At 57.9% G+C, this 57,671-nt stretch carries 45 protein-coding genes and 2 tRNA genes (2 of these 47 only partly in view); 31 read left to right on the top strand and 16 right to left on the bottom strand.

Annotated features, from left to right (window positions below):
- The 5 genes from N6L25_RS12110 to N6L25_RS12130 form a co-directional block, all read right to left on the bottom strand.
- Positions 1-2,359, bottom strand: partial view of a bifunctional diguanylate cyclase/phosphodiesterase gene (locus N6L25_RS12110; RefSeq protein ID WP_271980638.1) — the 5' portion only. The gene continues 59 nt to the left of window position 1, outside the view; only the first 2,359 of its 2,418 coding nucleotides appear in the window; its start codon is at positions 2,357-2,359; its stop codon lies beyond the left edge, outside the window.
- Positions 2,360-2,803: 444 nt separating this feature from the next.
- Positions 2,804-2,879, bottom strand: a tRNA-Glu gene (locus N6L25_RS12115).
- 86 nt (positions 2,880-2,965) lie between these two features.
- A complete protein-coding gene (locus N6L25_RS12120; RefSeq protein WP_271980640.1) occupies positions 2,966-3,511 on the bottom strand; it encodes a hypothetical protein in 546 nt (181 codons plus the stop codon).
- Between the two features lie 111 nt (positions 3,512-3,622).
- A complete protein-coding gene (locus tag N6L25_RS12125) occupies positions 3,623-4,528 on the bottom strand; it encodes a TIGR01777 family oxidoreductase (protein ID WP_271980642.1) in 906 nt (301 codons plus the stop codon).
- A complete protein-coding gene (locus N6L25_RS12130; RefSeq protein ID WP_271980644.1) occupies positions 4,521-4,898 on the bottom strand; it encodes a sirohydrochlorin chelatase in 378 nt (125 codons plus the stop codon). The genes N6L25_RS12125 and N6L25_RS12130 overlap by 8 nt, the downstream gene beginning before the upstream one ends.
- Before the next feature lie 132 nt (positions 4,899-5,030).
- Here N6L25_RS12130 and N6L25_RS12135 point away from each other — a divergent pair, with 132 nt between their 5' ends.
- From N6L25_RS12135 to N6L25_RS12160, 6 genes are all read left to right on the top strand, one after another.
- The gene (locus N6L25_RS12135) at positions 5,031-5,645 is read left to right on the top strand and encodes a DUF924 family protein (protein ID WP_271980939.1); all 615 of its coding nucleotides are present in this window, start codon (positions 5,031-5,033) and stop codon (positions 5,643-5,645) included.
- A gap of 118 nt (positions 5,646-5,763) precedes the next feature.
- The gene (locus tag N6L25_RS12140; RefSeq protein ID WP_271980646.1) at positions 5,764-6,513 is read left to right on the top strand and encodes a TetR/AcrR family transcriptional regulator; all 750 of its coding nucleotides are present in this window, start codon (positions 5,764-5,766) and stop codon (positions 6,511-6,513) included.
- A gap of 109 nt (positions 6,514-6,622) precedes the next feature.
- Positions 6,623-6,698 (top strand) — tRNA-Gly (locus tag N6L25_RS12145).
- 232 nt (positions 6,699-6,930) lie between these two features.
- Positions 6,931-7,728 (top strand): MOSC domain-containing protein, encoded by a 798-nt coding sequence (locus N6L25_RS12150; protein WP_271980648.1) that lies wholly within the window; start codon positions 6,931-6,933, stop codon positions 7,726-7,728.
- A 6-nt stretch (positions 7,729-7,734) separates the two neighbouring features.
- On the top strand, positions 7,735-9,648 hold the full coding sequence (locus N6L25_RS12155) for an ATP-binding cassette domain-containing protein (protein WP_271980650.1): 1,914 nt from the start codon (positions 7,735-7,737) through the stop codon (positions 9,646-9,648).
- A complete protein-coding gene (locus N6L25_RS12160; RefSeq protein ID WP_271980653.1) occupies positions 9,645-10,307 on the top strand; it encodes a DUF6901 family protein in 663 nt (220 codons plus the stop codon). Before N6L25_RS12155 ends, N6L25_RS12160 begins: the two co-directional genes overlap by 4 nt.
- A gap of 64 nt (positions 10,308-10,371) precedes the next feature.
- On the opposite strand, the gene N6L25_RS12165 is transcribed toward N6L25_RS12160, so the two are convergent.
- Complete coding sequence (locus N6L25_RS12165; RefSeq protein ID WP_271980655.1) at positions 10,372-10,803, bottom strand: universal stress protein; 432 nt, start codon at positions 10,801-10,803, stop codon at positions 10,372-10,374.
- Positions 10,804-11,000: 197 nt separating this feature from the next.
- A complete protein-coding gene (locus N6L25_RS12170) occupies positions 11,001-11,816 on the bottom strand; it encodes a hypothetical protein (RefSeq protein WP_271980657.1) in 816 nt (271 codons plus the stop codon).
- Positions 11,817-12,311: 495 nt separating this feature from the next.
- Here N6L25_RS12170 and fadB point away from each other — a divergent pair, with 495 nt between their 5' ends.
- The 3 genes from fadB (at position 12,312) to topA (ending at position 18,564) form a co-directional block, all read left to right on the top strand.
- Positions 12,312-14,459: a fatty acid oxidation complex subunit alpha FadB gene (fadB, locus tag N6L25_RS12175; RefSeq protein ID WP_271980941.1), complete on the top strand. Its 2,148-nt coding sequence runs from the start codon at positions 12,312-12,314 to the stop codon at positions 14,457-14,459.
- 33 nt (positions 14,460-14,492) lie between these two features.
- Positions 14,493-15,668 carry an acetyl-CoA C-acyltransferase FadA gene (gene fadA / locus N6L25_RS12180; protein ID WP_271980659.1) on the top strand — a complete coding sequence of 392 codons (1,176 nt, stop codon included), beginning with the start codon at positions 14,493-14,495 and terminating at the stop codon, positions 15,666-15,668.
- 262 nt (positions 15,669-15,930) lie between these two features.
- Positions 15,931-18,564 (top strand): type I DNA topoisomerase, encoded by a 2,634-nt coding sequence (topA, locus tag N6L25_RS12185; protein ID WP_271980661.1) that lies wholly within the window; start codon positions 15,931-15,933, stop codon positions 18,562-18,564.
- A gap of 445 nt (positions 18,565-19,009) precedes the next feature.
- Here topA and N6L25_RS12190 read toward each other — a convergent pair whose 3' ends face one another.
- Both N6L25_RS12190 and gltA read right to left on the bottom strand, forming a co-directional pair.
- Positions 19,010-19,891 (bottom strand): NAD(P)-dependent oxidoreductase, encoded by an 882-nt coding sequence (locus tag N6L25_RS12190; protein WP_271980663.1) that lies wholly within the window; start codon positions 19,889-19,891, stop codon positions 19,010-19,012.
- 121 nt (positions 19,892-20,012) lie between these two features.
- On the bottom strand, positions 20,013-21,287 hold the full coding sequence (gene gltA, locus N6L25_RS12195; protein WP_271980665.1) for a citrate synthase: 1,275 nt from the start codon (positions 21,285-21,287) through the stop codon (positions 20,013-20,015).
- Positions 21,288-21,756: 469 nt separating this feature from the next.
- Here gltA and sdhC point away from each other — a divergent pair, with 469 nt between their 5' ends.
- From sdhC to rluB, 13 genes are all read left to right on the top strand, one after another.
- A complete protein-coding gene (gene sdhC, locus N6L25_RS12200; protein WP_271980668.1) occupies positions 21,757-22,131 on the top strand; it encodes a succinate dehydrogenase, cytochrome b556 subunit in 375 nt (124 codons plus the stop codon).
- Entirely contained in the window at positions 22,125-22,469 is a 345-nt protein-coding gene (sdhD, locus tag N6L25_RS12205) for a succinate dehydrogenase, hydrophobic membrane anchor protein (RefSeq protein ID WP_271980699.1), read from the top strand. Before sdhC ends, sdhD begins: the two co-directional genes overlap by 7 nt.
- Before the next feature lie 3 nt (positions 22,470-22,472).
- On the top strand, positions 22,473-24,245 hold the full coding sequence (gene sdhA, locus N6L25_RS12210; RefSeq protein ID WP_271980701.1) for a succinate dehydrogenase flavoprotein subunit: 1,773 nt from the start codon (positions 22,473-22,475) through the stop codon (positions 24,243-24,245).
- A gap of 14 nt (positions 24,246-24,259) precedes the next feature.
- Entirely contained in the window at positions 24,260-24,964 is a 705-nt protein-coding gene (locus tag N6L25_RS12215) for a succinate dehydrogenase iron-sulfur subunit (RefSeq protein ID WP_271980703.1), read from the top strand.
- Between the two features lie 314 nt (positions 24,965-25,278).
- Positions 25,279-28,113: a 2-oxoglutarate dehydrogenase E1 component gene (locus N6L25_RS12220; protein ID WP_271980704.1), complete on the top strand. Its 2,835-nt coding sequence runs from the start codon at positions 25,279-25,281 to the stop codon at positions 28,111-28,113.
- A gap of 26 nt (positions 28,114-28,139) precedes the next feature.
- Positions 28,140-29,354 (top strand): 2-oxoglutarate dehydrogenase complex dihydrolipoyllysine-residue succinyltransferase, encoded by a 1,215-nt coding sequence (odhB, locus tag N6L25_RS12225; protein WP_271980706.1) that lies wholly within the window; start codon positions 28,140-28,142, stop codon positions 29,352-29,354.
- A gap of 36 nt (positions 29,355-29,390) precedes the next feature.
- Positions 29,391-30,830, top strand: a complete 1,440-nt coding sequence (gene lpdA, locus N6L25_RS12230) for a dihydrolipoyl dehydrogenase (RefSeq protein ID WP_271980709.1) — start codon at positions 29,391-29,393, stop codon at positions 30,828-30,830.
- A 218-nt stretch (positions 30,831-31,048) separates the two neighbouring features.
- Positions 31,049-32,215, top strand: coding sequence for an ADP-forming succinate--CoA ligase subunit beta (gene sucC / locus N6L25_RS12235; protein WP_271980711.1), 1,167 nt, complete (start codon positions 31,049-31,051; stop codon positions 32,213-32,215).
- The gene (gene sucD, locus N6L25_RS12240) at positions 32,215-33,087 is read left to right on the top strand and encodes a succinate--CoA ligase subunit alpha (protein WP_271980714.1); all 873 of its coding nucleotides are present in this window, start codon (positions 32,215-32,217) and stop codon (positions 33,085-33,087) included. The genes sucC and sucD overlap by 1 nt, the downstream gene beginning before the upstream one ends.
- Before the next feature lie 237 nt (positions 33,088-33,324).
- On the top strand, positions 33,325-34,539 hold the full coding sequence (locus N6L25_RS12245; RefSeq protein ID WP_271980716.1) for a tryptophan--tRNA ligase: 1,215 nt from the start codon (positions 33,325-33,327) through the stop codon (positions 34,537-34,539).
- 18 nt (positions 34,540-34,557) lie between these two features.
- A complete protein-coding gene (locus N6L25_RS12250) occupies positions 34,558-35,397 on the top strand; it encodes a segregation and condensation protein A (protein ID WP_271980718.1) in 840 nt (279 codons plus the stop codon).
- Positions 35,398-35,447: 50 nt separating this feature from the next.
- A complete protein-coding gene (scpB, locus tag N6L25_RS12255; RefSeq protein WP_271980720.1) occupies positions 35,448-36,113 on the top strand; it encodes an SMC-Scp complex subunit ScpB in 666 nt (221 codons plus the stop codon).
- A 25-nt stretch (positions 36,114-36,138) separates the two neighbouring features.
- A complete protein-coding gene (gene rluB, locus N6L25_RS12260) occupies positions 36,139-37,101 on the top strand; it encodes a 23S rRNA pseudouridine(2605) synthase RluB (RefSeq protein ID WP_271980722.1) in 963 nt (320 codons plus the stop codon).
- Positions 37,102-37,130: 29 nt separating this feature from the next.
- On the opposite strand, the gene N6L25_RS12265 is transcribed toward rluB, so the two are convergent.
- A complete protein-coding gene (locus N6L25_RS12265) occupies positions 37,131-38,045 on the bottom strand; it encodes a GGDEF domain-containing protein (protein WP_271980724.1) in 915 nt (304 codons plus the stop codon).
- 290 nt (positions 38,046-38,335) lie between these two features.
- Between N6L25_RS12265 and N6L25_RS12270 the strand changes: the two genes are divergently transcribed.
- From N6L25_RS12270 to N6L25_RS12290, 5 genes are all read left to right on the top strand, one after another.
- Positions 38,336-39,025 (top strand): GntR family transcriptional regulator, encoded by a 690-nt coding sequence (locus N6L25_RS12270; RefSeq protein ID WP_271980726.1) that lies wholly within the window; start codon positions 38,336-38,338, stop codon positions 39,023-39,025.
- Positions 39,026-39,062: 37 nt separating this feature from the next.
- Complete coding sequence (gene smc / locus N6L25_RS12275) at positions 39,063-42,560, top strand: chromosome segregation protein SMC (protein ID WP_271980727.1); 3,498 nt, start codon at positions 39,063-39,065, stop codon at positions 42,558-42,560.
- Positions 42,561-42,671: 111 nt separating this feature from the next.
- The gene (gene zipA, locus N6L25_RS12280) at positions 42,672-43,763 is read left to right on the top strand and encodes a cell division protein ZipA (protein ID WP_271980729.1); all 1,092 of its coding nucleotides are present in this window, start codon (positions 42,672-42,674) and stop codon (positions 43,761-43,763) included.
- A gap of 85 nt (positions 43,764-43,848) precedes the next feature.
- Positions 43,849-45,888 (top strand): NAD-dependent DNA ligase LigA, encoded by a 2,040-nt coding sequence (gene ligA / locus N6L25_RS12285; protein ID WP_271980944.1) that lies wholly within the window; start codon positions 43,849-43,851, stop codon positions 45,886-45,888.
- A 139-nt stretch (positions 45,889-46,027) separates the two neighbouring features.
- Positions 46,028-48,772 carry a Calx-beta domain-containing protein gene (locus N6L25_RS12290; RefSeq protein WP_271980731.1) on the top strand — a complete coding sequence of 915 codons (2,745 nt, stop codon included), beginning with the start codon at positions 46,028-46,030 and terminating at the stop codon, positions 48,770-48,772.
- A gap of 54 nt (positions 48,773-48,826) precedes the next feature.
- Here the strand turns inward: N6L25_RS12290 and N6L25_RS12295 are convergent, their stop codons facing one another.
- From N6L25_RS12295 to N6L25_RS12305, 3 genes are read right to left on the bottom strand one after another with little or no spacing between them, the layout of a single operon-like run.
- Positions 48,827-49,462 carry a CBS domain-containing protein gene (locus N6L25_RS12295; protein WP_271980734.1) on the bottom strand — a complete coding sequence of 212 codons (636 nt, stop codon included), beginning with the start codon at positions 49,460-49,462 and terminating at the stop codon, positions 48,827-48,829.
- Positions 49,463-49,464: 2 nt separating this feature from the next.
- Positions 49,465-51,453 (bottom strand): bifunctional tRNA (5-methylaminomethyl-2-thiouridine)(34)-methyltransferase MnmD/FAD-dependent 5-carboxymethylaminomethyl-2-thiouridine(34) oxidoreductase MnmC, encoded by a 1,989-nt coding sequence (mnmC, locus tag N6L25_RS12300; RefSeq protein ID WP_271980736.1) that lies wholly within the window; start codon positions 51,451-51,453, stop codon positions 49,465-49,467.
- On the bottom strand, positions 51,450-52,037 hold the full coding sequence (locus N6L25_RS12305; protein WP_442915239.1) for a peptidylprolyl isomerase: 588 nt from the start codon (positions 52,035-52,037) through the stop codon (positions 51,450-51,452). The genes mnmC and N6L25_RS12305 overlap by 4 nt, the downstream gene beginning before the upstream one ends.
- A 450-nt stretch (positions 52,038-52,487) precedes the next feature.
- On the opposite strand from N6L25_RS12305, the gene N6L25_RS12310 reads away from it, so the two are divergent.
- A complete protein-coding gene (locus tag N6L25_RS12310; protein ID WP_271980738.1) occupies positions 52,488-53,237 on the top strand; it encodes a pilus assembly protein PilB in 750 nt (249 codons plus the stop codon).
- Positions 53,238-53,307: 70 nt separating this feature from the next.
- On the opposite strand, the gene N6L25_RS12315 is transcribed toward N6L25_RS12310, so the two are convergent.
- From N6L25_RS12315 to flgA, 3 genes are all read right to left on the bottom strand, one after another.
- The gene (locus tag N6L25_RS12315; protein ID WP_271980740.1) at positions 53,308-53,778 is read right to left on the bottom strand and encodes a flagella synthesis protein FlgN; all 471 of its coding nucleotides are present in this window, start codon (positions 53,776-53,778) and stop codon (positions 53,308-53,310) included.
- A gap of 7 nt (positions 53,779-53,785) precedes the next feature.
- A complete protein-coding gene (gene flgM / locus N6L25_RS12320; RefSeq protein ID WP_271980742.1) occupies positions 53,786-54,100 on the bottom strand; it encodes a flagellar biosynthesis anti-sigma factor FlgM in 315 nt (104 codons plus the stop codon).
- 196 nt (positions 54,101-54,296) lie between these two features.
- Positions 54,297-55,001: a flagellar basal body P-ring formation chaperone FlgA gene (gene flgA, locus N6L25_RS12325; RefSeq protein WP_271980746.1), complete on the bottom strand. Its 705-nt coding sequence runs from the start codon at positions 54,999-55,001 to the stop codon at positions 54,297-54,299.
- Between the two features lie 182 nt (positions 55,002-55,183).
- Between flgA and N6L25_RS12330 the strand changes: the two genes are divergently transcribed.
- From N6L25_RS12330 to N6L25_RS12340, 3 genes are all read left to right on the top strand, one after another.
- The gene (locus tag N6L25_RS12330) at positions 55,184-56,113 is read left to right on the top strand and encodes a chemotaxis protein CheV (protein ID WP_271980748.1); all 930 of its coding nucleotides are present in this window, start codon (positions 55,184-55,186) and stop codon (positions 56,111-56,113) included.
- A 50-nt stretch (positions 56,114-56,163) separates the two neighbouring features.
- Positions 56,164-56,991, top strand: coding sequence for a CheR family methyltransferase (locus N6L25_RS12335; RefSeq protein WP_271980751.1), 828 nt, complete (start codon positions 56,164-56,166; stop codon positions 56,989-56,991).
- A gap of 91 nt (positions 56,992-57,082) precedes the next feature.
- Positions 57,083-57,671: the 5' portion of a flavin reductase family protein gene (locus tag N6L25_RS12340; protein WP_271980753.1), read on the top strand. Its footprint extends 26 nt past the window's final position; the window shows 589 of its 615 coding nt (coding positions 1-589); the start codon lies at positions 57,083-57,085; the stop codon falls past the right edge of the window.

A 57,671-nucleotide genomic window follows, 5' to 3' on the forward strand; every position in this document is an offset into this window, starting at 1 on the left:
GGCGGCTATAGTAATAGCCTTGGGAATAATCGCAGCCCTGTTCTCTGAGGAAGTGGGTTTGGTCTTCTTCCTCCACGCCTTCGGCGATGACCTGCAAGCCCAGGCTATGGGCCATAGTGATGATCGCCTTGACCAGAGAGGCGTCGTCTTGTTCTTTCATCACATCGCGAATGAAGGATTTGTCGATTTTCAGGGTGTCGAATGGATAGCTCTTCAGGTAACTGAGTGCGGAATAACCGGTGCCGAAATCGTCCACCGACAAGCGGACTCCTTCTTCGTCGAGTCGGGACAAAATGTCGGAGGTTTCGATGGTGTTGTCGAGGAGCAATCGCTCGGTGATCTCGAGCTCCAATCGGCGTGGGTCCAGCCCGGTATGCCGCAACGCCCGTAGCACCGCATCGACAAAGCCGGGGTCCCGGAACTGGCGGGGTGAAACATTAACGGCAATGCCCAGCTTGGTCCCGGTGGCCTGCTCCCAATGGACCGCGGACGCACAGGCCTGTTCCAGCACCCACTCGCCAATCGGAATGATCAGACCGGTTTCCTCCGCGAGCGGAATGAACTTGTCCGGCATCACCGTTCCCATGGTTGGATTGTTCCAGCGCAGCAGGGCCTCAGCCCCACTCAGCATGCCGGTGTCGGTCTGAACGATGGGTTGGTAGTAAAGCTCGAACTCGTTGAGCTCCAGCGCACGTCGCATGCGGGACTCGATCTGCAGGCGCTCGTGGGAGACTTCCTTCATTTCCGGCGCAAAGCGCTCGTAGGCACTTTTGCCCTTGTTTTTCGCCTGATACATGGCCGCATCGGCATGTTGCAGCAGATTCCCGCTGTTGTCCGAATCGGTGGGATAAATGGCGATCCCGATGCTGGTGGTCACGAAGACTTCCTGGTTTCCCAGGAGGAAGGGCGAGGCAAAAGTCTGCAGAATCCGGTCCGCCACCTGGGAGGTGGAGTCGGCCCCTTGCAATCCGGGCAATACCACCAGGAATTCATCGCCGCCGAGCCGGGCAACGGTGCTGGTGCCCCTGAGGGAACTGGAAATTCGCCGCGCCGCTTCGATCAACAAATTGTCGCCCGCGTCGTGGCCCATGGTGTCGTTGATGTGTTTGAAGTTGTCCAGGTCCAGGAACATGACGCCTACCAGGGTGTTTTCCCGTTTGGCTTGAGCCAGCGCCAGTTTCAGTCGGTCCAGGGCCAGCATCCGGTTGGGCAAGCCGGTGAGAATGTCGTAGTTGGCCTGGCGCAGCAGCTGTTGTTCATAGCGTTTTCGGATGCTGATGTCTTCACCGAGGATCAGGTAATTGGTCACTTGGCCGTCGGAGTCTTTGATGGGGGTAACAATCAGCTGTTCCCAGAAACGCTCACCACTCTTGCGAATGCTGTTGGACTCGCCTTGCCAGACTCCGACCCGCTGCACCTGTAACTGAATGGCCTGCCAGAGCTGACGGTTTTCCCGCTGCAGGAAGGGGTCGTCTGTAAGCATGCCGGGGTGCTTGCCGGCCATGCTCTCGGCGTCGTATCCGGTCAGTTGGGTAAACTTTTGGTTTACAAACTCAATGCGCCATTGGCGGTCACAAATGATGACCGAGGACGGGCTTTGCTGGATTGCCTTGGACAGCTTGCGAATCTTGTCGGCGTCCCGGGATTGTTTCTCCAGATCCTGCTGCAGTCGCGCTCGCATGTGGTTGATGGCCTCAGTCACTTGCGAGAGTTCATCAATCCGGTTTACCTCGGTATCGGGCCGATCCAACTTCAGGGGCTGATTGAGATTGCTTAGGGAGAAGTTACGGGCATAGTTCGCCATGGCCGACAGATGGCGAGTGACAAAGTACTGGAAGATCCACACGATCAGGATCGAAATGAAGAAAGTTTTCAGGAACTGGGTGGCCAGGATTACCAGGACTTGGCGTTGCATCTTGGCGTAAATCTGGTCCAGACTGGCGGTAATTTTCATGTCACCCAGTTTGAACACCTCGTCTCCCTCATGAACGAGGGTGAAACTGTGCTCCCGAATAGCGGCTGCGCGGGGAACTTCGCCCAACACAATCTCGGAACTGGGAGAAATGCGCAAACGCAGTTGCACGATGTCCGGCAGACTCAGTATTCCTTCCATCTGAATTTCAAGCAGTTTCTGGTCGAGCGCCCAAAGGCTACGTGACAGGCTGCTGGAATAACTGGTCTCGACGACCGCCATGCGTTCCTCGATCACCGAGACGTCTTTGCGAAAGTCACTGTAGATCTGGATGCCGGAGGCCAGCAGGGTGAACAAAGAGCTGAAAAGCAGGATATAGGCAAGCAACCGAAACGACAGCGGAGATCCGGTCCGGAACTGTTGCAGGCGACTCGACAGTTTTTGCATGCCGTTTATTGAGCTAGCGTCCAAAGTTGCAAGCGAAGGTGTTGCTGATTTCTTGGAGGGGAGGTCGTTTGGCTGCACCGGAACAACGCCTCACCATAACCGATTTCTATCGAACTATAGCAGCAGCGCGACGCAAGTGCTCTAGGAAAGTAGGATTTTTGTATTCTCTGCCGGTCGTGACAGCGGCGTATTTGCAACCCCGATGGCCGAAAACGAGAGCAAAACTTGCCAGGTGGCAATCGAGTAACTGATCGCTGGGGTGACCAAACCTGGGGGCACTTCGTTCAGATGGCTGAGGTAGCTGAACCGGAACGAGCCGTTACATATTAACGGAGGGTCAATAGTACTTTTGGGTTCGTTGTCTTGGCTACCCGAAGCGCCTTAAAACAGGCTGGGTAACCACATAGGCGTTGCCGACAGGCTGCCTGATGGGGCAGTTGAAAGTGGCGTCCCCTAGGGGGTTCGAACCCCTGTTGCCGCCGTGAAAGGGCGGAGTCCTAGGCCACTAGACGAAGGGGACGCATCGCGTTCAACCGCTTGCCTCGTTGAGGTGGCGCGTATATTAGGTAAGCTCGAAGTCACTGTCAAACGGTTTTTGAAAAAAGTTTATGGCCGCTGGATCAGGCACTTTTTCAGTTCGCTCGCCAGTTCATCGAACACGGTGAGTGGGCCTTCCGACCGGTGCAAATCAAAAAGGGCGTTTACGGTTGGGCGATACTGGGGCGGCAGTTGGGGCGTTACATCGGCTCGGTCTGCGCCGATCACTGCGGCCATGACAATTTCATAGCGCACCTTGTTTTCACCGGCGCAGAAATAGAAATGGGCCTCGCGACTGCCTGTTGCGGGGGTACCGCGAGCTTGATAGACCCCTTTGGCGCAGCTGGAATACTCTGCATTGATGCGTGAGTAGGATTCCGTCAGACCATCAGTTTCTACCATGGAGAACAGGGAGTTTACTCGTGCCTGGGCAGGTTCGCTGATTTCGGGCAGATTCGCCATCAAAGTGTCGCGGCCAAAACCCCGAGACATCAGTTGCAGGACGGTCAGGTATTCGCTGGTGATCATTGAGCACGATTCAAAGCTCTGCGCGGCACCGGCGGCTTGGCTGGACGTCGGTAGCAGCGGGCTGGCTAGCATCAGCATCAGCATCAAGAGAGGGGGGCGTAGCATCGGCCGGCGAGTCTCAAGTAATGGATCACGCTAGGCTAGCACAAGGGCGATGGCGATGATGTGCGAGCCGTCGCGCTTGCGAGAATGGGGCTATCAGGGCTGGATCGCATCCCGCAAAGCGGCTTCCAATTCTGGATAGCTGAACTCGAAGGAGCCTTCCTGAAGCCGCTGGGGAACCGCATTCTGGCCCGTGAGTAGCAACCTGGCCATCTCCCCGAGGGCTGCTCTGAGCGCTAACGCCGGTGCCGGCAGCACTGCTGGTCGCTTGAGCACCCTGGCGAGGCAGGCAGTGAATTCCTGGTTGCGGACGGGGTTGGGGCTAACTACGTTATAGGGACCCGTGGCGGTGTCGGTTTCTGCCATCCAGATCAAGGCGTTGACGACATCGTCTCGGTGCACCCATGGCATGTACTGCTTGCCGTTGCCGAGTTTGCCCCCCAAACCAAGCCGGAACGGAGGCAGCATCCGTTGCAGAAAGCCGCCGGCCGGGCCAACCACCAGCCCGGTCCGGGAAATGCAGACGCGAACGCCGGATGCGCTCAACTGCTGGGCGACGGCCTCCCAGTCACGGCATAACTGGTGCGTGAACTCATCGTTGGGCGGGGTGTGCTCCGACACCGGTCGTTCGCCCTGGTCCCCGTAGAAGCCCACGGCGGAGCCCGATACCAACGCCGAGGGCATTCGCGACCAGGTATTGATGGTATTGACCAGATCTTCGGTCAAATTGACACGGCTAACGCGGATGAGTCGTTTACGGCGTGCGTTCCAGCGTTTGTCCGCGATGCCTTCTCCGGCGAGGTTGATCACCAAGTCGAAGCCGGGGTGGCCGGACAGTTCTGCCAGCGAAGAAACGGTTTCGACGCGACCGCAAAGGGTTTTCACATTCTCCGGGGCTTGACGGCTGAAAACCGTCAGGTGGTAGCCCCGATGGTTCAGGGTGTGACATAACTTCTGGCCAATAAACCCTGTCCCTCCGGTGAGTAGGGCGGTTTTAGCCATAGGATGCCTCCAGCGTGTCTTCAACCACGTATCGAATGGCTTGCCCCAGATGCGGATTTTCCCCAATGGGGGCGGCCAGGGAAATGGTGGTACCGTAGGTCACTTCCAATGTGGCGATCATCGCCGGTACGTCCTTGCGGAGGTGTCGGCCGGCGGCGAGGAAAAGAGGGAGAACGACAAATCGACGATAACCTTGCGCTACGGATTCCTTGATGACCTGTTCCAGTGACGGCGTACTCAGTTCCATATAGGCAACCACCGACTGAGGCACCGCTTCCAGGGTTGGTGCGGCGAGCGTTTCAAAGGTTTGGCACCAATGCTTGTCGCTGCTGCCGTGGGCAAGCAGGATGATTCGGGTCTCGGTGGTCATTGCGGCTCCTGGCTCATGGGTGGTCACCCGGTTACCCTATAGTCTAACAGCTCGCTGCAAAGACGGCGTAGTTGCCGAGGTGAAGGTCGTGCAGGGTGAGCAGGTGCGAAGGATAACAGGGGGGTGGGTACGATGTTCGGTGCAGAGGATGTCCTGGATTGCTGGTTTGGCCCCCTTGATGATCAGGGGCTTGCGGATGCAGCCCATCGGAATCGTTGGTTCCGGGCGTCCCGATCCTTTGACCAGGAAATTCGGCGACGATTTCTGTCCATGGTCCTGGTGGCTTCGGAAAACGGGCTTCAGGATTGGCGCGATCCGGAAATGCGGGGGCGCGGACGGCTTGCGGAAATCATCCTGCTGGACCAGTTTAGCCGCAACATCTATCGGGGGACGGATCTGGCTTACGCCTCGGACCCATTCTGCCGGACCTTGTGCCGGGAGGGGTTGGATCAAGGCGCGGATTTGACGTTGCCCGCGCTTTACCGGGCGTTCTTTTACATGCCGTTACAGCATTCTGAGCGTCTGCCGGATCAGGATCGGGGCGTAGCGCTGTATGAACAGCTGGTGGCGTCCACGGAGGGCGCTCTCCGTGATCTGTTGGGCAGTTTCCTGGGCTCGGCCAGGGCTCATCGCGACACGATTGTCCGTTTTGGTCGCTTCCCCCACCGGAACAAGGTGCTGCGGCGTGATAGCACGCCTGACGAAACGGTATACCTTGCCGGTGGTGCGCGACGTTATGGCCAGTAGTAGAGTTGTATGGCGCAGTTCGGTGGAATTGGCTATCCGGTCAATGTTTCTGCGGGCCAATCGCGTCATACTGTCCTAAAGTTGATTATGAACGAAGGCAGAGGCCGGGATAACTCCAATGGTGCACGTAAACGAGTTGGACATGCACGATCAAGAATCGCTGGCGGACGCTGGTATCGACCATCAGGCCGTCCAGTACAGTGGGCGGAAGGCGTTTCGCGCGAAAAGCGAGCAGCGGCGAGTTCAGATTCTTGAGGCAACATTGCGCATTGCCGCGAAAGAGGGGATTCGTGGCATCAAGCACCGGTCGGTGGCGAAAGAAGCCGAGGTCCCGCTAGCCTCCACTACCTACTATTTCAAAGACATCAATGAGCTCATCAGTGATGCCTTTACGCTGTTTGCAGAGAAAGCCCAGGAAAACCTGGACCAGTTCTATGGAATGGTCAATGTGGTTCTGGACGGTACGCCGCCGGAAACCCTCAAGCGCGGTGGCGAGGGGCGGGCGCAATTGGCCAGGCGCCTGGCGGCAATCGTAACCGCTTACCTGGGCGAGCAAATTACCCATCGCAAAGACGAAGTCTTGGCGGAGCAGGTATTTCTGATGGAAGCGTTGCGAGATCCCGATTTGACGCATCTCGCCCGTCAGCACCGTACGGCCTGGGTCTCCGGGCTGGAATCCTTGTTGCAGCGACTGGATTCTCAATCTCCCAGGCGTGATGCTTCGTTGCTGGTCAGCGTGGTACTGGGGCTGGGGTACGACGGTTTGCTGTACCATGAGGAATACCAGGCCCAGTACCTGAGCGAAACCGTTGAACGAATGCTTGGGCTTGTGCTGGATCTGCCGGTTAACGAGCGAGGCGTCGAATAAAATTTCAGTTGTTTGCATCTTGGGTGTTGCAAGCTGAAAAATGGCTCCGTATAATCCGCATCCGTTGTCGCAAGGAGCCATTCAGTAGCCAGCCCGACGACGACAAAAAGCGGGAATAGCTCAGTTGGTAGAGCACAACCTTGCCAAGGTTGGGGTCGCGAGTTCGAATCTCGTTTCCCGCTCCAGATTCCAGAAAAAACCCAGCCCTGACGGCTGGGTTTTTTCGTTTTGGCGTGCAGTTTGTTTTTGTGGATCGGCCTTCCTCTCGGTCATGGGCAACTCGGTTATACTCGGTGCCCTCACGGTCGAAATGCGTTCCGCTGATCGGTTTCCCGTTGCTTGGTTTTGTGAGAATGCTGATTGACGCCAGTCAGAGTGGGGGCAATGACGTGCTCCATAACCCGAAAGGAGTCTCCTATGCGTGTTCGCTCGTTGTATATTTACCCAGTGAAATCATTGCGTGGCATTGCGGTTCAGGAAATGGCGCTTGATGGCTTTGGGCCGGCTGATGATCGTCGCTGGATGATTGTTGATCGGGAAAATCAGTTCGTCACTCAACGCACGCATCCCCAGCTCGCCAACGTCGGCACCGAGCTTATTGACGGTCAGGTTTGGATCGACGTGCCGGGGCAGGCGCGCTACCCGCTGTCTGCGGGTCCAACCGAGCGGTCGGTTCGAGTGTGGCGGGACTGGGTCAAGGGGCGACTGGCGGAGCCCGGGCCGGCGGCGGCAGTGAGCGCTTTTTGCGGGCAATCCGTCGAGCTCGTTTACATGCCGGAGTCCACATTCCGCCGGGTCGATAGTGGTTGGGTCATGGATAGGCGGAGGGTGGGGTTTGCCGATGGGTTCCCGTTCCTGATTGTGAATCAAGCCTCTCTGGACGATCTGAATGGGCGACTGCAGGTGGCGGTGGACGAGCGTCGTTTTCGTCCAAACATTGTCATCGACGGGCCGGAGCCCTGGGCAGAAGACGTGTGGCGAAGCCTGGACATTGGCAAGAGGTCGTTCTCGCTGCCAAAACCGTGTTCCCGCTGCGTCATGACCACGGTCGATCCGGATCGAGGTGTCAAAGCGCCGGATAGCGAGCCATTGAGGACCCTCGGGCGGTTTCGCCGAACTGCCGATGGTGTGATGTTCGGGGTAAATGCCCTGCACGATGGCAAGCCGGGCGTTATACGTGTGGGCGATGCCGTAGAGATTCTTGAACAGGAGTAAGACTGCATGCCGTTATTGGCGTTGGACGAAATATCACTGGCCTACGGAGTTCATCCGCTTCTGGACCACGCATCGTTGGCGGTCGAAGCCGGTGAGCGGGTGTGTCTTTTGGGACGCAATGGCGAGGGGAAGTCCACGCTGCTTAGGATTATCAGCCAGGAAGTCGTGCCCGACAGCGGGACGGTGAAGTTGGACAGCGGCACCAGTTTGGCCGTGCTGCCACAAAACCTGCCGACCGATGACAACCGAACTGCCTACGAGGTGGTATCCAGCGCCTTTGCGGAAGCTGGCGAGCTATTGGCAGAGTTTCATGCTCTGTCCCAGAAGGCGGATGAAAACAGCCTGGAACGACTCACCAAAGTCCAGGAGCGGCTGGAAGCCCTTGACGGCTGGCGGCTGGAGCAGCGGGTGAGCGCCATTCTGAAGCAGTATCGGGTCGACCCCGACAAGCGACTCGATGAGCTTTCTGGTGGCTGGCAGCGGCGGGTATTATTGGCCAAGGCGTTGGTCACCGACCCCGACGTGTTGCTGCTGGATGAGCCGACCAACCATTTGGATGTGCCGGCTATCGCCTGGCTGGAAGAGGCCCTGTCCCAGTTTCGCGGTGCCATTTTGTTTGTGAGCCATGACCGCGCTTTTATCCGGCGCATGGCGACCCGGATAGTCGAGCTGGATCGTGGCAAGCTGATCAGTTTTTCCGCCACCTATGATCGCTATCTGGAGCTTAAAGAGAAGGCCCTGGAAGAAGAGGAGCGCCAGAATGCGCTGTTCGATAAACGGCTAAAGCAGGAAGAGGCGTGGATACGGCAGGGCATCAAGGCGCGGCGGACCCGGAATATGGGGCGGGTTCGGTCGCTCAAGGCCATGCGCGAGGAGCGCAAACAGCGTCGGGAGCGCGGAGGAACTGCCAGTTTTGCTGTCGAAGACGCCGCCCGCTCTGGTCGTCTGGTGGTTGAGGCTAAGGCCGCAGGCTTCCGTTATGGTCAGGGCGCGTCAGTGATCCAAAACATGGACCTGACGGTCTTGCGTGGTGACAAGATTGGTTTGATCGGTGAGAACGGTACCGGAAAGACAACACTGGTCCGACTTCTGCTGGGCGAACTGGAGCCGACAGAAGGTGGCATCCGTCTGGGAACCAATCGGGAAGTAGCGTACTTCGACCAGCTACGAGGCGAACTCGACCTGTCTCAAACCGCGCTCGACAATCTTGCCGAGGGGCGGGAGTACATCGAGATCAATGGCCAACAGAAGCATGTCCTCGGCTATCTGCAGGAATTCCTGTTCAGTCCGGAACGGGCCCGCTCCCCGGTCAGTGTCTTTTCCGGCGGCGAGCGCGCCCGATTGATGCTGGCCAAACTGTTCAGCAAGCCTGCCAATATCCTGGTGCTCGACGAGCCAACCAATGATCTGGATGTTGAAACCCTGGAGTTGTTGGAATCCCAGTTGGTAGCCTTCAACGGCACTGTGTTGATTATCAGTCACGACCGGGAATTCCTCGACAACGTGGTAGCCGATACGATCGTTTTGGATGGCAGTGGCGAAGTGCACGAATATGTTGGCGGATATAGCGATTGGCGGCGTCAGGGTGGTCGCTTCCCTTCGGAGTTGGCGTCCAGCAAGCCCCCCCAGGCGGAGTCTGTGCCACAGGCAGGCAAGGCTGTCAAAACGGCTCCGGTCAATAAAGCGAAGCCGACAAAGCTCAGTTACAAGTTGAAACTTGAGTTGGAGCAATTACCCGGCAAGATAGAAGCCTTGGAGCGCGAGGTGGCATCGCTGCAGACGTTGATTTCCGAGCCGGAGTTTTACAATCGGCCGCAACCGGAAGTAAGTGAGCAGTTGGAACGGCTGGCTGAGTCTGAGGCTGAGTTGGAAGCTTCCATGGAGCGTTGGATGGAACTGGAAGAGCAGGGCAACCCATGAACGTTGGTTATCATTTCACGCTGCAAGACGGGCGCAAGATCGATTTCAAAGTCGCCGATCAACCGGTTGACGTTCGCGAGCCTCTGCCGGCGTGGACCCGGCTGGAGCACTGCCAATGTTCCAACTGCCCATTAAAAAGCAAAGATTCGCCTCATTGTCCGGCGGCAGTCGCCATGTTGCCGGTGGTGGATGCCTTTCAGGCCGAGGATGCCTATCAGCCAGTGGAGGTGCGTGTCGATGACGATCATCGCAGTTACCTCAAGCAGACCACGCTGGAGGAGGCGTTACGGTCGCTGTTGGGGTTGAAAATGGCCACCAGCGGCTGCCCTGTGTTGTCGGAACTGAAGTCCATGGCGGTGCACCACTTACCCTTTGCCTCCAGCGATGAGTTCATCATGCGCAGTGTGTCCCACTACCTGCTACAGCAGTACTTTGCCAAACGGCATGAACAGGAACCGGATTGGGATCTGCAAGGGCTGGTGGCACGTAACCAACGGCTGCAGTTGGTGAATCAGGCGCTTTGGCAAAGAATACACGCAGTGTGCCAGGGTGATAGCAACCTTAAGGCCTTGCTAAACTTCTTTTCCATGGCCTCCAGCGTCAGTGTGTCGTTGGAAAGTCAGCTGAGGAAATTGGAGGCAAGGATAACCCAGTCGTGAGGAGAAGGGCTTGCGCCCTGGCTCCCGGCAGGTGGCCAGGGAGTGCTCGGTAGGCGGACCGGACTCAGGTGATGCGAACCGCGAGCACGTCGCACTTGGCGCCATGCAGCACGCCATTGGCCGTCGATCCGAGCAGCAGTTGAATGCCTCGGCGTCCATGGCTCCCGACCACGATCAGGTCGACCTTCCGTTCCTCCGCGAGGCGGTGAATCTCGGATTCCGGGCGGCCAACGGTAACAATCTGGTTTTCTTCACTGACACCGTGGCGCTTGCCATAGTTATCCAGCTGCTCTTTAGCGGCGGCATCGAGCTGGTCCTGCAATTCGGTCAGATCCATGGGGATATCGCCGCCATAGGCATAGCCCACAGGCTCAACCACGTGGCAGAGCATCAATTCGGCGTTATGTGCCTTGCATACCTCAATTGCCCGGTTCAACACCTGTGGTGCTTCTTCGGTCAGGTCGATGGCCGTTAAAACTTTCGTGTAGGTCGACATATCGAGCTCCTGTGACGGAGAGTGACTGACAACGCGTTTGATTTCGGGGCGCCGATTCGAAGTTATTCGGAGGCCCCTTAATACTTTAGGACAGAACCGGATATCTATCACTGGCCGATATCAAGAATGGGAAGGAGGTTTGGCTGGCTGGAATCGCTTAATCAGACCCGGGAAAAGGAAAGCGCCCGACCCAAAGGTCAGGCGTTTTGCTGCAGCAGGGAGATGGTGTCGTCAAGCGCTTCCAGAATGCCCTTGGAATAGCGGTCGATCACGAACGACACGTTGTTCTCGTTGTAGTTGATGTAGGAGTTGCGGATGAACTGCCACTTGGCGTTGATGTCATCCAGCATCGCCTTCAGTGGGCCGGATTTGGGGCCGCTGGACACTTCGATGAGTAACGATTCAAACTGTCTTGCCTTGACGTCAAGGGGTTCTTCGGTAGCGCTGCCCTGGAAGGTCTGGGATACCGACATGTTGGAGCGTACCGAGTATTTGGCCATCATCTGAGCCAGGGTCACCGCGGCCGAGCGGGCGGCCTCCACCCGTTTGTTGGTGGAGATCTGGTTACTTTCCAGTGATACCGCGTACAGTTCGGTGGCGAGGTCGTTGAGCGCTGCTGCCTGCTCAGCCATTTCGCCCACCAGCCGAAGGTCCGGATACCCGTTTTTGCGGACATCGTTGATGTTCTGGCGCATCAGCTCCTTGAATTTGTCGAAGTTCTCGTTGAGCCGTTCAATGTCGGCGACCGTGAGCACTTCTGCCGTGCTTTCCGAGACCGTGTTCATGGCACTATTGGCATCGTTGATGGTGGCAACGATCTCATTCAGGGCATCGGTGTTGCCGTCTACCGAGAAGCGGTAGTAAGCGTCCAGGGCGATAAAGTTGCTGACTCGGAAGTTGTGCAGGTTGCCAAGGAAGCTGGAGGCTTCGTCGGCTTTGGTGGCAAAAGAGGCGATGACAAGCAGGAAAAAGGCCGCAACAAGCGATCGCGCTCCAATACGAGCGTCTTTCATCGGATGCAATCTCCGTTTTTTTATCGTGTTTTGTTATTGTGGTCCAACCTGAGCCAGGGCGAATTGTTCTTGGAAGGCCTGCGCCTTTGGTCGTTGGACTAAGGTCTGAAACTGAAGGTAAAGTAACTTCGCTGGCCAATCAAGCGGTTTTCAGGGCTGGGGCCAGATTAAATGTAACAGATTATTGCGGATACAAACGCCAGCTTGGGTGGCTTGTTAGCTTGCTATACTAGGCGCCTGAAATTTAACGATTCAGAGCCCCAACTCAAATCCTCAGCCTTGATTCAAGCGCATTTAATTCCACCGTTCGGCTAGAAACAAATTGACAAACGGACGGTTTTTTTTCATCGTGTCCCCTCACGATTCAAACGACTGTATGAATTTTTTGGATCGGGGGTTCGGGCAGTGACTGAAATTCGCTGCACACACAGTGGGGTGACGCACGTCAATTCACCTCACTGGAAGCAGTTCTAAAAACAGACTGGAGATCAGTTGATGATTTACGAAGGTAAAGCCATCACGGTTAAAGAGATCGAAGGCGGGATCGCTCAGTTGAACTTTGACTTGCAGGGCGAGTCAGTGAACAAGTTCAACCGTCTTACCATCGAAGAGCTCGGCGCCGCGACCGACAAACTTAAAGAACAGAAAGACCTGAAGGGCCTGGTAGTGACCAGCTCAAAGGACTCGTTCATTGTCGGTGCCGATATCACAGAATTTACCGACCTGTTTGCGGGTTCGGAAGAAGACTTGGTTGCCAACAACCTGAAGGCAAACGAAGTTTTCAACGCCGTTGAAGACTTGCCGTTCCCCACCGTTACCGCAATCAATGGCATTGCGCTGGGTGGCGGTTTCGAAATGTGTCTGTCCACCGACTACCGTGTCATGGACAGCAAGGCCAAGGTTGGTTTGCCCGAAGTCAAGCTGGGCATCTTCCCTGGATTTGGCGGTACCGTACGCTTGTCTCGTCTAGTTGGTGTTGATAACGCCGTTGAGTGGATTTGCGGTGGTACTGAAAACCGCGCTGACGCTGCTCTGAAAATTGGCGCCGTTGATGCTGTCGTGGAATCCGGCAAGCTGGTCGAAGCTGCCGTTGCGATCATCAACCAGTGCAACGAGGGCAAGCTGGATAACCTGGCCCGTCGTGAAGAGAAAAAAGGCAAGATCAAGCTGAACTCCATGGAAAGCATGATGGCGTTCGAGATCTCCAAAGCCTTTGTTGCTGGCAAGGCTGGCAAGAACTACCCGGCACCGGTTGAAGCGATCAAGGTTATGCAAAAGCACGCTAACCTGACCCGTGACAAGGCAATCGAGGTGGAAGCCAAAGGCTTCGCCAAGATGGCCAAAACCAATGTGGCGGCCTGCCTGGTTGGCCTGTTCCTGAACGATCAGGAGCTCAAGAAGAAGGCCAAGGCATGGGAGAAGGAAGCCAGCGAAGTGAAACTGGCGGCCGTGCTGGGTGCCGGCATCATGGGTGGTGGCGTTGCCTACCAGTCAGCCCTCAAGGGCACCCCGATCGTCATGAAGGACATCAATCAGGCCGGTATCGACCTGGGCCTGAACGAAGCCAAGAGTCTGCTGACCAAGCGTGTCAGCCGCGGCAAGATGAAGGCCGACAAAATGGCCGACGTCCTCAACAGCATCACTCCGACCCTGAACTACGGCGACTTCAAGAGCGTTGACCTGGTGGTTGAGGCGGTTGTTGAGAACCCGAAGGTCAAGGACATCGTTCTGCGCGAAACCGAAGATCAGGTTCGCGAAGACGCCATCCTGACGTCCAACACCTCCACTATTTCCATCAACCTTCTGGCCAAGAACCTGAAGCGTCCGGAAAACTTCTGTGGCATGCACTTCTTCAACCCGGTACACATGATGCCGCTGGTTGAGGTTATCCGTGGCGAGAAGACCAGTGATCGTGCTATCGCGACCACCGTGGCTTACGCCAAGGCTATGGGCAAGACACCGATCGTTGTCAACGACTGCCCGGGTTTCCTGGTTAACCGTGTCCTGTTCCCGTACTTCGGCGGATTTGCCGGCCTGGTTCGCGATGGTGCCGACTTCCAGAAGATCGACAAGGTCATGGAGAAGTTTGGCTGGCCGATGGGTCCTGCCTACCTGCTTGACGTTGTTGGCATGGATACCGCCAAGCACGCCAACGAAGTGATGGCTGAAGGTTTCCCGGACCGCATGAAGGACGAGAACAAGAGCGCCATCGATGTCATGTTCGAGAACGACCGTTACGGTCAGAAGAACGACAAGGGCTTCTACAAGTACGAGCTGGACCGCAAGGGCAAGAAAAAGAAGGTTGTAGACGAAGATACCTACAAGCTGATCGAGCCGGTCGTTCAAGGCCAGAAGGACTTCGACGAGGAAGAAATCATTGCTCGTATGATGATCCCGCTGTGCCTGGAAACCGTTCGCTGCCTGGAAGATGGCATTGTTGAAGACCCGGCCGACGCTGACATGGGACTGATCTTCGGTATCGGCTTCCCGCCGTTCCGTGGTGGTGCTCTGCGTTACATCGACGACATGGGTGTAGACAAGTTCGTCGAGCTGGCAGACAAGTATGCAGACCTTGGTCCTCTGTACCACCCGACCAAGAAGCTGCGTGAAATGGCCAAGACTGGCAAGAAGTTCTTTGGCTAACCCTGAACGAGATTTCCGAACGGAGAAAGATCTATGAGCCTTAATCCGAGAGACGTTGTCGTCGTCGATTGCGTGCGGACTCCGATGGGTCGTGCCAAGAACGGTTGTTTCCGCAACGTACGTGCAGAAACTCTGTCGGCTGTCCTGATCGACGCACTGTTCGAGCGCAACCCTAAGCTCGACCCGAAAGAAGTTGAAGATGTGATCTGGGGCTGTGTAAACCAGACCAAGGAGCAGGGCTTTAACGTTGCGCGTCAGATTTCACTGCTGACCCGCATCCCGCACGAGTCCTCTGCCCAGACGGTTAACCGTCTGTGCGGCTCAGCCATGACCGCTATCCACACTGCGGCCCAGGCCATCATGACCGGTAACGGCGATGTGTTTGTGGCTGGTGGTGTTGAGCACATGGGTCACGTACCCATGACCGAAGGTTTCGACCACAACCCGGCTGCCTCCAAGTACTCCGCCAAAGCGTCCAATATGATGGGCCTGACCGCGGAAATGCTGGCGAAGATGCACGGTATTAGCCGTGAGCAGCAGGACGAGTTCGGTGCGCGTTCCCACCGCCTGGCCCACGAAGCGACCCTGGAAGGCCGTTTCAAGAACGAAATCGTGCCTGTCGAAGGTCACGACGAAAACGGCTTCAAGGTGCTGATCGAGCAGGACGAGACCATTCGTCCGGAGACCACTGCTGAGTCCCTGGGCCAGCTGCGTCCAGCCTTCGACCCGAAGGGTGGCACCGTAACTGCCGGTACCTCTTCTCAGTTGACTGACGGTGCAGCGGCCATGCTGTTGATGTCTGCAGAGCGTGCTGAAGCCCTCGGCCTTAAGCCGCGTGCCCGCATCGTTAGCATGGCGGTTGCCGGCTGTGATCCCGCGATCATGGGTTACGGCCCGGTTCCGGCTACCAAGAAGGCGCTGAAGCGTGCAGGCCTGAAAGTCGAAGACATCGACTTCTGGGAGCTGAACGAGGCGTTCGCTGGTCAGTCTCTGCCGGTTATCAAGGACCTGAAGCTGACGGCCGTTATGAACGAGAAGGTCAACCTGAACGGCGGCGCGATTGCCCTTGGCCATCCGCTGGGCTGTTCCGGTGCCCGTATCTCCACTACGCTTATTAACGTATTGGAGGCCAAAGGCGGTAAATATGGTGTATCCACCATGTGTATCGGCCTGGGGCAGGGTATTGCGACCGTTTGGGAGCGTGTTTGATCTGAATGATCAAGCCTGAGACCAGAAAAAGCCCGGCCTAGCCGGGCTTTTTTCTTGCCAGAACGGGAAAATCCAACTAAACCGGGGTAGAAAACCGACTCCGAACACAAAGAATGGGTTGTCTTGGTTTTCGTGACCCTGTAAAACAGTGCTCCTATATACAGAGGCGGCTAGAACCGGTTTACTAGTCGACTGATTTTTCAGCAACTTTAACGCTTGCTGATATTTTGTACGATTTTCGTCAAGGATACAGATCTCCGATATGGGTAAAAGTCTCGTTATCGTCGAGTCGCCAGCAAAAGCGAAGACCATCAACAAGTATCTGGGCTCCGATTACATCGTGAAGTCCAGTGTCGGGCATATTCGTGACCTGCCGGTGAGCGGCAGTGGTTCACAGGTCGATCCGAAGGAGCGGGCCAAGCAGGCGGCGCAAACCCGAAAGATGAACCCTGAGGAGAAGGCGGAGTACAAGAAGCGCAAGGCCCGCGAGCAGCTGGTGGCTCGCATGGGCGTCGACCCGGACAAGGATTGGCAGGCGCGATACGAAGTATTGCCCGGCAAGGAAAAGGTGGTCAACGAACTCAAGCGGTTGGCTAAGTCCGCCGATCATATCTACCTCGCAACGGATTTGGATCGCGAGGGAGAAGCCATCGCCTGGCACCTGCGGGAGACCATCGGTGGTGAGCAGGACAAATACCGTCGAGTCGTGTTTAACGAAATCACCAAGCGGGCGATCCAGGCAGCCTTCGAGGACCCCGGCGCGCTCGACACCAATCGGGTGAATGCTCAGCAGGCGCGCAGGTTCCTGGACCGGGTGGTCGGCTATATGGTGTCGCCGTTGCTGTGGGCCAAGCTGGCACGTGGGCTCTCGGCCGGGCGGGTGCAGTCCGTTGCGGTTCGGCTGATCGTTGAGCGGGAGCGTGAGATCAGGGTATTTGTGCCGGAAGAGTTCTGGCAGCTGCATGCGGATTTGAGCGCCCAGGGCGCAGCCAAGCCAGTACGGTTCGAGGTGACCCGATACGCGGATAAAGCGTTTCGGCCAGTCAGTGAGGCCCAGAGCCGGGAGCACGTACAGCGACTGGAGGCCGGTAGCTTCAAGATCGCCAAACGCGAAGATAAGCCGACTCGATCCAAGCCTACTGCGCCGTTTATTACCTCTACCTTGCAGCAGGCGGCCAGCAACCGTATGGGCTTCAGTGTCAAGAAGACCATGATGCTGGCTCAGCGTCTCTATGAGGCTGGCTACATTACTTACATGCGAACGGACTCTACCAACCTGAGCCAGGACGCGGTTGCCAGTTGTCGGGATTACGTGACTCAGCAGTTTGGTGATCGATACCTGCCGGAAGCCCCTAGGGTGTATGGCAGCAAGGAAGGCGCACAGGAGGCTCACGAGGCGATTCGCCCCACCGAAGTGAGTCGGCGCCCCTCGGACATCAGCGGCTTGGAGAAGGACGCTGAGAGGCTGTATGAGCTGATCTGGCGACAGTTCATTGCCTGTCAGATGTCCGACGCGGAATTCCTCAGTACCTCGATTATCGTGGCTAACGGAGATTACGAGTTGCGAACGCGAGGGCGCATCATCAAGTTCGACGGCTTTCTGAAGGTCGCCCCCCAGTCGTCCAAAAAGGACGAGGACGTTGCTCTGCCCGACATTCAGGTGGGTGATGATCTTTCCCTGGCCAAACTCGATCCCACCCAGCACTTTACCAAGCCGGCGCCCCGATACACCGAAGCCAGCTTGGTTAAAGAGCTGGAGAAGAAGGGTATCGGGCGGCCTTCAACTTACGCCTCGATCATTTCCACCATCCAGGACCGGGGCTACGTCCGGTTGCAGAATCGTCGCTTCTATTCGGAGAAAATGGGCGACATAGTGACCGAAAGGCTCACCGAATCCTTTGCCAACCTGATGGATTACGATTTCACTGCTCGTCTCGAGGAGGAGCTGGACGATGTCGCCGAGGGTGACATCGATTGGAAGAAGGTGCTCAACGAATTTTACGGCAACTTCTCGCAGCAGCTGGAGAAGGCCGGGGGCGATAACGACGAGGGAATGCGGGGCAATACCCCGACCGAAACCGACATTCCCTGCCCAACCTGCGAGCGTCCCATGCAGATTCGGGTGGCCAGCACCGGGGTGTTCCTTGGCTGCTCTGGCTATTCACTGCCGCCCAAGGAGCGCTGTAAGACCACCATCAACCTGGTGTCCGGTGACGAAGTGGTCAGCGCCGATGACGATGTTGAAGGTGAGGGCGAGTCGCGCTTGTTGCGCAAAAAGCGGCGTTGTTCCAAATGTGGCACCGCCATGGACAGCTACCTGGTGGATGAGAAGCGCAAGCTCCATGTCTGTGGCAATAACCCGGACTGCGCCGGATTTGAGGTTGAGCAGGGCACCTTTCGCATCAAGGGCTACGATGGCCCGGTGCTGGAGTGTGACAAGTGCGGTGCGGAGATGCAGCTCAAGACCGGCCGCTTCGGTAAGTACTTTGGGTGTACCAATGCGGAATGCAAAAACACTCGTAAGCTATTGAAAAGTGGTGAGCCGGCGCCCCCAAAAATGGATCCGGTGCCGATGCCCGAACTGCAGTGCCAGAAGGTGGACGACACCTACGTGTTGCGGGACGGCGCCTCAGGTCTTTTCCTCGCTGCAAGCAAGTTCCCCAAAAATCGGGAAACCCGGGCGCCGCTGGTCAGCGAACTGCTGCCCCACAAGAGCGAGATCGATCCCAAGTATGGCTTCCTGATGAAGGCGCCCACGAAGGACCCGGAGGGGAATCCGACCACTGTCCGGTACAGCCGGAAGACCAAAGAGCAGTATGTCATGAGCGAGAAGGACGGCAAGGCCAGTGGTTGGAGCGCTTACTACCGTGACGGTAAATGGGTGCCGAACAAGTAAGCGTCCGAGTGGCTAAAGGATGAATGAGGGCGGATGGTGAGCATCCGCCCTTTTTTGTTCTTCGGAACTCGGTGCGACATCAACCGAAGACAGTGCTTGTCCACCGAGCATGGGGGGCATTCGTGGGATGTGGAGAGGCGTCGCCGAACCGCATCATTCTTGTTGCTTGTTTGGCGTTTGCTCTGATGCGGTTAGCTTTGCTCACCGGCATCCTGGTTGTTCACAGAGCCTGTTGGTCAACCTGAACGTTGACGAAGGAATGTGATCAGCTTTTTGGGGCCTGCCTGTTCCTAAATCAGGTTTACAGCCGTTCGTTACGTCCTATCCAGGTGCCAGATAGCAATGATGTCCCGGTTGATGTGTGGGTGAGCCAGTGGCCGTAGGGCTGGGGTAAGTGCGAGCGGCGCTAACGGTGCGCCGCTTTAACGCAGGGAGGGCTCTGCAGTCAGGCGTTTGTTAATTTCCGCAGCCGCTGGATCAGGGATGAGGTGTCCCAGCGGTTGCCACCCATCGCCTGTACGTCGTTGTAGAACTGATCAACGAGCGCTGCAACGGGTAGCGAGGCGCCGTTTTTGCGTGCCTCTTCCAGGCAGATGGAAAGGTCCTTGCGCATCCAGTCGACCGCAAAGCCATGGTCAAACTCACCGGAGAGCATGGTGGTAGAGCGGTTGTCCATTTGCCAGGACTGGGCTGCGCCCTTGGAGATCACGTCGACCACTTTGGCGGCATCGAGGTTGGCCCGCTCGGCGAAGTGGAGCGCTTCAGACAGCCCCTGTACCAGTCCGGCGATGGCAATCTGGTTAACCATTTTGGTTTTCTGACCGGCACCGGCGGGTCCCATCAGATTCAGCGCGCGTGCGTAACATTTCAGCACTGGCTCAGCCTTGCTGAAAGCACCGGCATCTCCGCCGCACATGATGGTGAGCTGACCGTTCTCCGCACCTTGTTGTCCACCGGATACCGGCGCGTCAAGAAACGCCTGGTTGCGGCGGGCGGCGGATTCACAGAGACGTTCGGCCACTGTCGCGGACGCGGTCGTGTGGTCCACCAGAATCGCCCCTTCGGGTGCGTTCTCGATGATCCCGATGGCACTTTCATAGACGTTGATCAAATCTGGGTCGGCACCGACGCAGGTGAGGACCACTTCGGCGTCCTGGGCGGCCTCGGCAATGCTCTTGCAGGCCCTGCCAGTGTAGGTCTTCGTCCACTGTTCGGACTTGCTGTGGGTGCGGTTCCAGACGCTGACGTCGTAACCGGCTGTGGCCAGGTGTCCGGCCATGGGGAAGCCCATTACGCCCAATCCAATAAACGCGACCTTCGTTGCCATGCTCAGTCTCCTTAATTGCCGCCGCTATTTAGTAAATTGTTGTTGGTAGGGATGTATGATTGCAGAGCAAAGGAAAAGAAAAAAGGCCGCTGTTAAGCGGCCTTTTGGGTATTGCGGAGCCTTACTTCTTCGGGTAATCGCGGGTCTCGGAGCCAGTGTAAAGCTGGCGGGGGCGACCAATGCGATAATCGCCACTGACCATCTCGTTCCAGTGGGAGAACCAGCCGATGGTGCGGGACATGGCGAAGATAACGGTAAACATGGACGTCGGAATGCCCATAGCCTTGAGGATGATGCCGGAGTAGAAGTCGACGTTCGGGTACAGTTTGCGCTGTACGAAGTATTCGTCTTCCAGGGCAATCGTTTCGAGGCGTTGTGCAATCTTCAGCAATGGATCGTTTTCCAGGCCAAGCTCCGCCAGTACTTCGTGGGCGGTCTCGCGCATGACTTTGGCCCGCGGGTCGAAGTTCTTGTACACCCGGTGGCCAAAGCCCATCAGGCGGAACGGATCGTTCTTGTCCTTGGCCTTGGCAATGAACTCCTCGATGTGGGACTCGTCGCCAATTTCGGCCAGCATATCCAGAACCGCTTCGTTGGCGCCGCCGTGAGCCGGGCCCCAAAGGGCGGCAATGCCGGAGGCGATACAGGCATATGGGTTGGCGCCAGTAGAGCCAGCCAGACGTACGGTGGAGGTGGAGGCGTTCTGTTCGTGGTCGGCATGGAGGATAAAGATCTTGTCCATGGCCTTGGCAAGAATCGGATTGGGCTTGTAGTCCTCGCACGGGGTGCCGAACATCATGTACAGGAAGTTCTCGGCGTAGGAGAGGTCATTCCGTGGGTACATGAAGGGTTGGCCATTAGCGTACTTGTAACACCAGGCGGCGATGGTTGGCATTTTGGCAACCAGGCGATGCGCAGTGATTTCACGCTGGTGGGCGTCATTCACATCCATTTGATCATGGTAGAAGGCAGAGAGGGCGCCTACTACGCCGCACATGATGGCCATCGGATGAGCATCGCGACGGAAACCGTGGAAGAAGTTGCGCATTTGATCATGCAGCATGGTGTGGTTCTTCACGGTATCGTGGAAGCGCTTGTTCTCTTCCGGACTGGGCAGTTCCCCGTGCAGCAGCAGGTAGCAGACTTCGAGGTAGTCGGAGCTTTCTGCAAGTTGCTCAATGGGATAGCCGCGGTGCAGGAGAACGCCGTTTGCGCCATCAATGTAGGTGATCTTGGATTCACAAGCCGCCGTTGACACGAATCCTGGGTCGTAAGTGAAGACGCCTTCCTGTACCAGGCCGCGTACGTCGATAACATCCGGGCCTACAGTGCCTGAATAAACCGGTAGCTCAATGGACTTGTCACCCACCGAAAGCGTTGCTTTCTTGTCGGTCATGGTGCTCTCCTATTTATCAGCATTTGGGGTGCGCGGGAAGGCGCGTATTATGGCAAAGCAGGCGGCAAAATATAGGCTGTTGGCTTTTTTTGTCAATGCGCGGGCGAAGAAAAGCTGTAAATTTCGCAATGAATGGATGGCATTTCATGGCTCCAGGTTCCTGAATAACCAAAAGCATTGAATGATGCAACTCCTCTTTGGTCTCACCTTATCCCCTGATTTGTGGGGGTTCTGCTGTGTTGCGCGTTTGTAATTCACGGGGTCACTCCTTATAATCCGTACCCCGGAATCGGGGATATACCAATCCACTACGCCTGCAACGACGTCTGCGTGCGGTGGTTTCTCCCTCCTGAGCCAATCGTGTCATGGCTTCGTATCTTCGCGTCAAATGACATGGCAAATCCCTACATACCAACCATCCGCACCGGTTTTACGGAATCGCGGAGCAAAGAGAGAGTGTGAGAGCGCTGTGAATAGCAAACGACCAGTTAATCTCGATCTCGGCAAGTTTCATTTTCCGCTGCCAGCCATCACGTCCATTCTGCACCGTATCAGCGGCATCATCATTTTTGTTGGTGTTGCGTTTCTGCTCTACGGTCTGGACGTTTCCCTCGCCGGGGAAGAAGGCTTCAGCCGAATCAGTGGCTTGCTGGACAGCTTCCTTGCGAAGTTGATCACCTGGGGCATCCTGTCCGCCTTGTTGTACCACCTGGTAGCCGGTATCAAGCACCTGTTGATGGATATGGGTATCGGTGAAGAGCTCGAAAGTGGCCGTCTCGCCGCGAAAGCCACCATCGTGGTTTCCGTCATTCTCATCGTTCTGGCAGGAGTCTGGGTATGGTAAGCAGCGTAACAAATCTCGGGCGCAGCGGCGTTTATGACTGGTTGATCCAGCGTGTGACCGCTTATGTTCTGGCTCTCTACACGATCTTCCTGTTCGGCTTCGTGCTGACCACAGACGTCAATTACGAAACCTGGTCCGCACTGTTCGGACAGACCTGGTTCCGTATCTTCACGCTGTTGGCACTTCTTTCCATCGGCGCACACGCGTGGGTAGGGCTGTGGACCGTGACGACTGACTACATCAAGGCGACTCTGCTGCGCTTCCTGGTTCAGGCGGCCTGTGGTCTGGTCATGTTTGTCTACGTCGTTTGGGGCGTTCAGATTCTTTGGGGGCTTTAATAGATGGCTAACATCAAAACCATTTCCTACGATGCCATCGTTATCGGTGGCGGCGGTGCCGGCATGCGCGCCGCGCTGCAGTTGACCGAATCCGGTGTCAGCACTGCGTGCATCACAAAAGTATTCCCGACCCGGTCTCACACCGTTTCCGCCCAGGGCGGCATTACCTGTGCCATTGCCAGCGCGGACCCCAATGACGACTGGCGCTGGCACATGTATGACACCGTCAAGGGTTCCGACTACATCGGTGATCAGGACGCGATTGAGTACATGTGCTCTGTCGGCCCCCAGGCTGTGTTTGAGCTTGAGCACATGGGGTTGCCGTTCTCCCGTACCGAACAGGGCCGCATCTATCAGCGTCCGTTCGGCGGTCAGTCCAAGGACTACGGTAAGGGTGGTCAGGCAGCCCGTACCTGCGCGGCTGCGGACCGTACCGGTCACGCGCTGCTGCACACCCTGTATCAGGCCAACATCAAAGGTGGTACCACCTTCCTGAACGAATGGTACGCCGTTGATCTGGTGAAAAACGGCCAGAACCAGGTGGTGGGTGTTGTCGCCATCGACATCGAGTCCGGTGAAGTGGTCTATGTCAAGGCCAAGGCCACCGTTCTGGCGACCGGTGGCGCCGGCCGTATCTATTCCTCCACCACCAATGCCCTGATCAATACCGGCGATGGTGTTGGGATGGCGCTGCGTGCCGGTTTCCCGGTGCAGGATATGGAAATGTGGCAGTTCCACCCGACCGGTATCCACGGTGCGGGCGTGCTGGTTACAGAAGGCTGTCGGGGTGAGGGTGGTTACCTGATCAACTCCGAAGGTGAGCGTTTCATGGAGCGCTACGCACCTAACGCCAAGGATCTGGCGGGTCGTGACGTAGTGGCCCGTTCGATGGTGCTGGAGATCCTGGAGGGCCGCGGCTGTGGTCCGGACAAGGATCACGTCCTGCTGAAGCTTGATCACCTGGGTGAGGAAACCCTCAACCTGCGACTGCCGGGTATCTGTGAGCTGTCCAAGACCTTTGCTCACGTTGATCCGGTCAAGGCGCCGGTCCCGGTTGTGCCCACTTGTCATTACATGATGGGCGGCCTGCCGACCAACGTTGGCGGTCAGGTGCTGAGCCAGAATGACAACGGCGAAGACACCATCGTTGAAGGTCTGTTTGCCTGTGGTGAGGCCGCGTGCGTGTCTGTTCACGGTGCCAACCGACTTGGTGGTAACTCCCTGCTGGATCTGGTGGTGTTTGGTCGTGCCGCCGGCCTGCACATCGAACAGATGCTGCGTGATGGCTTCGAAATCGATGCTGCCACCGACGAAGAGATCACGCGTGCGATGGCTCGTCTGGATCGCCTGGACAGCACCGCAGAAGGTGAGGACGTCGCCGAGGTCCGTAAGGATTTGCAGAACTGCATGCAGCTGTACTTCGGTGTATTCCGTGATGGCGAAAGCATGGAGAAAGGCTTGGCCATGCTCAAGGAAATTGGCCAGCGCGTGCGTAACACCAAGCTGACCGATCAGAGCAAGGCCTTCAATACTGCGCGTATTGAAGCCCTGGAGCTGGACAACCTGTACGAAGTTGCCTTTGCGACTGCGGTCTCAGCAATCGAGCGTAAGGAGAGTCGCGGCGCCCACGCCCGTAACGACTTCACCGAGCGTGATGATGAAAACTGGCTGAAGCATTCACTTTACTTCCCGCTGGAGCAGCGTGTCGGTAAGCGTGATGTTAACTTTGCGCCGAAGACGGTTGATACATTCGAGCCGAAAGTTCGGACGTACTAAGGGGAGATTCAGTCATGTTGGTAAGCATCTATCGTTACAACCCGGAAACCGACAACGCGCCCTACATGCAGGACGTGGAGCTGGAGCTTCCGGAAGGCAAGGATCTGATGATCCTTGATGTGCTGGCGCTGCTCAAGGAAAAAGATCCTACTGTTGCCTACCGTCGCTCTTGCCGTGAAGGGGTCTGTGGCTCCGATGGCATGAACATGAACGGTAAGAACGGTCTTGCCTGTATCACCCCGGTTTCCCAGGTGGTGAAGAAGGGTAAGCTGGTCCTGCGTCCGCTGCCTGGCCTGCCGGTCATCCGCGACCTCGTTGTTGATATGGGCCTCTTCTATCAGCAGTATGAGAAGGTTCAGCCCTACCTGGTTAACAACACTCCGGCGCCGGCGATCGAGCGGCTGCAAACGCCGGAAGATCGGGAAAAGCTGGACGGTCTGTACGAGTGTATTCTCTGCGCATGCTGTTCTACCTCCTGCCCGTCTTTCTGGTGGAACCCGGATAAGTTCATCGGGCCGGCTGGCTTGTTGCAGGCTTACCGTTTCCTGGCGGACAGCCGGGATACCGCGCAAGCGGAGCGCTTGGACAACCTGGACGATCCGTTCAGTGTGTTCCGGTGCCGGGGTATCATGAACTGCGTCAGCGTATGTCCGAAAGGTCTGAACCCCACAAGGGCAATCGGCCATATCCGGAATATGCTGCTGCAGCGCGCAACCTAAGCGCGTAAGGTTCATAACCCGTTATACTGTTCTGATATTGCCTGCTACTCCCGAAGACCTTGCAAAGGGGCTAGGTCTTCCACCAAAGACTTATGGTCAAAGGTCGTACGGGAGTGCAAACTACGGAAGCCGTGACCAGGGCTTAAAAGGCCTTGTCACGGCTTTGCTTAGTACAAATACCACGAGGGAACGGAAAACATCCGTGCTACCGGTGGTGGCTACAGTCGATGCCGTAAATACGCGTATTGACTGTGCAATACCCCTGGCCGACCATAGGTAGCTCCCCCGCACCAGCCCAAGGTGAGCTATTCGAAATGCACGAAAGCATAATGGAGCAGTTATGGCAGACTTCCCACTTGCAGGGAGGGAATCTGGCCTATGTTGAGCAGCTTTTTGAAACCTACCTGACCGATCCCAATGCCGTTCCCGAAGAGTGGCGTAGTTATTTCGACAAACTACCCAGTATCGATGGCCATCATGGCCCCGATATCATTCACTCTTCCATTAGAGAACAGTTCGAGCACATCTCTCGCAATCAGCGCACCCTGTCTACTGGCGTGCCCGCGAGCGCTACTTCCGATGCAGACAAGAAGCAGATTCGTGTACTCCAGCTGATTAATGCCTTTCGATTCCGTGGACATCAGCAGGCCAAGCTCGATCCGCTCGGTGTGATGGTTCGTCCTCCCGTTGAGGATCTCAGTCTGTCCTTCCACGAACTGTCAGAGGCTGATCGCGATCTGGAATTCCAGACTGGGTCTCTGAACTTCGGTGCTGAGTCCATGAAGCTCGGCGATATCGTTGATGGTTTGCAGGAAACCTATTGCGGCAACATTGGCGCCGAATACATGCACGTGGTCGACACGCGCATCAAGCGGTGGTTCCAGCGTCGTATGGAGCCCGTTCGCTCTCATCCTGAATTTGAAGTCGCCACCCGTCGTCATCTGCTGGAACGGTTAACGGCTGCAGAGGGGCTGGAAAAGTATCTCGGTTCCCGCTATCCAGGCGTGAAACGGTTTGGTCTGGAAGGTGGTGAGAGTCTGATCCCCTGTCTCGACGAACTGATTCAACGTGCTGGCGGCTATGGCGCCAAGGAAATTGTCCTGGGTATGGCGCACCGTGGGCGCCTCAACGTGCTGGTCAATACCCTGGGTAAAAATCCGAAAGAACTGTTCGATGAGTTCGAAGGCAAGAAGCTGGCGGATTCCGGTTCCGGTGACGTCAAGTATCATCAGGGCTTCTCTTCCAACGTCATGACTGAAGGCGGCGAAGTGCATCTGGCGCTGGCCTTTAACCCCTCCCACCTGGAGATCGTGTCTCCGGTGGTCGAAGGCTCCGTTCGTGCCCGCCAGACCCGTCGTAACGATACCGACGGCAGTCAGGTGCTACCCATTATCATGCATGGTGACGCGGCATTTGCGGGCCAGGGCGTGGTGATGGAAACCTTCCAGATGTCACAGACCCGCGGCTACGGCGTTGGCGGGACCGTCCATATCGTCATCAACAACCAGGTTGGATTCACTACCAGCAAGCAGGAAGACGCCCGCTCCACTGAGTACTGTACCGACGTGGCGAAGATGGTTCAGGCGCCGATTCTGCATGTCAATGCGGATGATCCCGAAGCGGTGCTGTTTGCCGCCCAGATGGCGATGGATTATCGCAACGAGTTCAAGAACGACGTGGTGATCGATCTGGTGTGCTACCGCCGGCGCGGCCACAACGAGGCCGACGAGCCGTCTGCGACCCAGCCGATCATGTACAGCAAGATCCGCAAGCTCAAGACAACCCGTGAGCTGTACGCGGATCGTCTGCAGGCAGCCGGCGTCATTACGCTGGAAGACGCCAAGCAGATGGAGCTGGACTATCGCGATGCTCTCGATCAGGGCGATCACGTTGTCAAATCCCTGGTCAAGGAACCGAATACCGAGCTGTACGTTAACTGGGCACCCTATCTGGGGCACGAGTGGACTGCGAAGTGCAAGACCAGTGTGCCACTGAAAACCCTGCAGCGGCTGGGCAAGAAGCTGGGCCAGTTGCCGGAAGGTTTTGCTGTCCAGCGCCAGGTTTCGAAGATCATCGATGACCGCAACAAGATGACCGCCGGAGCCTTGCCCATCAACTGGGGTTACGGTGAGGTTATGGCCTATGCCACCTTGCTGAACGAAGGCCACCCGATACGGCTCACCGGTCAGGACGTTGGTCGGGGCACCTTCTCCCATCGTCACGCGGTGCTGCACAATCAGAAGGACGGCTCCACCCACATTGGGCTAACAGAGCTGTCGGAAAATCAGCCTAACTTTGAACTCTACGATTCGCTGCTTTCGGAAGAGGCAGTCATGGCGTTCGAGTACGGCTATGCCACCACCACGCCTGACGCATTGATCGTGTGGGAAGCTCAGTTCGGCGACTTCGCCAACGGTGCCCAGGTGGTCATTGACCAGTTCCTCACCAGTGGTGAGCACAAGTGGGGCCGTCTCTGTGGCCTGACCCTGCTGCTGCCGCACGGCTACGAGGGGCAGGGGCCGGAGCACAGTTCCGCACGTCTGGAGCGATTCCTGCAGTTGTCAGCGGAACACAACATTCAGGTCTGTGTACCCACCACGCCGGCCCAGGTGTTCCATATGCTGCGCCGTCAGGTCAAGCGCCCGCTGCGTAAACCGCTGGTCGCCATCACTCCGAAGAGCCTGCTGCGGCACAAGGAGGCAACATCCAGCCTGGACGATTTGACCGAGGGTACATTCCAGACCGTTCTGCCGGAGCAGGAGCTGCCCGATCCGAAGAAAGTCACCCGTCTGATCATGTGCAGCGGCAAAGTGTACTTTGATTTGCTAGAGAAGAAGAAAGCAGATGAACGCGAGGACGTTGCAATTGTTCGGCTTGAACAGCTGTATCCGTTCCCTGCAGACGATCTGGATGAAATTCTGGCGGCTTACACCAAACTGAAGCATGTCGTCTGGTGTCAGGAAGAGCCTATGAACCAGGGTGCCTGGTACTGCAGCCAGCACCACATGCGTGGTGCTTTGCATCGCCTGAATCCAAAGCTTTACCTCCAGTACGCCGGTCGGGAAGCTTCCGCTGCGCCTGCCTGTGGTCACACCTCTGTCCACATTGAAGAGCAGAAGAAGCTGGTAAACGACGCGTTTGAAATCTGACGAGCTACCGAATTTAAGGACTAAAGATGTCAATTGAGATTAAAGCCCCCGTATTTCCCGAGTCGGTCGCTGAGGGCACTGTAGCGACCTGGCACAAGCAGCCTGGCGAAGCCTGTTCTCGCGACGAGCTGATTGTCGATATCGAAACCGACAAGGTGGTTCTGGAGGTTGTGGCACCGGCTGATGGTGTCATTGAGGAAGTTATCAAGGGCGAAGGCGATACCGTTGAAAGCGGCGAAGTGATCGCCAAATTCAAGGCGGGCGCTGCCGCTGCCGCTCCGGCGCCGGCCCAGCCGGCATCCAACGAGGCACCAGCGGCCGCGGATCAGGCCAACGACGCCGTCTCCGGCGATGCAGTGCTCAGCCCGGCTGCGCGCAAACTGGCAGAAGAGAAAGCCGTCGATCCGAGTGCCGTGAAAGGCACCGGCAAGGGTGGCCTGGTCACCAAGGAAGACGTTCAAAAGTTTGTTGACGACCAGGCCGCAGCCAAGCCCGCCGCCGCACCGGCCGCAGCGCCTGAGGTGGCCCTCGGCGCCGGCGAGCGTGCCGAGAAGCGCGTTCCGATGACCCGCCTGCGTGCCAGCATCGCCAAGCGTCTGGTAAGCGCTCAACAGAACGCCGCCATGCTGACCACCTTCAATGAGGTCAACATGAAGCCGCTGATGGATCTGCGTAAGCAGTACAAGGACAACTTCGAGAAGCGTCACGGCATTAAGCTGGGCTTCATGTCGCTGTTCGTCAAGGCTGCAACCGAGGCGCTCAAGCGTTTCCCGATGGTGAATGCTTCCATCGATGGTAACGACATGGTCTATCACGGCTACCAGGATATCGGTGTAGCGGTGTCCAGCGATCGTGGTCTGGTGGTTCCGGTGCTGCGCGACACCGACGCAATGGGCTTGGCGGATGTCGAGAAGAAGATCGTCGAATACGGTACCAAGGCCAGAGACGGTAAGCTCGGCATCGAGGACATGACGGGCGGTACCTTCACCATCTCCAACGGCGGTGTCTTTGGTTCTCTGATGTCTACACCGATCCTGAATCCGCCGCAGACCGCTATCCTGGGTATGCACAAGATCCAGGAGCGTCCGATGGCGGTCAATGGTGAGGTGGTGATCCTGCCGATGATGTATCTGGCGCTGTCATACGATCACCGTATGATCGACGGGAAAGAGGCTGTCCAGTTCCTGGTGGCCATCAAGGAAATGGTGGAAGATCCGGCACGCATTCTGCTGGACGTCTGAGTCTGTCATTCAACGAATCAGTAAACAGGATAGAACATGTCTGATAAGTACGACGTTATCGTCATCGGTGCGGGTCCGGCCGGTTATGTCGCCGCCATCAAGTCCGCTCAGCTGGGCTTGAAGACCGCCTGTGTTGAAAACTGGACGTCTGCCGAAGGCAAGCAGGTGTTGGGTGGTACCTGCCTGAACGTGGGCTGCATCCCTTCCAAGGCGCTGCTGGAGATTTCCCACAAGTTTGAAGAGACTCGGGACCACTACGACGAACAGGGTATTGAGACCAAAGGCGTCGAGATTAACGTTGGCAAGATGATGGAGCGCAAGGCTGGCATTGTCACACAGCTGACGGGCGGTATCGCCCAGCTGTTCAAGGCCAACGGTGTCACCCCGGTGCACGGTCGCGGCCGGGTACTGGCCAATCGCCAGGTTGAGGTGACCGACAACGATGGCAAGGTAAGCGTCCTGGATGCGGAAAATGTCATCATTGCCACCGGCTCCAACTCCATCGAGATTCCTCCTGCGCCGTTGACGGAAGGTTTCATTGTGGATTCCGAGGGCGCCCTGGAGTTTGACGAAGTGCCCAAGCGCGTTGGCGTTATCGGTGCCGGTGTCATCGGTCTTGAGCTGGGCAGCGTCTGGTCACGTCTGGGATCTGAAGTGACCATTCTGGAAGCCCTGGACACCTTCCTGCCGGCCGTTGACCAGCAGGTGGCCAAGGATGCGTTGAAGCAATTCAAGAAGCAGGGACTGGATATCATTCTCAAGGCCCGCGTGACCGGTACCAGCGTCAAGCGGAATCTGGTCTACGTGAATTACGAGGATTCCAAGGGCGAGCAGGAACTCAAATTCGACAAGCTGATCGTTGCCGTTGGCCGTCGTCCGAACACCGACAACCTGCTGGCGGCCGACTCTGGCGTTAACCTGGACGAGCGTGGTTTCATTTTTGTTGATGAAACCTGCCGCACCGACGCCCCGGGCGTCTGGGCGGTCGGAGACGTGGTTCGTGGTCCGATGCTGGCTCATAAGGCTTCGGAAGAGGGCGTGATGGTTGCCGAACGTATCGCCGGCCATAAGCCTCAGGTCAACTACGACTGCATTCCAAGCGTTATCTACACGGCTCCGGAAGTGGCCTGGGTTGGCAAGACCGAAGAGCAGCTGAAGTCGGAAGGGGAGGCCTACAAAGTGGGTACGTTCCCGTTTGCGGCCAATGGACGGGCGATGGCTGCCAACGCAGCCAGTGGATTGGTGAAAATCATTGCCGACGAGAAGACCGACCGGATCCTGGGTTTCCATGTCTCGGGGCCGCAGGCTTCCGAGATCGTAGCCCAGGGCGTGATTGCCATGGAGTTCGGTTCAACCGCTGAAGACCTGGCGCTCACCTGCTTTGCGCATCCGTCTCTGTCCGAGTCTGTCCATGAGGCGGCACTTGGCGTAAACGGCGGGGCGATTCACATCGCTAACCGTCGCAAGAAGAAGTAACGCAAGTCAGGAAGTCGGGGCGCCAAAGAGGGCGTCCCGTGGTCATAACGTGGCGACTTTCAACTGCGATTAGCGCGTATTGAGGCGATCCCCGATACGCCACACAGAATTCGCGGACGGAGCAATCAGACGTTGAACCTCGGGTTCGATATCCGGCTGGTCCGGCGGATTCAAATTCCGTACATGGTTATCCTCCATCAAGAAGCGGGACACAAACTATGAATTTGCATGAATATCAGGGCAAGCAGCTGTTCGCTGAGTACGGCCTGCCTGTATCCAAGGGCATTGCCTGCGATACACCTAAAGAAGCGGTTGCGGCTGCGGACGAAATCGGCGGAGACGCCTGGGTTGTCAAGGCTCAGGTTCACGCGGGTGGTCGCGGTAAGGCCGGTGGTGTAAAGCTGGTCAAGAGCAAAGACGAGATTCGTGAGTTCGCAGAGCACTGGCTGGGCAAAAACCTGGTCACCTACCAGACGGACGAAAATGGTCAGCCGGTTAGCAAGATTCTTGTTGAGTCCCTCACTGACATCGATCAGGAGCTTTACCTGGGTGCGGTTGTTGATCGTAGCACCCGTAGCATCGTTTTCATGGCCTCCACTGAAGGCGGCGTGGAAATCGAGAAGGTAGCGGAAGAAACACCGGAGAAGATCCTCAAGGCGAGCATCGATCCGCTGGTGGGCGCTCAGCCATACCAGGGCCGTGAGCTGGCGTTTAAACTGGGTCTGGAAGGCAAGCAGGTAGGTCAGTTCACCAAGATTTTCCTGGGTCTGGCCAAGCTGTTTGAAGACTACGATCTGGCGCTGCTCGAGATCAACCCTCTGGTTATTACCCCAGCAGGCGATCTCCACTGCCTCGACGCAAAGATCAATGTGGACGGTAACGCTCTGTACCGCCAGAAAAAGATCCATGAAATGCACGATCCTTCCCAGGAAGATCAGCGCGAAGCAGACGCGGCCAAGTGGGAGCTGAACTACGTCGCTCTCGAAGGCAACATCGGCTGCATGGTTAACGGTGCGGGCCTGGCCATGGGTACCATGGACATCGTCAAGCTGCACGGCGGCCAGCCGGCTAACTTCCTGGACGTGGGCGGCGGTGCCACCAAAGAGCGTGTGACGGAGGCGTTCAAGATCATCCTGTCTGACGAAGCCGTGCAGGCGGTGCTGGTCAACATCTTCGGCGGTATCGTCCGCTGCGACATGATCGCCGAAGGTATCATCGGTGCGGTCAAGGAAGTAGGCGTCAAGGTACCTGTTGTGGTTCGCCTCGAAGGTAACAACGCTGAACTGGGCTCCAAAGTGCTCGCAGAGAGCGGCCTGAACATCATCGCTGCAACAAGCCTGACGGATGCTGCAGAGCAAGTCGTTAAAGCTGCGGGAGGTAAGTAATGAGCGTCCTGATTAACAAAGACACCAAAGTCATCTGCCAGGGTTTCACCGGTGCTCAGGGCACCTTCCACTCCGAGCAGGCGATTGAGTACGGCACCAAGATGGTTGGCGGCGTGAGCCCGGGCAAGGGCGGCACTGAGCACCTGGGTCTGCCGGTATTCAACACGGTTCGTGAAGCGGTTGAAGCCACTGGCGCTCAGGCGACTGTGATCTACGTACCGGCTCCGTTCTGTAAGGACGCCATCGTAGAAGCGGCCGATGCCGGCATTGAGCTGATCGTCTGCATCACCGAAGGCATTCCCACCATCGATATGCTGTACGCCAAGGAATACGTTGACCGTAAAGGTGTTCGCATGATCGGGCCGAACTGCCCGGGCGTGATCACACCGGGCGAGTGCAAGATCGGCATCATGCCTGGCCATATCCACAAGCCTGGCAAGGTGGGTATCGTATCCCGTTCCGGTACCCTGACCTACGAAGCCGTTAAACAGACCACTGACTTCGGTTTCGGTCAGTCCACCTGTATCGGCATCGGTGGTGACCCGATTCCGGGTTCTAACTTCATCGACATCCTCAAGTTGCTGCAGGAAGATCCTCAAACCGAGGCCATCGTTATGATCGGTGAGATCGGCGGTACCGCCGAGGAAGAAGCTGCTGCCTTCATCAAAGAGAACGTCACCAAGCCGGTGGTGTCCTACATTGCCGGTGTTACCGCACCTCCTGGGAAGCGTATGGGCCATGCAGGCGCCATCATTTCCGGTGGTAAGGGTACTGCAGACGAGAAGTTTGCCGCCCTGGAAGACGCCGGTGTGAAAACCGTACGCAGTCTGGCTGATATCGGCCAGGCGCTGAAGGAAGTGACTGGCTGGTAAGGCGAAAACCCATTGCCCCAGTAAAACCCCCGATTCCGGCTCTGCCGGAATCGGGGGTTTGTGTTTTCTGGCCCAGGTAAATGCAGCGCTGGTCTGCCTGCGCCTTACTCTGCAGAGCACATCAGTCTATAATGCCCGGTCAGCCAGCCTTAACACGGGCCGGAAGCGGGACCGCAAGCGTTCAGCCGTCATCAACGTCGGTTCCAGCCCCCTTATTGCATTAGAGGAGTTCATGCTTTGAGTTCTGTAGATTCCCAGCAACGCGTGCTGTCAGGAATGCGTCCAACCGGCAAGCTGCACCTTGGTCACTACCACGGCGTGCTGAAAAACTGGGTTAAGCTCCAGCATGAATACGAGTGCTTTTTCTTTGTGGCCGACTGGCACGCGTTGACCACCGACTACGACGACCCCAGAGGCATTGAAGAGAGCGTCTGGGATATGGTCATTGACTGGTTGGCGGCGGGTGTGAACCCGGGATCCTCCACCATGTTCATCCAGTCCAAGGTGCCGGAGCATGCGGAACTCCACCTGCTGCTCTCCATGATCACGCCACTGGGCTGGCTGGAGCGGGTTCCCACCTACAAGGATCAGCAGGAAAAACTGCGGGAAAAGGACCTGGCCACCTATGGCTTCCTGGGCTATCCGCTGCTGCAGAGTGCGGACATCCTGATCTACCGGGCCGGGCGGGTGCCGGTTGGCGCAGACCAGGTCTCCCACGTGGAGATCACCCGGGAGGTGGCCCGCCGCTTTAATCACATTTACGGACGCGAGCCGGGTTTCGAAGAGCAGGCCGAAAGTGCCATCGTCAAAATGGGCAAAAAGAACGCCAAGCTCTACCGCACCCTGAAGAAGCGTTATCAGGAGGAGGGCGACCTGGAGGCTCTGGAAACCGCCAGGGCACTGCTGAAAGAACAGCAGAATATCTCCTTGGGCGACCGGGAGCGGTTGTACGGCTACATTGAAGGCGGCGGCAAAGTCATTTTGCCAGAACCGCACCCGTTGCTGACGCCGGACTCCAAGATGCCGGGACTGGATGGCCAGAAAATGTCCAAATCCTACAAGAATACGATTGGCCTGCGGGAAGAGCCGGATTCGGTATCGCAGAAAATCCGCACCATGCAGACCGATCCCCAACGTGTGCGTCGTACCGATCCGGGCGAGCCGGAGAAATGTCCGGTGTGGGGGCTGCACAAGGTGTATTCCGACAGCGCCACTCAGGAATGGGTTCAGACCGGCTGTCGCAGCGCCGGCATCGGCTGTCTCGATTGCAAGAAACCGTTGATCGATGCGGTGATCGAGGAGCAGCGCCCACTGCATGAGCGGGCGCGCGAATACGAGAGCAACCCGGACCTGGTACGTTCGATCATTGAGGAAGGCTGCGAGCAGGCCAGAGACGCGGCACGGGACACGCTGGAAGAGGTTCGGGCGGCCATGGGCCTGAGCTATCGATAACCGGATGGGTGCGTCGTTATGACGGAAGACAGCAGCGCAAGCCAAGCCCCAGAGGTGCTCGAAAGCACGACCGTGCCCGAGAGCAATCCGTTAGCGCTGGTGTCCGGCAAACCCCTGGTCGAGGTGCCCAAAGATCTCTATATCCCACCGGATGCGCTGGCGGTGTTTCTGGAGGCCTTTGAGGGGCCTCTCGATCTGCTCCTGTACCTGATCCGGCGCCAGAATATGGACATTCTGGATATCGACGTCAGTGAGATTACCCGCCAGTACATGGATTACATTGGCGCCATCGAGGCCATGCGCTTCGAGCTGGCGGCAGAGTATCTGGTGATGGCAGCCACGCTGGCCGAGATCAAGTCCCGAATGTTGTTGCCCCGTCAGCAATCGGAAGACGAGGATGAGAACGACCCGCGGGCGGAACTCATTCGGCGACTGCAGCAGTACGAGCGTTTCAAGAAGGCCGCTGAGGACATCGACGAACTGCCGCGGCTGGAGCGGGACAATTTCGTCGGTTCCGCGTCCTTGCCCAAGCTGCCCAGTTCACAGCCTCACCCGGACGTGGATCTCCGGGAAATGTTGCTGGCCTTACAGGGCGTATTGAAGCGGGCGGACCTGTTCACCAGTCACCACGTCGAAAAGGAAAAGCTGTCCACCCGGGAACGGATGTCCTCCATCTTGTCGTCTCTCAGCGAAGAACGTTTTGTCAGCTTTGAGAGCCTGTTTACGCTGGAGGAAGGCCGGCTGGGTGTCGTTGTGACGTTTTTGGCGACCCTGGAGCTGGTCAAGGAACAGCTTGTTGAAGTCGTGCAGGGAGAGGTCCTTGGTCCGATCCACTTGCGTGCACGCGCAACCAACTGATTCGGGGATGTCCTCCGGTGAATTTGTACCCTGGCTAATCGCATGAGTTTATGAAAGAAGAGCAGATCCAACATTTACAGGCCATTGTTGAAGCCGCCTTGCTGGCGGCGGGAAAGCCGCTGTCTCTGGAGCAGCTGCTTGAACTGTTCAATGAGGGCTCACGACCGACGCGCCAGGTGATGGAGCACGTTCTGGCCCAAGTGGAGGCGGCCTGCGAAGGGCGCGGTTTCGAACTCAAGAAAGTGGCCAGTGGTTATCGTTTTCAGGTCCGGGAGCAGTACGCCTCCTGGATCGGCCGGCTCTTCGAGGAAAAACCCCAGCGCTATTCCCGCGCGCTGCTCGAAACCCTGGCACTCATAGCCTATCGTCAGCCCATCACCCGGGGTGAAATCGAAGAAATTCGAGGAGTGACCGTCAGCAGTAACATCGTTCGCACCTTGCTGGAGCGGGAATGGGTTAGAGTCGTTGGGCACCGGGATGTCCCGGGGCGCCCAGCCATGTACGCAACCACTCGGCAGTTCCTCGATTACTTCAACATGAAAAGTCTGGATCAGTTACCCCCGCTCTCTGAGGTTCGCGATCTTGAGGACATTGGTCGGGAGATCGAGCAGAGCATGCAGGGAGAAATTGAATTCAAAGTTGCGCCCGCAGGCAGTGATGGCGACCACCCCGATCAGGGCGGTGAATCCCCTGATTCCGACCAGACGCTGCACTAACACCGTATATTAAAAGGATCGCACCATGGGATCAGAACGCTCCCGCACACGTCATGGCACTCACCCGTCAAAGCTGGAAGTTAACGAACCGGAGCGTCTGCAAAAGCTCCTGGCCCGTGCCGGGCTCGGTTCCAGGCGGGCAATTGAAGAACTGATTGAGGCCGGACGCATCAGCGTCAACGGCGAAATTGCCGTCATGGGTCAAAAGGCTTCGATCCAGGATCGCATCGAGCTGGATGGCCGACGGGTCGATGTCGATGCGGCGGCCCAGGTTGTACGCCGGGTGTTGGTTTACAACAAGCCCGAAGGTGAGGTGACTAGCCGAGACGACCCCGGCGGCCGGCCAACGGTGTTTGACCACTTGCCACGGCTCAAGGACCAGCGTTGGATATCGGTGGGACGCCTGGATCTCAATACCTCCGGATTGATGCTGTTTACTACCGACGGTGAACTGGCCAACCGGCTGATGCATCCATCCCATGAGATCGATCGGGAATACGCGGTGCGTATTTTCGGTGAAGTGGATGATGCGATGGTTGCGCGACTGCTGGAAGGCGTGTTGCTGGACGACGGCATGGCGCGGTTTTCCGACATCTCGCCGGCCGGAGGCAGTGGCATCAATCGATGGTTCCACGTCACGTTGATGGAAGGTCGCAACCGAGAGGTTCGTCGTCTGTGGGAGTCCCAGGGTGTCCAGGTGAGCCGGCTGAAGCGGGTAAGGTATGGCCCCATTTTCTTGCCGAGCCGGCTTTCGATCGGGCGCTGGGAAGAGTTGGGGCAGAAGGCAGCGGATGACCTGAGTCGGTCGGTGGGCCTGGAACCGGTACCGATTCCGTCGAAAACGCCCGGCGAACGGGCAAGTCAGGAGCGCAAACGGAAAAAGCAGCCGCCAAAATCCGCCAGGCGGGGAGCCGGAGCCAAGTGGCAGGTGAGCGACAGCAAGCCGGCACGTCGTCCGCAAACGGCGCGTAAATCCCCCAAACGCTGATGCCTCTATAGTCGTTACCGGGCTCGGCGTTATGCCTGAGTCTGGTTGCGGCCGTGACGTTTGGCGCGATACAGCGCCTCGTCGGCTCGAGCCAGCCATCGTTCCGGTTGGTCGCCTGTGTGCCAGGTCGCGATTCCCAGGCTGCAGGTTACCGTTACCTGACGCTCCCCGCAGCACACCTGGAGGTCGGCGATACGCTGACGAATTCTTTCTGCCACCACACGGGCATCGGACTCTTCGGCGTAGGGTAGCAGGACAGCGAACTCCTCGCCGCCGAATCGAAACAGGCTGTCGGAATGCCGCACGGCCTGCTCGATCTCCCGGGCAACCGCCTTGAGGATATGATCGCCAATCACGTGACCAAAGCTGTCATTGATGTGCTTGAAGTGATCCAGATCGCAGAGAATAAGGGAGTAGTGTTCACTGTGTCGCTCGCTGATGCAGCATGCCTTCGCCAGCGCTTCGTCCAGAGCCCGTTTGTTTGGCACCGACGTAAGCGCATCGGTCAGGGCTGCCTGTTGAACCCGAGTGTACAGGCAGGCATTGCGGATGGGGCACACCGCAACGGCGAGCATTTGTTCGATGGCGGTCAGTTCCTCGTCATGAAAGCGGCTTCGGCGGGTCAGGGTCAGGGTGCCGAGTGGCTCACCTTCAATACCCAGTTTGTATTCGCACCGATGCTGCCCGCCGAGCCCCGTCGAGTAAATAAAATCCTGACGGCCGATCCGGTGGCGATAGGTTAACTGGTCGTGCGGCACCCAGGCCATCAACTCATCGGCGAAGAGTGCGATGACCTCTTCCAGCGACAGGGTGGTGGTCAGACGGCGGGTGACTCGAACATAAGGATTGCCGCTGTCATGCCATTCCTGGGCAGCCTGCTTGATCTGGCTCAGTTGGCAGCCCTGCTTGTTGATTGACCTGATATTGTGATGCTCGTTCGACATGATCGGTCCTTGTTGTAATCTGGGCGTGTCTAAGCAGTAATGATGCCAAGGCAGTTAAAGGCAATGAAAACATGCAGTAAAGCTTATTATTGAACCGTATGTAGTGAATTTATGCGTGAATTTGTCAAAAAACTGACGTTAACTCGGCCAGATTCATAGGGGTGCGCCGACGTTGTGTGCGTTCCGCAATAAATATTGGCGCTGAGGACTCGGGCTTTTCGTCGGCTATGGTACACTTCCGGCCTTGTCTGAGAGCTGGATGATTTACCACGAAGGAAGCGACGCCCGTTATGCGGTTTCAGGCCCCAGAAAGTTTGGCCGAGCAAATAGCTCGGCACCTAGGTCACCGGATTGTCAGTGGCCGTTTGGCTCCCGGCGAGCGGGTACAGGAAATGAAAGTGGCCGGCGAACTGGATGTGAGCCGGGGCTCGGTCAGGGAAGCCCTCCTGATCCTCGAACGTCGCCACCTGGTGGAGATCTTCCCGCGCCGAGGGGCTGTGGTGTCGCAACTGTCGCCGGCGTTGGTCAACAGCCTGTATGACATCTACATTGAACTGCTGTGTATGTTGGGTCGCAAGCTCATGGAGCGGTGGTCATCGGTGGATCTGGTGGTCATTATGGGGCAGATTCAGCAGCTGCAAACCCTGGCCAGTGCCAGCGAAAAGACCGGGGATGAGGCCACGGAGCGAGTTGTCGAGGCGGGATTTGAGGTGATGCGACACGCCTACCGGTTGGTTGATAACCCTTTTCTTGAAGAGACGCTGGAAAACTTCAAACCAGCCATCAGCCGGACCTATTATCTGGCGCTAAAGAAGGGGCCGGGCGAATTCATGAAGACTGAACGGTTTTTCCGTCAGGTCACCGAAGCCGTGGACCAGGGGGACGCGGACGGTCTGGTCGCGGTTATCCGCTACTTCGGAGAGCACCAGCGACAACAGGTTCTCAAAACCCTGAAACAGGCCCAGCCTGACCTGACTTAACCGTGACCGACTCGCTGAGCGGGTGAAGACAACGACTATGCGTCTGAAATCGATCAAACTGGCGGGCTTTAAATCCTTCGTGGATCCCACCACTGTGCCGTTTCCCACCAACATGACTGCCGTCGTCGGCCCCAATGGTTGTGGCAAGTCCAATATCATTGACGCGGTGCGCTGGGTCATGGGGGAAAGCTCTGCCAAATACCTGCGCGGCGAATCGATGACAGACGTTATCTTCAATGGTTCCAGCGCCCGCAAACCGGTAGGGCAGGCTTCGATCGAACTGATCTTCGATAACGGCGATGGTTCTGCACCGGGCGAATTTGCCCGTTTCGCCGAAATCTCTGTCCGCCGCCGGGTGTCGCGGGAAGGCCAGTCGGAATACTTCCTCAACGGTTCCAAGTGTCGCCGTCGCGACATTACCGATCTCTTCCTGGGCACCGGACTTGGCCCGCGCAGCTACGCAATCATCGAACAAGGCATGATTTCCCGGCTGATTGAGGCCAAACCCGAGGAATTGCGGGTCTATATCGAGGAAGCTGCCGGCATCTCCAAGTACAAGGAACGACGCAAAGAGACCGAGAGCCGCATTCGCCGTACCCAGGAAAATCTGGAACGCCTGACCGACCTGCGGGAGGAACTGGATCGCCAGCTCCAGCATCTCAAGCGCCAGTCGCAAGCAGCCGAGAGGTACAAGGCTTATAAACAGGAAGAGCGCCAGAAGAAAGCCGAAGTCACCGTGTTACGCTGGCAGGCTCTGGACCGTGACCTTCATACCTGGCGCGAGAAAATCAGCCAGACCGAACTGGAACTGGAACGTCAGCTGACGGAGCGTGTCAGCCTGGAGACGTCGCTGGAGTCCCTGCGGGAAGCCCATCACGATCGTACCGAACACTTTAACAAGGCGCAGGCTCGTTATTATGAGGCGGGCGCCGACATTGCCAGAATCGAGCAAAGTCTGGAGCACCAACGGGAGCGCAGCCGCCAAAGCGCCGCCGAGCTTGACCAGGCGTTGGCAAACCAGCGTGAACTTTCCCGCGAGCTGGAGCAGGACCAGAGCAAGCTTCAGGCGATTCAGGAAGAAGTGGCCATGCTTGAGCCCGAGCAGGAAGCCCTGGCCATGAATTCGGAGGAATCCGGGGAGCAGCTGCAGCTTGCCGAAGATGCAATGGGCGACTGGCAGCAAACCTGGGAAGCGTTCAGTGCCCGTTCCTCCGATGCCCGCCGACAGGCGGAACTTGCGCAATCGCGTATTCGCTCCTTCGAGGCGGCGATCGAGCAGCTCCGGCAGCGGGGGGATCGGCTCAATGAAGAGCAGGCGCAGCTTGAAGGTCAGATCGACCGTCACGAACTGGACGAGCTGACGGAGCAGGGCGCCGAGTTGGCGATGCAGCGGGAAGATGCCGCGATCCGGATCGAGGAAATCCAGGAGCGTCATCAAGGGCTTCGACAGCGATTAAAGGTCGCTGAGGCCGAGGTCTCCGAACGGCGCCAACGGGCCCAGACACTCAAGGCGACAGTTGAGTCCCAGCAGGTGATGCTGGCTGAGCAGCTCGGCGGCCAGAACGATGATTTGCAGGCCTGGCTGGCAACTCACCAACTGCTGGATTTGCCGAAGATGGCCCAGCAGCTGCGCATTGAGGGCGGTTGGGAGTTCGCCGTTGAGCAAATCCTTGGTCAGTTTGCCCACGCGGTTAGCGTTCCTGACCTGGCCGGGTACGGCCCGGCGGTAGAATCGGCGCCAAAAGGGGCGACCCTGGTATGTCGCGCCGGCACCGAGGATATTGTCGGTACCGGCAGTTTGTTATCGCGTATCAGCAATGCTGGCGGCCTGGCCGGTCTGCTGGACCGTATCGACACTGCCGAGAACTTGCCTGAGGCACTGGAGAAAAGGGAATCTCTGGCAACCGGCCATTCCATTGTCACCCGGGATGGCGTCTGGGTTGCGCGGGATTGGATACGGATGCCGGAATCGGACTCCGGGCAGATGGGCGTGATCGAGCGCCAGCAGAAGCTGGAGCAGCTCGAAGCCCAGCTGGACGAAGCGGAGACGGCCCTGGAGGCCGCCAATGTTGGTCTGCAGGATCAGCAGCAACAGTTGGAAAGCGCAGAGGCCGAGCGAGAGGCGGCACAACGTGCGTTAAACGAGATCGAGCGGCAGGTCAGTGACGCCAATTCCAGGATGAGCGGGCTGCGAGCGCGGGCAGAGCAAATCGACGCCCGCTTGCAGCGGATTCGGGACGATGCCGAAGAGGTCGGCGAACAGCTGGTCGAGCAGCAGGAAAGTCTCGAAGCCGAGCGGGAGGAGTGGCAGCAGGCGTTGGCTGCAACCGAAGACAGCGAAGAGGAGAAGGAGCGGCTGCTGGAACAGCGAGACAGCCTTCGCGAAAACCTCGACCGGCTACGCCAGCAGGCTCGTCATGATCGCGACCATGCGCACCAGTTACAGTTGCAACTGCAGTCCCTGCACAGTCAACGGGATGGCCTCAGGCAGACCATTGAACGGATGCAACTGCAGAAGGAGCGCCTGGATGAGCGCATAGAGATGCTGCGTGATTCCCGCGAGACAGCGGAGGAGCCGATCGAAGATCTGCAGATGGAGCTGGAGGGCTTGCTCGATCGGCGGGTGGCTGAGGAAGCAAAGCTAGCGGCCGCCCGCGATGCCCTGGAGGATATTGATCGGGAGGTCCGGGAGAAGGAACAAGGGCGCGGGGGCACTGAGCACCGAATCCAGGAAGTCCGCGGGCAGCTGGAAAAGCTCAAGATGGAGTCCCAGGCCCTTGAAATTCGGTCTGCCAATCACCTCGAACAGCTTAAGGAGCTGGATGTCCAGCTTAAAGACGTGCTTGAGTCGATGCCGGAGGACGCCACCGAGAAGCTTTGGGCGGAAGAGCTGGAAAAGATCGCCGGTCGCATTCAGCGCCTGGGAGCCATTAACCTGGCTGCCATAGAAGAGTTCCAGGTACAGAGCGAACGAAAGACCTACCTCGATTCCCAGCACGAAGACCTGGCGGAGGCGCTGGAGACCCTTGACACCGCCATCCGAAAGATCGACCGGGAAACCCGTCAGCGCTTCAAGGAAACCTTCGACCAGGTGAACAACGGGTTGCAGGCCCTGTTCCCCAAAGTGTTTGGCGGCGGTAATGCCTACCTCGACTTGACCGGCGAGGATTTGCTGGAAACCGGGGTCACCATCATGGCGCGTCCGCCCGGTAAGAAAAACAGTACCATTCACCTGCTCTCCGGGGGCGAGAAGGCATTGACCGCCATCGCCTTGGTATTCTCGATATTCCAGCTGACCCCGGCACCGTTCTGTATGCTTGATGAAGTCGACGCACCACTCGATGATGCCAATGTGGGGCGGTACGCCAATATGGTCAAGGAAATGTCAAAGCAGGTGCAGTTCATATACATCAGTCATAACAAGATCGCGATGGAAATGGCCGATCAGTTGATGGGCGTCACTATGCATGAGCCGGGCTGTTCCCGCTTGGTGTCTGTGGATGTGGAGGAGGCGGCCGCCCTGGCGGAGGCCTGAGTGAAAAAATTGATGACAATCCCGCCATGTGGCCCGCTGGCGCGTTGTATTCGGGGCGGGCTTTTCATAGAGTAACGACGATAAGCGATTTGCAAACAGGACAGCAGCACTATGTCACTTAGGGAATGGTTAATCACCATAGGTACCCTGGTTATTATCGGCATTGTTATTGACGGCTTGCGTCGGATGAGACGTGCCAAAAAGGAATCGATGGCGATCTCATCCGGAATGGGCGCGGACGACCTTCAGGAGTCGCCGCTCGACCAGCATTACAACCCTGAACTACCCAACGGCGGTGCCCGTACGGTGTCGCGGGAGACTCTGGAAGAGCGCGGTTATGTAAGAAAGGCCGGCCGGTCTCGGTTCGCCAACCCCGAACCGAAACCTACCCGTCCCGTTGTGACAGAGCAGGGGCCTGTTGCGGATTCGACGGAGGCTGAGCCCGTACCGTCCCCGGAATGGCAGAACGAACCCCAGGCTCCCGAGGAACCATTCATTGGCGCTGGCGAGGTACAGGTGCCCGTGTCGCACGATAGCGAAAGCGGCTGGGGCGCCCTGGACGACGACGGTGAGCCTGAGAACGGTATTGTGGGTGAGGCGCGTACGGTGCGTCCGGAGCAGACCCAGGCCCGGAAACAGCTGCCTGAGGATCAGCACGCCCTGGCGGAGTTGGAACCCGGACAGACGACCGAAGTCGAACAGGACACCGCGAGTCGTACCCGCTCCGGACAGGTAAACGATCAACCGCTGGCAGGGGCGAATCGTCCAGAAGCCCTGGAAGTCATTGTCATCAATGTGCTGGCCAAGCCCGATTGCGAGTTCCAGGGTATGGCGCTGAAGCAGTTGTTTGAGGCCTGTGGACTTGCTCACGGTGATCTGGACATCTACCACCGTCACGAACAGTCCGATACCTACAGCCCGGTGCAGTTCAGCGTCGCCAATGCGGTGGAGCCTGGTACTTTCCGACCCGCCGATATGGCGACTCTGTCCACGCCCGGCATTAGCTTCTTTATGAGCATGCCTGGGCCGTCGAATGCACTGCAGGCCTTTGAATTCATGTTGGAGACGGCACAGTGCGTGGTGCGCAATCTGGGCGGAGAGTTGAAGGATGAGCGCCGAAGCGTGATGACGGCCCAGACCATAGAACACTGTCGCCAGCGTATCCGCGAATACGAACGCAAGAGCCGGTCGCGACGATCCTAGTTAGCGTCGGATAAACCTATCTACCCTTTAGTATGCGCCCGGTAACGCCCGGGCGTTTTGCATTCAGAATCAGGAAATGAGCGCGATGAGTCAGGGCGAACACACTGTGGCTGAGCAGATTCTGCGGTTAAGAAGCCAGATTGACGATCACAACTACCGTTACTATGTTCTGGATGATCCCCAGATCCCCGATGTGGATTACGACCGCCTGTTCCGCGAACTGCAAGCCCTGGAATCCGAGCACCCCGCGCTGGTCACGCCGGATTCGCCCACCCAGCGGGTCGGGGCCATGGGAGACACCTCGTTTGACGCGATCACTCACCGTATCCCCATGCTCTCCCTGGACAACGCCTTTGATGAAGAGGAACTCAGGGAGTTTGACCGCCGTATCCACGACCGCCTGAAGACCGACCAGGCCATCACTTACGTCTGCGAGCCCAAGCTGGATGGTCTGGCGGTGAGCCTGCATTACGAGCAGGGTCTGCTGGTTCGAGCCGCGACCCGAGGTGATGGCTATGTCGGCGAGGACATCACCGGTAACATCCGTACCATCCCGTCGGTACCGCTCAAACTTCGCGGTGAGGCGGTGCCCGAGCTGGTGGAAGTTCGCGGTGAGGTTTACATGCCCAAGGCGGGGTTTGAGTCGCTGAATCGAACCCTGACGGAGCAAGGCGAGAAGACCTTCGTCAATCCCCGCAACGCCGCAGCGGGCAGCTTGCGTCAGAAAAACTCCGCCGTGACCGCGCGCCGGCCGCTGGAGATGTGTGCCTACAGCGTGGCGGTGCCCGACGAGGGGGTGTTGCCCGCGACCCATTGGGACTGCCTGCAGCGGGTGCGGGATTGGGGCTTCCGGATCAATCCGGAAATGCGCCAGGCCGAAGGCGTCGAAGACTGTCTTCAGGCCTACCAAGCCCTGCTGGACAAGCGTGCCGATCTGCCTTATGAAATCGATGGCATTGTGTTCAAGGTCAATCGCCTGGACCTGCAGGCTGAGTTGGGCTTCGTGTCCAGGGCGCCGCGCTGGGCCATTGCCCACAAGTTTCCGGCGGAGGAAGCGCTGACGGTGCTGGAAGGGGTGGATTTCCAGGTTGGTCGAACCGGGGCGGTCACGCCGGTGGCTCGACTCAAGCCGGTGTTCGTGGGTGGTGTCACGGTCAGTAATGCCACCCTGCACAACATGGATGAGATTCGACGCCTGGATGTCCATGTCGGCGATACCGTGTTTGTCCGTCGTGCCGGCGATGTGATTCCGCAGGTGGTCAAGGTGGTCCTCGATAAACGACCGGCCAACGCCGGGGTCGTTGAGCGGCCCACCGCCTGTCCGGTTTGCCAGTCGGACATTGTCCAGATTGAGGGCGAGGCAGTGGCCCGCTGTTCCGGTGGTCTGTTCTGCCCGGCCCAACGCAAGGAAGCCATCCGTCACTACGCCTCACGCAAGGCACTGGATATCGAGGGCTTGGGAGAAAAGTGGATCGACATCCTGGTGGAGCGGGAGATGGTCAAGACGGTGGCGGATCTGTATACCCTGGATAAGTTTGACCTGATGGGACTGGAACGGATGGGCGAAAAGTCCGCGACCAACCTGGTCAATGCCATTCATGACTCCAAGCAGCCTGAGTTGTGGCGTTTTATCTATGCCCTGGGCATCCGGGAAGTGGGGGAGGCGACCGCCAAGGCGCTGGCGCGGCACTACGGCACCCTGGAATCGCTGATGCAGGCAGATGAAGAGTCGTTGCAGGAGGTGGCCGATGTGGGGCCCATTGTGGCGGGCCATGTCCGTAGCTTCTTCGACCAGGCCCATAATCAGGAGACAATCGCTGCGTTACGTGAGAACGGTGTGGCGTGGCAGCAGGAAACTGTCGATGCGGGTGGACAGCCTCTTGAAGGACAAACCTGGGTACTGACAGGCACGCTCGGCGAAATGACCCGGGATGAGGCCAAGGCCATTCTCGAGCGCTTGGGAGCCAAGGTGTCGGGCAGCGTGTCGGGGAAGACCTCCTGCGTGGTGGCGGGTGAGTCCGCTGGCTCCAAATTGACCAAGGCGCAATCGCTGGGTGTGAAGGTGCTGGATGAAAGCGAATTCGCGTCGGTGCTGGCATCCTTCGGTGCTGGGCCTGCCACTTAATGGCGCCTGAGGGCGCCGACCGAACGTTTATGAGAACTCGCGCAATCTGCGGCCAGGGGAAATTGATTACCATGGGATGGTTCTGTAACGGTGTGTATCTTGCCGTCCCCATAATAACAAAGCCCCTACGGATAACCGCATGAGTGTCGTATCGTACCGTCGCCGTTTTTCACGTCCCGTTTCGTTACTGCTGGTTGGCGCTGCCATTCTCGGGCTTTCTGCGTGCAAAACCAAAAAGGATGCGGATGACCCTACCGTGCTGGGTATCCCACCGTCCACGGCCTACCTGGGGGTTGAGTACTCCTATAACTTCGGTGCCGACGGCGGTGACGGCATCCTCGATTACTCCCTCACCAATGCGCCGTCCTGGTTGGGGCTGGAGGATATCAGCAACAAGGCCCGTCAGGGCATTATTCTGCGCGGCGTACCGGGCATCACCGGAGGCCAGCGAGGCGCGGACGACTTGGGAAAAACCAGCGACGTCGTATTGTTGACCACCGATGGCGACCGCGTAGGTCTCCAGCCGTTCGACGTCGAGGTAGTGAATAACGAATTGTCGTTGGCTGCGTCGGATGCAACCGAAGGGGCAGCTGGTGAGAATATTGATGATGGCGGGGAGGCCGCCTGCGTTCCCCCGGCAATGGAGGGTAACGGCGAGCACACATACACGCTTAACGGTTACGATGACGCCGGCAATGTGGTCGAAACCATAGAGCGTACGTCTCCCACCGCTCCGCTGCTGGTCACCGTACGTCTCGATCAGCCATCCGTCACGCGTGTCAGTGTCGCGTTCCAGCTCACCAGTCAGTACGATCCCAGCAATTGCGATGGTGGTGCCACGCCGCCCCACCAGCAGTGTGACAACAGCGGAGGCAATAGCGTCAAGGCCGCCATCGGCCGCGATGTCGTGGGGCTGGGAAGCAACAGCGCCTCGGATCTTGTCGTCCCGGATTACCTGCAGTATCAGGCGGATGGTGATGGCTATTTCGCTGGCGGACTGCTCACCTTCGAACCTGGCATCACCGAATGCTACATCCGTCTGGAAGTGGTAGACGACACCATCGCCGAACAGCCGGAATCCTTCGCGTTGGCATTGACCGAGGTGCGAGAAGGGTTGGCGAGCATATCCGAGGCAACTTCTGAAGGCGAAGTGGGCATCGAGATCACCGATGACGAGCCTCGGGCTACACTCGAAACCCCGCTCGGCCTTGGCCGCGACTCGTTGAATGCCAGGGCAGTGGACCCTGATATTGACCCGATCCCGGAGTACCTGGTCCGCCTGAGTGGTGATCGCAGCGGCGATTACCGCGTTTATTTAAGCACTGCCGGTTCGTCGGCGGTGGCTGACAGCGATTTCGAGATCGAGGTGTTGAACAGTGCGGGGGATTGGATCGCGCGGGATTGGGTAAGCATTGCAGACGACGTCGATACCGCAAGGTTTCGCCTGCGGGTGTTGGACACCTTCGCCAATGCCCTGGATGAGGACAAGCAGGTCAAGCTCACCGTAGACACCGACTTCCAGGCAGGCCGGGAACGGGTTGCCGGCAGCACCGGCTCGACACTGCGGATCGGGTTGAATGAACTGGTTGCTGAGGTGCTGGTTGGCAGCGATGGCGGCTTCGTGCCCACGGATATGGCGATAGGGCACGATGGCCGGCACTTTATCGTGGGCTATGACAGCGCCAGCAACTTGCCCCAGCTACGGATTCTTGACCGGTTGGGGGTGGATTCCCTGGGGCCGGTAGCGCTGCCGGACGCGCCGGTTGATCCATCCGCGCCCCCGGTCATCAACTACGTTCAAAAACCGCTCTCCAACGACAGCTTTGATCGGCGCCTGGTGATCAGCTACGGTACTGCCGGAGCGATTACCGGTGCCACCAATGCCGGGGCGATCGACTTGGTGACTGCCCTTTACCAGTACGACAGCGCGGCGGTGCCTGCCGGTTACGTTTTGGTATGGGAAACACAGAGCGGCAGTGCCGGAGACGATGTGCCCTCCTGGGTTGGGCTGGATGCAACGTTCAATGTGTTTATCACCGGTGAGACCTCTGGTGTCTTGTCCTCTGATGGCGCCGCCGGGGGCGTGGACAGCTTTGCCCAGCGCATTGACACCCGCCAGGACGGTGGCGCCAGTACCGCAACCGTCGCCTGGACCCGACAGGCCGGGTCTGGCCTGGATGAAACCGTTAGCGGAGGGGATCTGGCCCCCAGTGGCGTTGTCACCGTGGGTACCAGTCGCGGAGGCGTCCAGGGCCAGACCCAATTCGGCGGGCGGGATTTCTTCTTCTACGATGCCTCGTCCCCGGTTGGCAGCCTGGCGGTGCGTCAACGCGGCACCGAGGCTGATGACAGCGTGGTTGCGGTCCGCTACGACGATAATGGCGTATGGCTGGCGGGGCAGAGCCCCAGCGTGTATGCCGCTGAGCCCAATGACGACAGTGCCCTCCAGGGCGCGCTTGAGTTGACCTCCGCCCCGGCCTCCAGTGTTTCAGCGTTCCTGTTCCGTTACGCCATTTCCGGCCAGCTTAACCGGGTGGTGATGCTCAACGACAGCGACGATACGGCGAATGAACAGGTGACTGCCCTGGCGTCGTTTGACGACGATTTGGTGGTGGCAGGCAGTAGCGACGGACTGTTTGCGCCAGACGCCGATAATGCGGCTAATCGTCGTCAGCCGATCCTGGCTCGGATTGACGGGGGGCATGAGGCGGACGCGGCTGATGCGGTGATCTGGCGGGCCCAGGGCGTTATCGACGATGCCCGGGTGATTCGCCTGGGCCAGTATCGAAACGACGAACTGGCAGCGCTGGTTGAAGTGGGCGGCAGCGGGAGCCGGCAGTGGCAGCTGCTGGTGTTCAGTGGTGCCGGTCGCCAGCTCAATTAAGGCGCCGGTGAGGGCCCCGGGATGTTGGGTTACCCGCAGCGGTCTATGGCCGCATCAGACGTTGCCCTCTTGCTGACTCGGACTGGCGTAGAGGCGGAGGTAATCGGTGCTGGTCACAATGCCCACCACCAGGCTTTGGGCGTCAATCACCACCGCCGCATCGAGTCGATGAGCAAGCATCAGCCGAGCGAGCTGGTGAGCGTCCGTTTCGGGCGCGACAGTCAGGAAGGCCGGCAGTTCGATCAGGCTGAAATTGTACGCAGCTGCTTCGGCCTTGTTGTCCCTTAGCCATTCCAAAATCCAGGGCTTGTCCACCAATCCTGCCACTTCATTATGCTCGGTCACCACGATCAAGTGTCGTATGGCACGGCTTTCCATATAGGAGAGCGCCTCGGCCAGCGTGGTCGACGTTGGCAAGGAGTGCAGTGTTGTGGTGGCCAGCCGGGAAACCGGCAGGTAGGGGCGTTGGCTGTCCTCGGCCACGCCGGTGTTTTCCCCGTAAACCGCTGCCGCCCGACGATGCGCCGACCACTGAGCATTGAGCACCTCGGGATCGGTGGCGTCATTCCTTTGGGGATTGATAGGGTGATACTCGACCATCTCGGTGACCGTATCCACCGGTCGGTCACGGAAAATTTCAGGTACGCGGGTGCCCAAAGGCCTTCCCGGCTCACTCACGTAAATCGCCATAGCTACTCCAGCACTTCCTGGGCCCTTAACACGGGCCCGCTAGTCAGTATATCGGCCTCTTGTTGAAAAGCTTTAGCTCCTGCGGGTACTTGCCGAAAGCGCGCTGGGCTTATTCTGCATTGCAGAGAGAGAGGTAAGGCTTCCGGGTGGCCCAACAATCGGTCGGCCAAGAACTCGGCCAACATTGGCGCGTAACTTAACCCTTTGCTGCCCAGGCCTGTGAGCAGGAACACCCCCGGCAGTGCCTCGCCGTCACCCTCAAGTGCGCCAGCGACGGGTTGATAGTCCCGAGTTGTGCAGCGAAAACCGACCCGGCCACGGGGGTGGGGATCGCTGCGGGCGAATCGCTCCATCACCGCTTCCGGTACTATGCCGGGCAGCATTGAGGACAACGCCTGCAGGTTTTCTGTCTCGCTTGCTGAAGTCACTTCCGGGTTGTGCTGGTGCAGGTCAAAGGTGGCGCCCGTCAGCGCCTTACCGTCACTCGCCGGATTGAGATAGCAGGAACCACAGACAACGCAGTCCGGGGTTGCGATGTCATCGGCCGACAACTGCGTTACCTGCCCGCGGATCGGCCTGAATCGGCGTTGGAGGGTTTCGGGGAGCAGCTCGATGATGCGATGGCCACTACACAGTACCAGCTGCTCGGCAGTGACGACCTCACCGGATGTGGCGGTCAGCTGCCAGGAATCGGCGAGTGCGGTCACCTTCGTTACGTCAAAGTCAAATTGGCAGGCAATCCGGTCATGATCCAGCAGCCAGGCGCACAGGCCTGCCGGGTTAAGCCAGCCGCTGTGGGCAAACCACAGTCCCCCTTGAGCCAGCGGTAGCCCACTCAGAGCCGAGGCTTCTTCTGCGCTGACCGGGCGCACCACCGCGCCCGGGTAATCGTTGCGGGCCGCGAACTTGTCCTGGCGTAGGGATTCCTGCTCATCATAGGCCAGCTGGAGCACTCCGGTTTGCTGCCAGAGGTTGCCGGGCAGGGTGCGGTAGTGCGCCTGGGCGAAGAGCAGAGCGGACAAGGCAAGTCGGGTTTGGGCATTGAAGTCTACCCCGAGCTTCACATACAGCGCGCCTTGGGCATTGCCAGAAGCGCCGGTGGCGGGGCCGCTGCCGGCATCGACCAGGGTCACCTGGACGCCTCGCTCGGCCAGGTTTCGTGCCAGCAGGCAGCCGCTGATACCGGCGCCCACCACAGTTACCGACTTGGGCGTTGGCGGGTGGCTCGCCTCAGAGGGCCCAGTCTGCTCTGGGTTGTGAGGGGCGTACCGGCCGGCCAGCATGTCGCGCTTCCTGCCAAATCCCGGAACCTTTTGCATGTCGAAGCCTGCGGCCTGCAGGGCGCGCCGGACTCTGCCGACCGCAGTGAATGTGGCCAGGGTTGTGCCAGGGCGACTGTGTTCACTTACGGCGGTCACAACCTCATCCACCCAAAGCTCCGGGTTCAGGGATGGTGCAAAGCCATCCAGAAACCAGGCGTCGGCGCGGAAGTTGAGTTCACGCCAGCCGTCCAGGGCGTCACCAAAATACAGCGTCAACCTGACTCGGCCGCCATCAAGCACCAATCGGTGAGTGCCGTTGATCGGCGCCGGGTAGTGGTGCTGCAGTTCCGTTGCGAGATCCGCCAACTCGGGCCACATGGCATGGGCCCGGGCAAGGTCCTCGGCCGTGAGCGGGAATCGCTCGACGGTGACAAAGTGAAGGCTGGCACTGTCTGGCGGATTTGACTGTCGCCAGCAGTGCCAGGTGGCCAGGAAATTGAGGCCCGTACCAAAGCCCGATTCCGCAACCACAAAATGCTGTCCTGGGGTGAGGGCAGCAAAGCGTTCCGACAGCTGGTTATGATTCAAGAAGACGTAACGGCTCTCTTCCAGGCCATTGTCCCGGCTGAAGTACACGTCCCCAAAATCCGCCGATTCGGGTACGCCGTCCCGCCACACCAGGCGTGCCGGTGTGGCTGACACGGTTTTAGAGGAAGGCGTCGTGGTCATTCGCTGGCGTTATCGATACGCCGGATTTGCTGGATGACGATGGGGGTCACAGGCACATCGGCCATGCCCTTGCGGTATCCAGTGGGTTGGCCGGCAATGGCATCGGCCACCCCCATGCCTTCGGTTACTCGACCAAACACCGCGTAGCCCGGCCCCCTGGCGCCGGCGTTCAGAAAATGGTTGTCCACCAGGTTGATAAAGAATTGGGAGGTTGCCGAATGGGGATCATTGGTTCGGGCCATCGCAATGGTGCCCCGCAGGTTCTTCAGGGTGGGGCTGGCTTCGTTGACGATCGGGGCCTCAGTGGGCTGCCGGTTCAGGTTCTCGTCGAACCCGCCGCCCTGGACCATGAATCCGGGAATCACCCGGTGAAAAATGGTGCCCTGATAGTAGCCAGCGTCCACGTAGGACAGGAAGTTCTCGACGGTTTTTGGAGCGACATCGGGGCGCAGGGTGATCTCCATGACACCTTGCGAGGTTTCCACGCGTACTTTCGGCAAAGCTGGCGGTGAGTCCGCGTCGTCGGCGCTCGCATTGATGGCGAACAGCGCCGTGACCACCATAAACAGAAGACGTTGAATCACAGTTACTGATTGTTTTACCGAATTTTTCGTTTGTACACTCGTCACAGTGGTTCGCTCCATGTATGTATGAATGCCGAGGTAAGTAGAGATCGGTTAGGGAGCCTCGGATTAACGTCTTGCTTGTGAATGGCTCTGAACAGCAAACGAGAACCAAGCGTTAATCAGAGGCTCCTTAGTGGCTGGAGTCTAACAGAATTTTTGCCTGGTCGATGGGTTCAGCTCAGTAGGCTACCTTTACAGAGACGTTGCCCAGGGCAACGCTACGCAACACTTTGGCCACGAGATCACCGATCGCAAACGTCAGGCTATGTGTCGTAACGGATCCAAGCGATTCGTTTCTGTACTACCTGTCATGTAATTCGGAAGATAACGGGCATTGGACGTCAACACGCTTTTCTAAACATTCCGGGCCGGGCTGTACGGTGTTTGACTATTCAACGGAGGAATCTCGTGAAAATAAGTCACGGTCTTGCGGAAAAATCCCGTCTTGGGCGGTTGCTGGTTAACCGCGGCTATCTCACCGAAGTTCAGTTGGAGCAGGGACTGAGGCTTCAGTTGGAAACGGGACAACGACTCGGCGAGGTCTTTGTCCAATCGGGCTGGATCACCGAGAAGGAACTGGGACGCGTTCTGAAGCATCAGGCACGTTACCGAAACGCGGCTGCGTTGGTCACCATGATAACGTTGCCTTTTCAGCCTCTGGTTTCGTTTGCTGCCAATAGCCCTGAAAATCGTTCAGCCAATCTGGGGGCCGCTGAACTGATCGCCGGCAGCCGCTGGCAGCCCATGACCGACGAGGAGCTTGCCCGTGCGGTGGGACGCGCCAACGAACAGTTCCTGGAGCGGGTTGACCGGGTTCGCTCCATGGCCATTGCCGCTCAGGAGAGTGAGGGCGAGCCGTTGTCGCAGGAGCAGGCCGACGCTATGGAGGGGCTTAAACTGGTTACCGAAACGTTTCTGCCGGTACTTAATTTCCTGGATGCGGAAATGACCATTACCGGTGTTCATTATCGGGAGGGGGAAGCCCCCTACGAAATCCATGAGGGAGGTGCGTTGCGCCTTGCCTTACCCGAGCGCATTGAGCGGGTGAGCATGCAAAATATCCGGATTGCCGGAGGCCCGGGCGCGATACTGGGGCATGTCACCCTGAGTGATATCCGGTTTGAGGCCGGTTCGCACATCACTATTTCTGCCCGTTGATGAATCGCCGGATGCCGGCAACCCAGGTTAGGGTCGCCGGCATCCGGACCGGCCGCGACGGCAGGTGTGTTCAGGCGCTGGCAAGGATCGTTCGTTGGTTAACCGAGGTCTGATGTCCGCTGGCCCCGTAGAGCTTCTGTTGCCCTGTGGTGCCGCGGAATATATCGCTCAGCCTGGTGAGGCGTTTCTGCAGGTTGCCCAGGACGCGCCCATTCACGCTGTTCAGGCTGTGGCAGGTTTTCAGCTTTCGCTCGGCCTCATTCCAGGGCGCAATGAGCGCTTCAATGCCGCTGGCAAGGATAAACTGGGAGGGTGTGCCGCTGTTGGGGCGGTAACCCATTTCCACCAGTAAATGGATTTTTTGCTTCGCCCGGTCGCGGAGCGTCTTCAGCAGAGCGTCTTTTTGCTGGGTTATCGGTTCCAGCGCTCTTACATCGTGCCCAGACAAGAGAGCCTTTTCCTCAGCCAGCAGGGAGGCCAGTTGATCCAGTTGGCGAATGTCTTCCGCCAGCAATAGCTTCAGTGTGTCGATGGCTGCCATGATTCAATCACCCAAAAATGCTTTCATCCATCTCAAGCATTTTCTGGGCCAGTTTTTCTGCATCGATCTTGTAGGAACCGTCTGCCAGTGCGGCTTTGATCTGTTCGATTCGATCATCGTCAGTTTCCGGATAACTGCTCAGGCGCTGTTCCAGTTGCTTCAGTTCCTTCGCCTGGGAGCTGAGCTTGACGTTTTCCCCACGCGCAGTCTGGGCCTGGGCCTGCTCGGCTGGCGCCTGGGCCTTGGGCGCATTCGCTTTATCGGCCGTGGTCTTGTGGGTGTTGACCTGGCCGGGGCCAATTCCGTTAAAGTCAACTGACATAACGTTACCTGCTTACCTGTTGTTCGCCCTGACGGCGACGGATGAGTTTCTTAGCCTGTTTATCGGCAGGTCCCCGAACAACTTTAGAAATTCAGTTAGCCGGCCGGATTACTTATTTGTAAGACGGCAAGCAAGCGGTCATTAACGGCAAATTTTTGCCGCTGTATCGGTATTGCCTGCATTGCACCGGCAGGGTCTACATGGGTATTTCAATGCGCCCCGGGCCGACAATGAGCCCCTGGACCCGCCGGGCGGAGGACAGGTTCTCCACCATGACCTGTTCGCCGGTTTGTCCGCTGGCCAAGGCCTTGCCCCGCGACTGCACGCTGAAGTTGCCCGATCGGGCGGTAATAATAACATGGTCGCCCCGTTGTACCGTGTCGGGTTCCTCGACAACGGCGGGTGTGTATACCGCGCCCTGATTCAGAGAGCGGGAGGCTTCCTTGCCGAGTAATTGCTCCAGGTTGGTGATGGGCGCTCGCCGACTGCCGTTGACAACACTGGTTGCGCTGGTGACCAAGGCCCGGCTGATTCGCTCGCCGCGAGCGACGGGGCGGCTTGCGGTAAACACGAGACCGCTGATGGTAACCTTGCTTGGGAGGTACATGCGCCAGGGGCGTTGCCCCTCACATTGAACGAGTAGGGTGGGCTGGGTGGTTTGCCAGGGGTCACCACTGAATGCCACCTTAGGGGTCGTCGCGCAAGCCGCGAGATTGAGTCTTGGATCGAGCTGCCCGACGTCAAAACCCACCTGGTAGCCGGCTTCGGCCTGGGCGTCGGCAAAGGTCTGCAGGAAAGCGGTTGCAGCCGTGCGGATCTGCTGCGGTGTTGCGTCGCCGCTTTCGGCTGCGGTCGGTTCCGTGACCGCCAACAGTAGAGTCGCCAAAATGAAGATGCGCATACGCTGCTGTTTGTCCTATGCTTTGAAAACAGGATAAAAAAGCGAAAACCTGATGTTAAGCGGCTCAACCATTTCCGGGAGCGGCCGTTAATGATAAAACCGGTCAAAACGATGACAGTTGCAATGGGTAAGGCAAAATCCATGCCTGCCAGCAGTCAAGCATACTCAGGAGATAACGGACGATGGCGGGTGTATTAGACAGTGTGAACCAAAGAACGCAACTGGTCGGCCAGAACCGGCTTGAGCTGCTTCTGTTTCGTCTTCGTGGTCGGCAATTGTATGGCATCAATGTTTTCAAGGTGAAAGAGGTACTGCAATGCCCGAAGCTGTCTTCACTGCCCAACAGTCAGCCTGTGGTGCGTGGGGTGTCCCATATCCGTGGCGAGACCATCCCGATCATCGATATGGGAATGGCGATACGGCAACCGGGCATCCCCAGCGAAGAGCTCGCCAACAGCTTTGTCATCATTACGGAGTACAACCGTAAGACCCAGGGCTTCCTAGTGGCGGGCGTTGATCGAATCATCAATATGAATTGGGAAGACATCCTGCCGCCACCGAAAGGGGCTGGGCGGGAAATGTATCTCACCGCGGTAACAAAAATAGATGACAAACTCGTTGAAATCATAGACGTAGAGAAGATACTTTCAGAAGTTTCTCCGTTGCGGGAAGAGGTTGCGGAGGAAGTGCTTAGCAAAAGCTCCCGTGATCGGGGTGGATTGTTGCCAATCCTTGTGGTCGATGATTCCTCGGTGGCCAGACGGCAGATTGCGCGCTGCCTCAGTGCCATCGGCATGGAAGTGGTGACCCGAAACGACGGCCGGCAGGCGATGGAATATCTGCGGGAAATCACTGCCGATGGCTCCACGGCCTCGGATCATCTGTCGTTGATGATCTCAGACGTTGAGATGCCGGAAATGGATGGCTATACCCTGGTTACCCAGTGTAAGAACGATGCCGCGTTGAGCGGCCTGTTTATCATGCTGCATACCTCGTTAAGCGGCGTGTTCAACCAAGCCATGGTGCAGAAGGTGGGGGCGAATGACTTCATGGCCAAATTCAGCCCAGATGAACTTGCCGAACGGGTGATGGAAATTATCGATAGCCAATGAGTTATCATCCCATCGCTCCCAAGTCCGGACACCGTTAAATTAGAGACCCCATGAAGGCAGACATAACCCCACAGGAATATGAGGCGTTCAAGACGTTCTTGCAGGAGGCCTGCGGCATTCTGTTGGGCGACAACAAGCAGTATCTGGTAAAGAGTCGTCTGCGTCGCATCCTTGAAGAGCAGAAAATGTCCCGGTTGGGGGAGTTGCTGGAAAGCCTCCGCCGCCCGGGGAGTAGCGGCTTGCGGGAATTGGTGATCGATGCAATGACCACCAACGAAACTCTCTGGTTTCGGGACAACCACCCATTCCGCATCCTCAGCGACAAGCTGATGCCAGAACTCGCCGAGCATCGGGCGGGCGGACCAGTACGGATTTGGTCGTCGGCCTGTTCCACGGGTCAGGAGCCCTATTCGATTGCGATGATCGCGGAGGAATATCGGCGCCTGCGGCCGGGCAAACTGCGGGATCTGCGTATCACCGCCACGGACATTTCGAAAAGCGTGCTGGAAGTTGCGCGGCAGGGTGAGTATGAAATGATCGCCATTGGCCGGGGGCTGTCGCCAGAGCGCCAGAAGGCATTTTTCACGCCGTCCAGCACTGGTGGCTGGCAGATCGGTGCGCAGATCCGTTCCATGGTGGAGTTCAAGGAGCTTAACCTGCTGGACCGTTACATGCTGGGGAAGTTTGATGTGGTGTTTTGCCGCAACGTGCTGATCTATTTCTCCGCAGAGCTCAAGAAGGACATTCTGACGCGCATCCATGCCACCTTGAATCCGGGAGGCTACCTGGTTCTGGGGTCTTCTGAGTCGTTGAACGGACTGCAGGATCTCTACGAAATGGTGCAATGCCAACCAGGCATCATCTATCGCAAGAAATAATTCATTCCGGATTCGGCGGCCTGCCGCCTGTTCCCCTGGCCACACCTGAGGCGATGAGGGAGGGCTGTCGAACCCTGAGCTGGAGTCGCCCATGATCCTCGATTTCGACGAACTGACCTCGCAAGAAGTTTATCACGCCATGACCCAGACCCTGGTGCCTCGCCCGGTGGCCTGGGTGCTGACTGAGAATCCGGACGGGGACTACAACCTCGCACCGTTTTCATTTTTTAACGCCATCACCAGCAAGCCTCCGCTACTGATGCTGTCGGTGGGTAAAAAGCCCGATGGCAGCTTCAAGGATACCCGGGTCAATATTGAAAAGCGCAGAAAGTTTACCGTTCATATTGCCCACCGCGAGCAGGCAAGGGCCATGACCGAGACCTCCCAGGTGCTCCCCCACGGTCAGTCGGAGCTCGCCCAGCTGGACCTGGCATTAACGGAATTTGAAGATTTCGACCTGCCCAGGCTGGCGGATTGTCGCGTCGCCATGGCTTGTGAACTCTATGAAATCCAAGAAATTGGCCCGACACCGCAAAGTCTGATCTTTGGTCTGATCCACAAGGTCTATGTGGATGATCGCGCGGTTTCGCTCGATGCGAAGGATCGGCTGCGAGTCGATGCCGCCGTACTGGATCCCATCGGACGGCTTGGGGGGAACGAATACGTCACCTTTGGTGAAG

Source organism: Marinobacter sp. SS21 (genome assembly GCF_028369065.1).
GTDB lineage: Bacteria > Pseudomonadota > Gammaproteobacteria > Pseudomonadales > Oleiphilaceae > Marinobacter.

Bases quoted from the DNA above. Each gene is read 5' to 3' on its own strand.
- N6L25_RS12125 (WP_271980642.1), bottom strand. From the start codon at position 4,528: ATGGCTAAAACCGCCCTACTCACCGGAGGGACAGGGTTTATTGGCCAG.
- N6L25_RS12130 (WP_271980644.1), bottom strand. From the start codon at position 4,898: ATGACCACCGAGACCCGAATCATCCTGCTTGCCCACGGCAGCAGCGAC.
- N6L25_RS12135 (WP_271980939.1), top strand. From the start codon at position 5,031: ATGTTCGGTGCAGAGGATGTCCTGGATTGCTGGTTTGGCCCCCTTGAT.
- N6L25_RS12140 (WP_271980646.1), top strand. From the start codon at position 5,764: ATGGTGCACGTAAACGAGTTGGACATGCACGATCAAGAATCGCTGGCG.
- N6L25_RS12150 (WP_271980648.1), top strand. From the start codon at position 6,931: ATGCGTGTTCGCTCGTTGTATATTTACCCAGTGAAATCATTGCGTGGC.
- N6L25_RS12155 (WP_271980650.1), top strand. From the start codon at position 7,735: ATGCCGTTATTGGCGTTGGACGAAATATCACTGGCCTACGGAGTTCAT.
- N6L25_RS12160 (WP_271980653.1), top strand. From the start codon at position 9,645: ATGAACGTTGGTTATCATTTCACGCTGCAAGACGGGCGCAAGATCGAT.
- N6L25_RS12165 (WP_271980655.1), bottom strand. From the start codon at position 10,803: ATGTCGACCTACACGAAAGTTTTAACGGCCATCGACCTGACCGAAGAA.
- N6L25_RS12170 (WP_271980657.1), bottom strand. From the start codon at position 11,816: ATGAAAGACGCTCGTATTGGAGCGCGATCGCTTGTTGCGGCCTTTTTC.
- fadB (WP_271980941.1), top strand. From the start codon at position 12,312: ATGATTTACGAAGGTAAAGCCATCACGGTTAAAGAGATCGAAGGCGGG.
- fadA (WP_271980659.1), top strand. From the start codon at position 14,493: ATGAGCCTTAATCCGAGAGACGTTGTCGTCGTCGATTGCGTGCGGACT.
- topA (WP_271980661.1), top strand. From the start codon at position 15,931: ATGGGTAAAAGTCTCGTTATCGTCGAGTCGCCAGCAAAAGCGAAGACC.
- N6L25_RS12190 (WP_271980663.1), bottom strand. From the start codon at position 19,891: ATGGCAACGAAGGTCGCGTTTATTGGATTGGGCGTAATGGGCTTCCCC.
- gltA (WP_271980665.1), bottom strand. From the start codon at position 21,287: ATGACCGACAAGAAAGCAACGCTTTCGGTGGGTGACAAGTCCATTGAG.
- sdhD (WP_271980699.1), top strand. From the start codon at position 22,125: ATGGTAAGCAGCGTAACAAATCTCGGGCGCAGCGGCGTTTATGACTGG.
- sdhA (WP_271980701.1), top strand. From the start codon at position 22,473: ATGGCTAACATCAAAACCATTTCCTACGATGCCATCGTTATCGGTGGC.
- N6L25_RS12215 (WP_271980703.1), top strand. From the start codon at position 24,260: ATGTTGGTAAGCATCTATCGTTACAACCCGGAAACCGACAACGCGCCC.
- N6L25_RS12220 (WP_271980704.1), top strand. From the start codon at position 25,279: ATGCACGAAAGCATAATGGAGCAGTTATGGCAGACTTCCCACTTGCAG.
- odhB (WP_271980706.1), top strand. From the start codon at position 28,140: ATGTCAATTGAGATTAAAGCCCCCGTATTTCCCGAGTCGGTCGCTGAG.
- lpdA (WP_271980709.1), top strand. From the start codon at position 29,391: ATGTCTGATAAGTACGACGTTATCGTCATCGGTGCGGGTCCGGCCGGT.
- sucC (WP_271980711.1), top strand. From the start codon at position 31,049: ATGAATTTGCATGAATATCAGGGCAAGCAGCTGTTCGCTGAGTACGGC.
- sucD (WP_271980714.1), top strand. From the start codon at position 32,215: ATGAGCGTCCTGATTAACAAAGACACCAAAGTCATCTGCCAGGGTTTC.
- N6L25_RS12250 (WP_271980718.1), top strand. From the start codon at position 34,558: ATGACGGAAGACAGCAGCGCAAGCCAAGCCCCAGAGGTGCTCGAAAGC.
- scpB (WP_271980720.1), top strand. From the start codon at position 35,448: ATGAAAGAAGAGCAGATCCAACATTTACAGGCCATTGTTGAAGCCGCC.
- rluB (WP_271980722.1), top strand. From the start codon at position 36,139: ATGGGATCAGAACGCTCCCGCACACGTCATGGCACTCACCCGTCAAAG.
- N6L25_RS12265 (WP_271980724.1), bottom strand. From the start codon at position 38,045: ATGTCGAACGAGCATCACAATATCAGGTCAATCAACAAGCAGGGCTGC.
- N6L25_RS12270 (WP_271980726.1), top strand. From the start codon at position 38,336: ATGCGGTTTCAGGCCCCAGAAAGTTTGGCCGAGCAAATAGCTCGGCAC.
- smc (WP_271980727.1), top strand. From the start codon at position 39,063: ATGCGTCTGAAATCGATCAAACTGGCGGGCTTTAAATCCTTCGTGGAT.
- zipA (WP_271980729.1), top strand. From the start codon at position 42,672: ATGTCACTTAGGGAATGGTTAATCACCATAGGTACCCTGGTTATTATC.
- ligA (WP_271980944.1), top strand. From the start codon at position 43,849: ATGAGTCAGGGCGAACACACTGTGGCTGAGCAGATTCTGCGGTTAAGA.
- N6L25_RS12290 (WP_271980731.1), top strand. From the start codon at position 46,028: ATGAGTGTCGTATCGTACCGTCGCCGTTTTTCACGTCCCGTTTCGTTA.
- N6L25_RS12295 (WP_271980734.1), bottom strand. From the start codon at position 49,462: ATGGCGATTTACGTGAGTGAGCCGGGAAGGCCTTTGGGCACCCGCGTA.
- mnmC (WP_271980736.1), bottom strand. From the start codon at position 51,453: ATGACCACGACGCCTTCCTCTAAAACCGTGTCAGCCACACCGGCACGC.
- N6L25_RS12315 (WP_271980740.1), bottom strand. From the start codon at position 53,778: ATGGCAGCCATCGACACACTGAAGCTATTGCTGGCGGAAGACATTCGC.
- flgM (WP_271980742.1), bottom strand. From the start codon at position 54,100: ATGTCAGTTGACTTTAACGGAATTGGCCCCGGCCAGGTCAACACCCAC.
- flgA (WP_271980746.1), bottom strand. From the start codon at position 55,001: ATGCGCATCTTCATTTTGGCGACTCTACTGTTGGCGGTCACGGAACCG.
- N6L25_RS12330 (WP_271980748.1), top strand. From the start codon at position 55,184: ATGGCGGGTGTATTAGACAGTGTGAACCAAAGAACGCAACTGGTCGGC.
- N6L25_RS12335 (WP_271980751.1), top strand. From the start codon at position 56,164: ATGAAGGCAGACATAACCCCACAGGAATATGAGGCGTTCAAGACGTTC.